This is a genomic window from Bradyrhizobium sp. WYCCWR15520, from assembly GCF_056174665.1.
Genome location: NZ_JBWBWM010000002.1, coordinates 283237 through 338264, shown reverse-complemented (window position 1 = coordinate 338264; position 55028 = coordinate 283237). Strand labels below are relative to the sequence as shown.

Sequence of the window (55028 nt, the reverse complement as noted above, 5' to 3'; positions counted from 1 at the left end):
GGTGTTGCAATTCGCGAAGCAGAATCTCTTGTTTCTGAGCCTCGGTAGCCGCAGCCATCAAGCGTGCTTCTTTATCCGGCTGCGCATGGTGGCGCAGCACGGAGCCTATGAGGCCCGCAGCGGACGATAGGAAATCACTCGTATCCTCACTGAAGTCTCTAGGCGAAGTACTATCCACCTCCAACACGCCCCATGCCGCACCTCCGATCAGCACAGGCACATTGGCCACTGAGATGATGCCATGCTCCTTCAAAAAATCTGACGGGACGTACTCATCTTGCTCTCTGAAATCCTTGATGCTGACCGGCTCTGCCGTTTGAAATGCCCGCCCAGGCGGTGAACGCAGGTCTGCGGACAACGTAGCTGTGCGAACGACACCTTCCTTCCATCCGACACCTGCGACGAGGAGCAGATCCGACGTCTCGGGACGATATCGAAGAATTTTTACATGGTGTATTTCGACTGCCCGAGCGATCTGGACGACGGCTTGGTCCAGGAAGCGATTTAACTCCGCACTCGCACTCGCAAGTCGTCCGATATCGGCCAAAATACGAACGTGACGCCGGAGCTTATCCAGCACGTCGGCTTCTCTCGTTTCGTTGGAACGGTTCTCCATCAGCTTCTAAGTCCCACCCACCGGTTCCACCTCTTGTCGTTTCACGAGTGGCCTCAGCCTCCTCGCCGGTCTGCTTCAGGTCGGTCGATCGTGTTACTCGCTGCCTGAGTTTGCCCGGTCGCGCTCTTCTCTCACGTAAAGGTCCTTCGTTGCTTGTTCGGTAATCTGCTTCTCGGAGCGCGTCCGGCTCCTGTTTCGCGTGATGCCGTAGGCGATCACCAGCCCGAGCACGATGGCGCCGGCGAACAATAGGGCGACCGACACATGCGAGCCGGTTTCAACCGGAAGCCCCTGCGCGGCGAGCTTGTCCGGGAGGAAGGCCAAGATTAATAGAGCCAGAATCGTCGCCCAATGCCAGTTGCTTCCCCTAAACCATCCAATATGAACCATCATGCCCGGGCTCCTGTGCGGCAAGCGGTAACGCCAACAAGCGGATAGCTTAGGAACATCCGCCATAACGATATGTTGCTAGTCGAACTGCGGCAGAGGGACACACGCCAGTGGCGGCTACGGCTCATATGAACGATAACCGGAGCAGGTTGCCCGATTTGTTGACTTGCATTGACTGCAATCAAACGATGACGCTTGAGAAGATTGATCCTGATGACAAGGGGAATGATCTTATTCAGTATCGCTGCAAGATATGTCAGCGCACCGAACTGGTGCGGCTAGCCCGCGCCCGGTGGCCTAGCGCGACCTAGCGGCCCAGCCGCATGAGAAGACTTCAACTTGTCTCTCGCGCGCGGAGGTTATTTTACGAGCGACCACGCCAGCGCTTAGATATGATCTCCCTTCGTAGAGCCAGTTATTGATTTTGAGATTCGTTCTCCATCAATAGATCGGTCTTGCAGTTGTCCGCGGAAATATTGGAAAGCTTTCCCGGAATGATCTCCGCGCTTAACGGCCGGACGCCTCGCAATCCGTCCTCCTAACGACACCGGCGGAAAAGAATGGCGGGCTTAGGAACGGTCTCACCCAGATCGCGTTCTTGGCAAGGAGCTGCGGCAAGTCGTCAACCAATCAGTGGAGAACAAAGATGGCAAATCCCCGCCAGGAGGACAAGTCTACGCAAGGCATGGAAGACGCAGCCCGCCGCGCTGGCGAGAGTGCTGCTGAGCAGACCACCCGTATCGGACAAGCTGCAGCTGATCAGACGGCGCGTGTGGGGCAAGCTGCGGCTGAAGCCGGGGAGGAAGTGGCTCGAGCGAGTGCGAACCTGCTCAAGCAAAACGTCGAGACGTTGCAGAACGCATGGCGCTTCGGCCTGGAAGCCGCGACCTCGGCCATGGGACGGTCTACCGAGCAATTTGGTCGCACGCTCGGCGTGTCAGGAGAAGGGGTGCAACAGGCAACGAAGGCAACGGAACGGTCGGCGCGCAACGCGCAAACACTGCTTTACACTGGTACAGCTGCTGCCAGAGTAGTGGGTGGAATGTCTCAAGAGTACTTCCAGATGATTCGGCATCAAGTCGAGAAGAACATGGACCACATGAATGAGTTGTGGTCCTGCCGAACTCCTCAGGACTTTGCAGCCGTACAAAGTGACATGGTGCGAGAGACCGTGGAAACCGCCCTGGAGAGCAGCCGTCGGATAGCCGACATGTCGCTCAAAATGGCCGACGACGCCGGAAAGCAGATCAAACAAAGTATGGAAGAGATCCGGCGCACCGCTTAATCCGGGCGTGCAGTTTCGACTTCGAAAAAGAGCGGCTGCTGTCAGCCGCTCTTGCCGTCCTAGGGGTGAGGTTTGATCTAGCCAACGCATAGATTAATCCTGAGATTAAGCGTGCGCTCACGCACGGGATCTCCCGCGATGGCCGGGAGCTCAATACGCTGCTTTAGGGTCAATCGCGTCACTTTGGCCGTCGGCCAACTACTTCCGGTCTCCCCCTGTAAACGGACCTTGTCAGCCCAGTCAGCATGTCTCAAAAGTGCCAAACTCAGAAGTCGTGTGTGCGCATGTTTTCGGAGGAACGGCGGCGTAACTCTTTCGTTGCCCCTATCTCAGACAGCAAAGGAACACGACCATGGATCGCGAACATGTGAAGGGCGCTGCCGACAAGGCAAAAGGCGCCATCAAAGAAGGTGCCGGTAAGCTCAGTAATGACAAGGACCTGGAAACCGAAGGCAAGATTGATAAGGCCAAGGGATCCGCGCACAACGCCGCGGGAGATGTGAAGGATGCAGTGCGGGACGCCGCTGACGCCCTCAAAAAATAGGCAAGAGTGATGACCAAGAACTAGCCGCCTCCGGGCGGCCTTTTCTTGCCTAAGCGATGGCTGAGCAGCCGTATCGGCCTATGCAAGCGGCAAGGAGATTTCGCAAATTAGCCCTCGGTCGCGCCAATCAAAACGCACCTCACCCTTGAGTTGGCCAATCATATTTTCCAAAATGCGTGTGCCGAACCCGCGATGCGTGGGCGGCGTGGCGGCCGGCCCACCCGATTCGATCCAGCGCAAGCTGAGCCTTCCGTCTGCTGTAAGGGACCATGAGAGGTCAACGTGACCACCCGCTGCCGATAGCGATCCGTATTTTGCCGCGTTGGTCGCGAGCTCGTGCAGGGAAATTGCAGTAGTCTGAGCTGTACTCGGCTCCAGCATTACGGCTGGCCCCTCAATTCGCACACGCGCCTCAATCTCCCCGCTGTAAGCCATAAGCTCCTGCGTGGCCAGGCGGTGAAGCTCGGCTCCCGCCCAGCGGGATTCCACGAACAGCGTATGGACTTTTGCGAGGGCATTGATGCGCCCTTCGATCAGTTGCTTCAGACCATCAGACGTATCGGAATTGGACAGACGCACCGTCGCCAGCACGGTGGACAAGATGTTCTTTGTTCGATGCTCTGCCTCGCGCGCGAGATTGACGATCTGCGCCTCGCTGCGTTTGCGCTCAGTTATATCCTGGAAGCAGTTGACGGCACCGACAACGTTTCCACCGTTATCCTTGATTGCCTCGATGTCAACGAGCGCGACGCCGCGCAAGCCGTCAGGTCGCTGGATGTGAACTTCCTGTTCGCGCACGGAAATACCGGTACGCAGCACATCTGCCATGGGGCATTGGTGGTGCGGCAACAGACTCCCGTCGGGCCGGAACATTCGATACGATCCGCAAAACCGTTCATTAGGATCGCTGAGTTTAGGCGACCGGCCCCATAGTTCGGCAGCGCGGTGATTGTATCGCAGAACGAGACCGTCCCGGTCACAGACATAAACGGCAAATGGTAGTTGTTCGAATAGCCGCTCGGGCAATTCGAAGGCTTGTTCCTCGTCAGGCCAACCGAGGGCGACGCGGACTGCGTTGGCTATCGCATCCATCTCGGTGGAGGTTCTCTCGGGTTTGCGCTGGAAAGAGCGTAGCGCGTAGGAAAGTACATTGTTCATTGTGCTGCAACCTGCGCCGAATTCGGGAATTGGGTTATGTAATCCGCTCGATCCGCGTCTACTATTTCGATTTGACGGTTTGTGGTGTGAGTGCGCGCTTCATGGTGGCGTATACTCTTAATTGTGCTGCGCTGCGAAGCGCATCCTGTTTCGCCTGTTGGATGTGGCCGCATCGTGTGCAGCGCAGCGTCCAATGCTCGTACCCCGTTCGTGAAGGCGTGATCCGCTGCACCATGGTGACGCCGCAGCAACGGGCGCATCTGGAACTGGATAGGACCCGGGGTGGTGAGGGAGCTACTTCAGCGGACATCTTTAATCTTCCATGAGATTGCCAAAATCTAGTCCGGGGATTTAAGCTCGCCGCGAAGCCACCCGCTCGCGTCGCCGCTCATGGGGTCGCTGACCACCAGAGTTCGCTGGAAACGATCACATCTGGGGCACGCGAAAGTGCGGAGGTCGTAACCCGCAGGGCCGGGTGCAATGCGGGCCAGGACCGTGCGGGTCTGGCAGTGCTGACAGCGCGGGCGCTCTATAGCGCTAAGCGGCGGGCCGGTTGGTAACGCATGAGGTCCAAGCATGCGGGCACCCTTTTGGATCAGGCGGGTGCACCACTAACCTGCCGGACACCGGCACTGACGGGGGGATTTTTCCACGTGGGAAACTGGTCCGCTGGTCAATATTGACCACAACACCGCACTTTTAATATTTTTGCGTCACTGGTCCAAAGGAGGGATTGTGAAGTCAGCAAAGCGACAGTTCGATCCCCAGGCTTTCCTCGCCAAAGTCGGGACCGGAAAAACGATACAGAGGTACCGTAAGGGTCGGATCATCTACACCCAAGGCGAAGTGGCCGATAAGATTTTTTATATCCAATCGGGCAAGGTCAAGGTGACCGTTGTTTCCGAACAAGGGAAAGAAGCAGTCGTCGGCATTCTCGAATCTGCGCAGTTTTTTGGCGAGGGATGCTTGAATGGTCAGGCGGTCCGCGTTGGAACCGCGAGAGCAATGGAGGAATGCCTTATCACCTCGATAACGCGGAAGGCGATGGTAGCGGCGCTCCGTAGGGAGCCCAAGTTTGCAGAACTTTTCGTGACTTACCTGGTGACCCGGAGCAATCGCATTGAAGAAGATCTTCTTCTGCTGGCCAATTTCGGAAAAAATGGTAAGCCAACGCCAGTGGATGCTTCGATCAATCAAGCAACCTTGGCGGAGTTGATCGGGACGACCCGATCCCGGGTGACCTTCTTCCTAAACAAATTTCGCAAGCTGGGATTGATTAGCTACAACGGAAAGATCGAGGTGCACCGTTCCTTGTTGAACGCGGTCTTATTTGAAAAACCTCAGCTAGAACGAGACGAAAAGCCAACCTGATCGGGCGTCACTTGTATCGCCGGCGGCTTGCTCGAATATCGTCTAATGGTCAGTGGTTATCGGAGCGGCTCAGCCAGCAATTCGTCGTCGAGAACCGGCCGGGTGCCGGCGGCAACATTGGCACAGAGGCAGTCGTCCGTGCACCGGCCGACGGCTATACGCTCCTGCTGGCCTTAACACCGGGCGCAATCAACGCAACGCTCTACGACAGGCTTAACTTCAACTTCATCCGGGACATTGCGCCGGTCGCCGGGATCGTGCATGGCCCCTAGTCATGGTGATGCATCCTGCTCATCCCACCAGAACCGTTCCGGACTTCATCGCCTACGCCAACGATACGCGAACGCCGATCGCTCGATGACCGGTTAAGGGTCAAAGGGCGAAATTCCTGGATGACCACCGCATGTCTGTTTTAGCCTCAAAACGGGAAATCTCTCGTTTTATGAGTACACGCCATAGCTGCCAATGGTACGTGATAATCGAGAATTGATCCCCTGGGTTCGATGTCGCTTTACCATGGGTCGACGCTACGAAGAAAGCCGCTTAGCAGGCGCCGCATAGCAGTCGCGTTCTTTGGCGCATAGGCGTCGTTATCATTATTGAAGTAGATCCAGGCTCTCTTCGCCCCACTTGCTTTAATCCTGTTCGTCCACTCCAGCTGCTCGTCCTTTGAATAGTCATGCCGATACCAGCGCTTGGGGCCGTGCAGCCGCACGTATACTTCGTCAGCCGTCCTGATAAGCTCATCAGGAAGCCGTGGCCCGCTGCAAGAGCAGAAGATAATGCCTGCCTCACGGAAGGCGCTGTAAACCTCCTCATTCCACCAGCTGGCGTGCCGGAACTCAACGGCGTTGCGGCGCGCAGGATCGAGCTGACTGACGATCGCATTCAGCCGCGCCTTGGTGTAACGGTAACTCGGCGGAAGCTGGAATAGAAAACAGCCCATCCGTTCGCCCAGAATATCGGCGATCATTCCAAAATCCCTGATAAGGGTTTTTGTACCCTTGAACCGCTTCACGTGCGTGATGAGTTCACAGACTTTGACCGTATAGACAAACTTTCGTTTCCCAGGCTGACGGCGCCAGGCTTTAACATTCGCGACAGTGGGCCACGAGTAAAAGGACGCGTTGATTTCGACGGTATCAAACCGCTGGGCGTAACGATTGAACCACTTTCCTTCCGGCAGATCCGCGGGATAGAACAATCCCCGCCATTTCCAGTAGTGCCAGCCACAGCAACCGACATAGGCCGCCTTCAAACGAGGCGTTGACCGTGCGCCTTCGGAAACCAACTCCTTTCGGGCAAGGTGCATCTTCGCGGCGCGGCCTATATTGTCCTCGCGCTGCTTTTCGCGGCGTAGCCGCCTCCGTTCGCGCCGCTCCTCTCGCGTTAGTTCTTTCCATCGATCCGCTGTGTTCGCGCGCGGCATGATTTCCTTCCCAAGTACTAACGCCTGAATGGTTACCAGGGGTTCCAAGCGTTGCGAGCTGTCTTATATGTTTACGCAACGAAAGGGCTTCCAATGAAATTCGATGTTCTCATTGTCGGCGGCGGGCCTGCCGGATTAAGCGCCGCGCTTATTCTAGGGAGGTGCCACCGCAAAGCATTGCTCTGCGATGAAGGGCATCAGCGCAACCTGAGTTCCCACGCGATTCACGGCCTGCTCGGACGGGAAGGCCGGTCCCCCTCGGCATTCGTGGATGAGGCGCGGCAAGAACTCAGCCTTTACAAGTCCATTTCGGTGCGCGGGACACGAGTAACCGACATCATTCCGAGGGGCGATGAATTCGAGTTTGTGTGTTCGGACGGAACAACCGGCAGCACTTCAAAGGTCTTGCTTGCGACAGGTCTCGTTGACGAGCTTCCTGAATTAACGGGGATCAAGCCTCTGTACGGCGTTTCCGTCCACCATTGTCTATATTGCGACGGCTTCGAATACGCGGGGAAGCCCGTAGCTGCATTTGGCAAGGGGGATAAAGGGGCTGAGCTTGCCATCATGATGAAACACTGGATGGCGGATGTTGTGGCCTGCTGCGATGGGACTGAGGTCAGTGCGCAAGCGAATCGAAAACTCAAAGAGCACGATATTCCGCTGCGCTTGGAGCCCATTGAATCCCTCGAAGGTACGAACGGAGAGCTCACAAAGATCGTATTCAGGAGCGGGCCGGATCTGCCCCGGGCAGGTTTGTTTTTCTCGACGGGCTGCCATCAGGCGTCTGACCTTTCCAAACGCCTTGGTTGCAAGCGCGATGAAAAGGGGGGCGTCGTGACGGACCCCGACACGGAGGAAACCAGCGTCCCGGGCGTATATGTTGCGGGTGACGTGTCGCGCGACGTTCTTCTTGTCGCCGTAGCCATTGCGGAAGGCGCGCAGGCGGCCGTCGCCATCAACAAGGGTTTCTTGCGCCGCGACGGATATTGCGAGTGATGAGCTTTGGGAAGATAGCTAGCTTTTCGCTTCCTTCTCGGCCCTTGGAAACCAGCGCCAAACGCCGAGGGCATTGATGAGAAGGAGAATAACATTCTGGACAACGCGCGACGCTTTGCTTTCAACCCAGCCGTCGGCCGTCCAGGCGATGGAGGCAAGATCACGAAGCGAGCGACGGTGATGCGCGCGCCAGAACCTCGGCAAATCATGGAACAACGGCCGTCCGCCATGGCAGGCGGCCTTTTTATTCGGGAAGAGCATGGATGAACGGCGCTGCGAAGCTGTTGATGCAGATCGCTGCCCGTCAGGGGCGAATAGACGTACTTGTCGAATGCGCGGGCAGGGGGAATGAACCGCGCGAGCTCCGGGATCCGGCCCGGCACTGCAGAAAACTATACGCTTTGCCTTTTCAAAACGCTGAGCCGTCCGTCGCCTTCTAGCGTAGCCAGCTTGATGTCCTCGTAGTTGTCGACACTCTGTTCGCGCAGCTGCGATTTCAGTTCATCTTCGGTAATCATTTCCTTGCGCAGGTTCTGCGGAATCAACCTGCCGTCACGAACGAGCGTAAGGCTTGGAGGCTTCAGATACGGCTGTGTCGCTGGAAAGCGCCAGGCGATCCAGTCCAGAAGATACTCCCACGCAACGATCGTCAGAACGAGCGCGAGACCCTCGGTTACCGAGCTGTACTCTTTTCCAAGCCCATTCTGAGCGGCATCGGCGATCAAAACGATGACGAGGAGGTCAGCAGGCCCGAAATGTCCCGCCTGGCGTCGCGCCATGAAGCGGAGGATGACGAAAAGCCCAAGATACATGAGGCTGCCGCGAACAACGATCTCTGCAAGTCCTATTGCCGGCACAAACACGGAATTCCAGTCGACCGATAGAGTCATGGCTTACTCCTAACGTATCTGCTCCAGATGAAGGCCCAGCAACATTGATGATGTTTTGCGCGGCCGTAGGTCAACTGTCGGCGATAGCTGCCAGCAGACGGTCGAGGAACACCGCTTGCCCCTTCAAAATTTTCGCGCGAGCCTCCTCAATTTCAAACCATGCGCCGCGATCGAGTTCGGGAAACATCTGACGCCGCCCGGATTGCGGCGGCCATTCCATCTCGAACATATTGCTCTTGAGATTGGCGGCGTCCCAGTCTTGTTCAACAGCCCATACGTGAACGATCTTTCCTCCTGGCTGCTTCGACTGGCCCAGCGACACAGACTTGCCGCGCGGACGGTGACCGGTTTCTTCCGCAAACTCGCGCTTTGCTGCGGCGAGGGGAGTTTCACCCGCGGCGATCAAGCCTTTTGGAACCGACCACGATCCCAGGTCCTTCTTGCCCCAGAAGGGTCCTCCGGGATGACCGAGCAGGACTTCGATGCCACCGCCCCGTAAGCGGTAGAGAAGAAGCCCCGCGCTCTGTTTGCTGGATATGGTTGTTGCCACTATCACGCTAGGCTGCGCGGGCGGCAGTCTGCCGTCTATTGTGAAGATGACGAGGAAGCTTCGCGAGAGGAATGGCATTGATTACGCGGTCCGGCGATACGCCTCCTTTACGGGCCATCTCAACACCCCCAATGCATGTGGTCGAGCTCCTGATGGAATGGGCATCGTGATTGATGCTTGGTTGCTATCGCCGAAACCTTTCAAGAACAATGTTGTGCAACGTTTCGGCGGCAGCGCCGGTTCCGAACGACCCCATCAGCGTCGTCGCAGTTGCTTCTGCATAGCGATGCTCTATTCCTTGGGAAGGCCGGAGCGCAGGTACTCTCAGTCACCGATAACAGCCGATACAGTGCGGTGATGGACCGAAGAATACTCGGGACGATGTCCGCGATGGTCAAAATTGACCACATGCGAATTACTGAACACAGCAACCATTACCGCTCCTCACGGTTAGCACACGCAGCATTTCGCTGTGAGGAGACAGCGAGATGGTTTTTTACCCGTGGTATCCGGCCCTTATGTTGGCCGTGGAGTGCAGTAACGTGATCGGTATTCGCCTTCAGAGTATCGCCGCTGGCACAGTGAACGCCGCAGAAGAAACCGGCTTGATGGTCAGCGAAAAGGTCGATGCTGCTTTTGAAGCGGGTTCGATGCTTTTAGGTGGCAAAAAGACGGCCGACGTGATCGATTTCTACCGCAAACATGTCGCGGCGAACGTGGCCCGTCTGTCCTAGTGTTGGTGCAGCGATCCCCGGCCGTTGAGATCCTGGATTTACGGGCGATGTAGCGCAGTATGTCCGGTCTCTTGCACGATGCGAACGGCCTCATTGACCTTGGCGCGGTCGCGCCGCGCTTCCAGCGGCAGCGACGTGACCGCGTGATGAATGTCGGCCGGAACAGCCAGCCCGCTGTCGAGGGGTTTGTTTGCCCATTGCCAGAAGCGATCGAAATCGTCCATCACAGGTCCTCCCGCAGGCCCTTGAAGAAGGGATGGCGAACCTTTCCCTCGGCTGACTTGGCGCGGTACTCAATCTCGGCGTTCAGCTCCGGCTCCACCCAGATGCCCTTGTGCGCGATCCGCTTCGTGTAGGTCTGGGTTCTGCCGATCAAGGGTGTCAGGCGCTTGCGCAGCTCGGCGGATGAGTTCTTGTCGAAGCCGTGGTCGACCTTGCCAGCGTAGATCAGGTCATCGCCCTTGCGGCGGCCGACATAGATGCTATCCCAATCGTTGCCATCGAGGGCAAAGCCCGCGATGGTCAGTGTCTCGCGCTGAGCCCGGGTTTTGTTCACCCAGTCGCGGCCGCGTCCTGATGGGTAGCGGCTATATCGCGGACCTTGGAGACGACGCCTTCCAGCCCGACCTTGCAGGCGTGAGCGAACATCTCTTTGCCGTCGACCTTGAAGCTTTCGCTGAATGGATGGCCGTCTTCTCGATCAACTTTTTGAGATGCGCTTTGCGCTCGAAGAGCGGTAGCTGCGCCAGCGATGACCGTGGCGCGTCTCCAAGCGGCTTCATTATCGGGATTCTCGGCCCAAGTCGCCGGCGCTTGGGCGCACGGTGAAATAGTACCTTGGCATGTCATGAAAATGCCGAACAGAATGCAAGGTTCCTAACGAGCTACGCCGGCTTCGATATCGTTTCGCACGGCGCTGAAGCCGCTATTGCTTGAGGCAGCGTTGTCTGCTCTCCACCGCTTTCTCGATGGCGAATTCGGCATCCAACACGGCGTCGGCCCGTGTAAGCGCGATGCCAGTCCGCGTTTTGGTGGCATCGAGAAGGACGACCCATTTCCAGCAACATGGATTTGTCGTCTGAATGATTTCAAACTGGATGGCTTTGTATTCCATGGCCGTTCCTCGAAGCGCCGGCACAGGAAGTTTCCGGATTACCCCGCAACGAATGTCGATTGCACGTCCAGCCCCTCAGCATCAACATTCGCAACCACCGCCGCCGTGACGACGGCAAATGTCACGATTGCAAAAGCAAGTCCGATGAGTTTCAGGCTGTCAGTATCGGCCATTAGTTAACCTCAAGACCGTTAATTAAACACATATCGAACCGACGCTGCGATACCCGCTGCAATGGACTTGCAATCGCCGCCAACGTCCGGTCGAGCACTTCGAGGAGCAAGCCTGATCAACCGCAACCCTCAGCGGAAATCCCTCACCCATTGTGAGCTCCAAGAATGCCGCTCCTAAAGTCAATTCGGTCGCAACGAAAAAGTTGCCGCTTTTTCCCGTGCACTTGATCCGCCTGTAGGGAACTTAGATGTTCTGCCGATTCGACATTCTTATGCGCTTTGTCAGGAGCCGCCGCTGGCTCAGGGTCGCTCTAAGCGGAGGCACCACCACATAGCAGGTGCCGGTAACCGTGCTCATTCATCTGCACGCGATAAATGGCTGTCGAACGCCGTTCGAGCGCGATCAGATTCATGTTCTGGATCAAGATGAAGCACGACTCGCGCAACTTCCCGCCAATCAGCACCTTTCGTATCCGCATCTAGCATGCGAAGATACGAAGCTTCGCTTGCTCGCCGCATGTGCTCGGCATCCGCAGCTATCTCTCGGGAGAAGGTGTTCCTGGATGTCGCTTCATCATGTGGCTCCGCAGACGCACTCGCTTGCCTTCACGTTGAACCATTAGTCGATAGCCATCGTGCCTGATCTCTGAAGCCATTCCGGCCGATCGGGGACCTTGGTCCCGCGCGTCGGAATGCAGGGATCGAACGCAGATTGAGACATGCGGGATAAATAGGCAACCGCAGGCAAAATGCGAGACTGATCAGAGCAGCCGAACGGTCAACTGCCGCTGCCGCCGAAATCAGAGTTCGCAGCGGGAAGCTTGCACGTCTGCAAATCGCAGCGACGGCAGCTAATTCCGGGACTTTACCATCCACCGTGGAAGTGACGTCGATGACCCCATCCGCCACGCCAACCCGGACCCTCGTACGCATATACACGCGGTGCCGCATACACCGGATATTCTTCAACCACCACTCGCGGCGGCGCTACGATGACGGGGCGGCGGACCACCAGAGTCTCGGAAACGATTGGAGCCGATTCCTCGACAACAACCGGCGGAGAAGTCCGGTACTCGTACGATCGTGCATAGCTTTCGCTGTAGCTGGTTACGGGCAGATCGGACGCCACGGCCGGAGAAGCAAGAGCAAGCGCACTTGCTGCACCAAAGATTAAGTTGCGCATTTCAGTTGTCCCTTGTTGGTCTTGCTTGTCGCCCGTAACGAGCAGAACGCGCAAAAACGTCGTTAGGTTCATGAACGGTCTGATTCATACCAGCCGGAGGGTCAGCTGACGCCGATCGCGGACATCGTGCCGTTCGACGAAATCAGAAATCGTATGGGGAAGCTCGCGCATCTGCAGATCGCAGCGGCGGCGCAATTCGCGCGCGACGTCTTCGGAAACATCTTCCGCCCAATGCTCGGCGGTATTGAAGGCGACAATGCGAATTGGATTGCTGTATTGGCCGGTAAGCAGATCCCCGAGGACCGTCTCGAGGTCGGCAGTTTCGCAATCGGCTTCACGCCAGGCGCGGCCTAGTCGACCGAGATCATCCGCCACCAAGTAAACCGTCTCAACGTTGTCGTTCGGGACGATCGACGGCGTCCAACTAGAGCTACGCATAATGAACTCCACTCAATACGGATTCAAATTGACCTGAGCTGAATCGTTCCGGCGGGAGAACAGGAACCCGGCACATCATGACGCGTTGCCCACTCGCAACGGGAGGTATTGCAGGATGGCAAAGGCAAAGAAGAAATCCAGACGCGGTCGCAAGCAGGACGGAGCGCGGGTCGCCGGTGGGCAGGATTACGAGGTGCGCTACACGGCGAAGAAGGCAAAGAAGTCCGCGAGCGCTGTAAAGAAGGCGGTCAAGAAGGTCGGCAGCAGCCGCAAGCGGGTCGAGCGTCGGCTCGGCCGTTAGGAACGCGAATGCAGGTGGTGGGTTGACAAATGTTCGCACCGTGTCCCCCCAGGGTGCGTAACCAAGAAGGGCCCCAGCCCGCCGCGGGGGCCCTTCACTCGTTTTAAGGCCGCGATGCAATGTGCGAGGTGCGACAACAATCGGTGGGGTTGCGAAAATCATTCCGAGAGACCGTTTTTAGGAAAAGCGGCTCCACGAGACAAAACCCCGACGACGGGCCGCTCACCTCAGCACCGCGTCCAATAGCTGCTGTGGCTCATAGGGCTTCATAAGAAAGTGGGTTTCGTGCAGGACCAAGGGCGCGCTGTGTCCTGAGACCATCACGACGTTGAGGTTCGGGAATTTGCGCTTGGCTTACTGCGCAAGTTCGGCGCCGGACATCCCTCCACCAAGCTGCATGTCGGTCACCAGCGCGCGGAATTCAGTGCCTGTTGTAGCTAGTACAAGTTCCGCGACCTCTCCATTGTCACACTCGACCACCTCAAGCCCCTCGCTTTTCAGAAGGTCGGCCAGGCACGTCCGCTGGAACGGATCATCCTCCACAATGAGGGCGACGAAGGTCGACATTATTGCCTCCGGAAAAGAAATCAAATCCCGGAATTCGCAATGGTTGCAACCGGCCGGCTGGCGTTCGGATGGATCGGTTGTGCTGGGCGGACGTAGCTAAGCGAACAACTCCGCGCCCGCTGGCGTGAGGGTGACGAATGTTCCAGACTCGTGCAGCGCCACTCGTTCGATCACCTCGTCGGCGGGCGCGAGCAGCGACAGCGGCACCGGGAGGCCGAGCGTCCGTGCGGTATGATGGTTGAGACAAGCTCGAACTTGACGCCTACATGACGACCGGGGCTGATGATATGCGACGCAGTTGAAATTGATTTCCTTGCGGGCCGCATCGCCCTCTCGATCTGTCGCCTTCACCCGCGAGATTGAAGCTTGCCCTTTCTGCATCGGTGGGAACTCGATCGCGGTCTGGACGATCCTCGCTGTCTCCTTCTGCAGGCGGTCTGGAAGCGACTGTCCGTAAGAAAGGCCCCACCAGAGAGCGGCCCTTTGCGTCCTTGCTACCAGCCGCGAATGATGAACCTTGGTCTGCTGTAGCCGGAGCGATCGTAGTAGCCGGGGCCAGCGTAGTAGTTGTAGCCCCGGCCGGGGAAGTAGCTGGGGTCGTAGTAATAGCGCAGGACATGGCGCGGTCCCCGGGTCCGCCAGCAGCGCCCATAATACTCGTTGCAGATCAGGCCGACCAGATCGACGTTGGAGACTTCGACGGAGTTGATCGTCGTCGCGTTGACGGGCGCGGCGAAAGCGGCGGACGCGAGCAGCGCGGCACCGAATACGCCCAGTGCGATGGCCTTCATGGAGTTCTCCCTTCGGTTGGCCTTGGAGCAGCCTGCGTCCGGGGAAAGCATCAATTGGCGTTGGAACGCCACCGCTGACGACCGGGTTCTGGTGCTCCGAAACGCTCTCAGTCTCATATCCGGGCGATGAGATTGGTTGCCCGCGCAGGCCCGCCAAACGCGACCAGAAATCGCACCAGCCGCGCAAGTCGAGCGTGCCGATAGTAGTGACGTGGTCGAATAGGCGGCGCGTCAGGTCGGTGGTTTCGGTCACGGCTTATCCTTGCCGAACGGCAGTTTGATTTCCTGGCCGGCGGTTCGCACCTGTCTTGCGGTGGCCGCGGTCATGATGCCGACTCCCGGACGATGAACTCGACCCGCACGACACCTGGCAAGCAAGCGAGGATGTCCTGCTGGAGATCGCCATCTCTGCCGTTCCAAGCGATCTTCGCGCTAGCCGTGGGGACGCCGGGGCGCGGCGGGCGGCGGAAGCGGGCAAACCAGTGCCAAGCCCCCAGGGTATGGTCGGCGTTAAACGTTTGTCTATAAGTGGTGAGGGTGCCGACCTGCGTCGCCAGGGCATGATCGGGATCACAAAGCCAACGGGCTTGAAATTACGGTTCTTGTCCTTGCCGAATGCGAGCCAGTGACCAGGATGGATCTTGCGCAACCTCGCGCTCCGAGCAGCGGACGATCTATTCTACCGTCCAGTAGGGTTGCGCCGGGTTGAAGCAATCGTTGGTTAGGACCGTAGTTCGCACAACATTCGACAGGAAAATCCCTTAAAGGCAGTAACTTGTGCGGGAAGCGGGAGGAGGGCGGCAATCGGGGACGACGAGCCCGCTATAGGCGGTTATGCGCTGGTAGGCCCAATCGCCCGCAATCTCGTCAGGTAGGGCGGCGTGGAGGTGAAAGCTGCGGCGCGCCAGCGCAGAGCGGAGTGCCAACGGACCAGTCGAGCGCCAGAAATCCGCCGGCCTTGCCGGACGCCGCCGCAGCCACTTCGGTCCGCTCCACCACGATGACGTCGATGCCGCGGCGAGCGAGGAAGTAGGCGGTGCAGGCTCCGATCACGCCGGCTCCGCAAATCACCACCCGCATGATGTCTCCATGGATTCATATAGAAGCGCCGAGCCAGCCCAGGCCCGGTTCATTGGCTGCTGCTTGCCCCGGCCCCGGTTGTTACTGGCCGAAATCTTGGTGGCACGTAGCGTAAACGGGTGCCTTCGCTTTGGTGCTTCTCAAAATAGCGGCACAGTCCACAAATGTCGTCCCCGGAGGACTGCTCCGATTGCATGGTCGATTGCGAGGCGTGCGTACTGAATCGGCGTCGCGCCCGATTTGGTTAGTTCAGCTTGGCACTGGGCTTGAAAAGCACCTATAGGCGGGAAATGCACCTCGCCTTTGGCTCATCTCGGCAAGTTATTGAAGTTGCTAACATCTTCTCCGCCCTCCGAGCGCACCACAGCCCACGTCCAGCGCTGAAATCGCGTTGGGTTGCAGCTTCCACGATAGTGGGTTTCGCTCTGCACGAAGCCTGACTCGAGACACTGCAGTCTGATCGTCCCTCGGCGATCAGACTGTCATTCCGACAAAGAGAAAACCCACTGCGAATTCAATGCAGGTTGGACGACACATTTGTCGGAATGGACATTGATTTTCCGACAAGATCATACGCCTCTTAATCAGCGGGTCCCAGGTTCGAGCCCTGGTGCGCCCACCAAGCCTTTCAAGCACTTGCAATAGTGCCCGCCAGACGGCCCGCTTCCAGGCAACCCCGACATTGCATCAGCGGCTGGGCTCCGGCGCGTGACCGGTCGCCCCATCGGCGGAATGGTTTGTCAGTGGCTTCAGTCCCGTGACGGTGCGCAACAGAACGTAGAACACGGGTGTCAGGAACAAGCCAAACACTGTAACGCCGATCATGCCAGCGAAAACGGCGACACCCATAGCTCGGCGCATTTCCGAACCGGCACCGGTCGAGAGCACCAGGGGCAAGACGCCCATGATGAACGCCATCGAGGTCATGAGAATCGGACGCAGCCGCAGGCGGCTCGCCTCGATCGCTGCCCGGATCGGCGAACGGCCTGCGAACTCCAGTTCGCGCGCGAATTCGACGATAAGGATTGCGTTCTTGGCGGACAATCCCACCAGCACGATCAACCCGATCTGGGTGAAGACGTTATTGTCGCCCTTCGAGATCCAGACGCCGAACATCGCAGCAAGCAGCCCCATTGGTACGATCATGATGATCGAGAGGGGCAAGGTCAGGCTCTCGTAGAGCGCTGCCAGCACCAGGAACACCAGCAGAATCGCCAGCGGGAAGACCCAAATGCCGGAATTGCCTGCGATGAACTCCTGATAAGTCAGGTCGGTCCATTCGAAAGCAAAGCCCGGCGGCAGCACTTCGGCGGCGATGCGCTCGGCGGCGGCCTGCGCTTGTCCTGAGGAATAGCCGGGTGCCGCCGCGGCGTTGATGTCGGATGACAGGAAACCGTTGTAACGGATTGCGCGCTCGGGCCCGGCGCTTTGGCGAATCTTCAGCAGTGCTGAGAGCGGGATCATGTCGCCGGATGCGGAGCGCACTTTCAATTGCCTGATATCGTCAGCCCGCGCACGGAACGGCGCGTCGGCCTGCACACGGACCGAATAGGTGCGCCCGAACTTGTTGAAGTCGTTGACGTAGTACGAGCCCAGATAGATCTGCAGCGTGTTGAAGACCTCGGTCACGGGCACGCCAAGCTGCAAGGCCTTGGTGCGGTCAATGTCGGCGAACAACTGTGGCACGTTGACCTGGAAGCTCGAGAACACGCCGGCGATTTCCGGTGCCTTCTGCATCGCGGCGATGAACGCCTTGGTCGCCTCGTTCAGCGCGTCATAGCCGAGGCCGGCGCGGTCCTCGATCTGGAGCTTGAAGCCGCCGATGGTGCCGAGCCCGTTGACCGGCGGCGGCGGGAACATGGCGATGAAGGCTTCCTGGATCCCGGCATATTTCTTGTTCAGTTCGGCGGCAATCGCGAGGCCACTCAGCGAGGGATCCTTGCGCTCGTCGAACGGCTTCAGCGTCGAGAACACAATGCCGGCGTTGGAGGAATTGGTGAAGCCGGAGATCGACAGGCCTGGGAACGCCACCGAGCTTTCGACACCCGGCTGCGTCAGCGCGATGTCGCTCATCTTGCGGATGACGTCTTCGGTGCGGTCGAGCGTGGCCCCGTCGGGCAGGCGTGCGAAGCCGACGAGGTACTGCTTGTCCTGACCCGGGACGAAGCCGCTCGGCACCTGCTGGAAGAGCAGGGCGGTCAGGCCGACCAAGAGCACATAGACGCCCATCACCGCCGCCTTGCCGGAGATCACCTTGGAGACGCTGCTGCCATAATTATCCGAAGCGCGCCCGAAGGCGCGGTTGAAGCCGCGGAAGAACCAGCCGAGCCCTTTTTCCATAACGAGGGTCAGCCTGTCCTTCGGCTCATTGTGGCCCTTGAGCAGCAACGCCGACAGCGCCGGCGACAGCGTCAGGGAGTTGACCGCGGAGATCACGGTCGAGATCGCGATTGTCAGCGCGAACTGCTTGTAGAATTGCCCGGTGAGGCCGGAGATGAAGGCGAGCGGAACGAATACGGCAATCAAGACCAGTGCGATCGCGATGATGGGGCCGCAGACTTCCCGCATTGCCTGGTAGGTAGCGTCTCGCGGCGACAGCCCGGCCTCGATGTTGCGCTCGACATTCTCGACCACGACGATGGCGTCATCGACGACGATGCCGATTGCGAGCACCAGCCCGAACAGGCTGAGCGCATTGATGGAGAAGCCGAACACGTGCATCACGGCGAATGTGCCGACGATCGACACCGGCACAGCCAGTAGCGGAATGATGGAAGCCCGCCAGGTCTGGAGGAACAGGATGACCACCAGTACCACCAGCACGATCGCTTCGAGCAGCGTGTGGATCACCGCCTCGATCGACGAGCGTACGAACTGTGTGGGGTCGTAGACGATCTGGTAGGATACGCCCTCGGGCATGTTCTTCTTGATCTCGGCCATGGTAGCGCGGACGCGGTCGGAGATCTGGAGCGCGTTGGAGCCCGGTGCCTGGAAGATCGGGATCGCCACCGCCTGCTTGTTATCGAGCAGCGAGCGCAGGCCGTATTCGGACGCACCTAATTCGATGCGTGCGACGTCGCGGAGCCGCACCACCTCGCCACGCGAACCGGTCTTGACCACGATGTCGCCGAACTGCTCCTCACTTGCAAGCCGACCTTCGGCATTGACCGACATCTGAAGGTCGATGCCCTTGACGCTCGGCGAGGAGCCGACCACGCCGGCGGCGGCCTCGACGTTCTGGGCCTGGATCGCCCTCACGATGTCGCTCGCGGTCAGGCCGTGCTCGGCGGCCTTTTGTGGATCGGCCCAGACGCGCATCGAGTAGTCGCCGGCGCCGTAGAGCTGGACATCACCGACGCCGTCGATCCGCGCCAGACGGTCCTTGACGTTCAGCACCGCGTAATTGCGGAGATACGTCATGTCGTAACGATTGTTTGGCGAGAGAAGGTGTACGACCATGGTGAGGTCGGGCGAGCTCTTCTTGGTGATAATGCCGAGCTGGCGAACTACCGCCGGCAGGCGCGGCTCTGCCTGCTGCACGCGGTTTTGCACAAGCTGCGTCGCCTTGTCGGGATCGGTGCCGAGGCGGAACGTCACTGTCAGCGTCATCGCCCCGTCGGTGGTCGCCTGGCTGCTCATGTAGAGCATGTTCTCGACGCCATTGATCTGCTCTTCGATCGGCGTTGCCACTGTTTCCGCGATCACCTTCGGATTGGCGCCAGGGTAGGTCGCGCGCACCACCACGGAGGGCGGTACGACGTCCGGATACTCCGAGATCGGCATCGCAAAGAGCGAGATCAGGCCGGCCAGGAAGATCACGATGGAAAGCACGCCGGCAAAGATCGGCCGGTCGATGAAGAACTTTGAGAGAGTCATTGCTATGCCCCAAGCGCTGCGGGTGGTTAGCGCTGCACGATTTGCTGGCTGCTGTCGTTCGATGCTTGCTGTGGCCCGCGCGAGCCCATCTGCGCAATTTCTGTCTTCAGGAGCGCACCCGGGCGTACCCGCTGTAGGCCGTTGACGACGATGCGGTCGCCGGATTTCAGGCCTCCCGTCACGACGCGGAGTCCATCGACGGAGCCACCAAGCGTTATTCCGCGATAGACCGCGCGGTTGTCGTCGCTGACCACCATGACGAACTTCTTGTCCTGGTCGGTGCCGATCGCTCGCTCGTCGATCATCACCAGTGTCTGTTGCTGAGGCTGGCCCATCCGGACGCGCGCGAACTGACCCGGGATAAGGCGGCCATCGCCGTTCTGGAATACTGCGCGGACGCGTATCGTGCCGCTCTGACCATTGACCTGGTTGTCGATCAACTGGATATGGCCTTTGGCCGAGGTGCCGCCGGAGGTGGTCATCTCGACGGGTATTTGATCAAGATTGCCGCGCTTGCCCGAACTATCTGCAATGGAATTCAGCGCCCGCAGCACGATCTCTTCGTCGGCATCGAAACTCGCATAGATCGGATTGACAGAAACCAGAGAGGTCAGGACCGGCGAGGCAGTCCCTGCGGTCACGAGATTTCCGACGGTCACCTCGATCTTGCCGACGCGGCCATCGACGGGCGCGCGGACCTCGGTGTAGTCGAGATTGAGCTTTGCAGTCTGCAGCGTGGCTTCGGCGGCCTTCACATTGGCGATCGCTTCGCGATTGGCGTTGTCGCGCTGATCGAAATCGCGCCGCGTGACGACGGCGTTGCCGACGAGCTGCGCGCCGCGCTCGACTTCGCTGGCAGTGAAGATCGCACGCGCCTTTGCTGCCTCGAGCTGCGCGCTGGCCTTATCCACTTCGGCGGCGTAGGGCGCCGGATCAATCTTGAACAGGACATCGCCGGCTTTCACGAGCGCGCCCTCGGCAAAATTGGCCGACAGGATCGCGCCAGCGACGCGTGGGCGGAGTTCGACGCGATTGACGGCTTCGAGACGTCCTGAGAAGTCATCCCACAGCGCGGTCCGACGCGGCTCGATTACCGAGATCGTGACGGAGACGGCTTGTTCGGGTGCGGTCCCAGTGGTCGCCTGGGCTGCATAAAAGTAGCGGCCGCTCGCGATCGAACCGGCCGCCACGATGATGCCGATGATGGCAAGGCCGCCGACAACGCGTCGGAAACGGCCGGAACGGAAGGTGTTAGCGGGTGGGGGCATTTGCGCGCTCCATAACTGTAGTGTTCGCTACAGATGTGGAGCTGGACGGCAATCTGCAAGATACTTATGTACCATCCACTACGAAAATCTTGGATCATCATCCGCGAGACTGGAAATCAAATAAAAGAATCACGATAAATCAGAAGGTTAGACAATTGAACGCCGCGCGAAAAGCGGCGTCGGCTTCAAGGGAGTAACGCAAATGGCCATGGGACGCCCGAGAGAATTCGACGCCGATGCCGCATTGGATCAGGCGATGGAAGTCTTCTGGAGGCATGGCTATGAGGGCGCCACCATTGCGCAACTTACCGAGGCGATGGGCATCAATCCGCCGAGTCTCTATGCGGCATTTGGAAATAAGGAAGGTCTTCTGAAGGCTGCTCTCGATCGGTACACGGCAAAACGTGCGGCCTGGATGGACGAGGTTTTGAGCGCGCCAACCGCCCGCGACGTCGCGGAGCGGATGCTCATGGGTACTGCAGACAGCCAAACCGATCCCGACAATCCGCCCGGTTGCCTGCTCGTGCAAGGCGGCCTTGCCTGCGGTACCGGTTCGGAGAACGTTCCCTTCGAGCTAGCAGCGCGCCGTGCATTAACCGAAGATCAACTGCGCGAGCGCTTCGTCAGGGCGAAGGAAGAGGGCGATCTGAAGCCGGCCGCCGACGCTGCCGCGCTGGCGCGCTATCTGTCGGCGGTATCCGCCGGCATGGGCGTGATGGCGTCATCCGGCGCCAATCGCGAAGCGTTGCGGCAAGTGGCGAACGTATCTGTCAAAGTTTTCGAAGAACAGTCGGCAAAGTGAGAGGTCAGCTTTCTTGCCGCGCACTGGATCGCGGCCGGTCGTAGCGCCAAGGTCATCCGACTGCTCGCCCCAATCTTTGGAGAATTCACCGAGGGCTTTGCAACGCAGGATCTCGTTGCAGCCTCGATAGGCCTGCATCGTCGCGGGCGGGCTCGTACCGCTGCGCCATCAAAGGACTTGACGCCCGAGTCTGGTCATCCTACTGGTCTGACCAAGGTCAGATCAATGGACGCAGGGATGGAACTCACGCGGCCTGTCGAGCCAGACAAGGGATTCGAGAAGGTTTTTGCCTTCTTGCGGGAGCGACTTCTCGCAGGGTCGCTCAAGCCCGGCGATCGCCTGATTTCCGAGCGCGAACTCGCAAGCCAGCTTGGCGTCAGCCGGCCGATCGTTCGCGAAGCGCTGCGCGCGCTGACCGTGCTCGGCATCGTCGAAATACGCGATCGCATCGGCACCGTCGTGACGCGGCCGGATGTTTCGGTCCTCAATGACTTCTTCACCTTCGCGCTCGCCCAGCAGGCGGACATGCTCGATGACGTGATGCAGGCGCGCGTCGCAATCGAATGCCAGGCGATCAGGCTCGCCTGTGAGCGCGCAGGAATTGCCGATTTCGAACGTCTACAGCGCGCGCTCGCGCAGATCGAAGCGACGATCGACGAGGCCGATGCGGGCGGCATGGCCGACTTCGAATTTCACCGCACGATCGTGCTCGCCTCACATTCGGAAACGCTGACCGTCCTTCACAATTCTTTGGCGGGTCTCCTGACGCATTCGCATCGTAGCCGCCGTGAGCTCGTGCAGTCGTTCCCTTCGATGAAGACGTATCTGGTCGACGACCACAGGCGCATCTTCGAGGCCGTTATCGCACGTGATCCGGAACGAGCGGATGCGACGCTGCGAAAGCACTTCGAGATTGGCGATGAATACCGCAGGCGTGCGCTGGTCGGCGAGACCGACGGCCGAAAGGCGTCGCGCTGACGGCAACGCAATCGAACAACAAGAAGACGAGAGCGAACAGATGGGACGGGACGGCAAGGGAAGCGTCGGCTTCATCGGCATCGGCACGATGGGCCGGGAAATGGTTCGCAACCTCCTGAAGGCAGGTCACTCGGTCCGTGCCTTCGACCTCAACGAGGCCGCCGTTGCAGACGTCGTCAAGGATGGCGCCGCCCGTGCGCGACATGCGGCAGACGCCGCGCGCGACGCCGACATCGTCATCACGATGCTGCCCGACACGGCCCATGTCGAGGCGGTAGTCTACGGCGAGGACGGTCTGCTGAAAGCTCCGCCTCCCGGCAAGCTGATCGTGGACATGAGCACGATCTCGCCGGTCGCGGTCCGCCGCATTCATGCCGATCTGAAGCAGGCCGGCGTCAGCTTCATCGATGCTCCTGTGTCCGGCGGCCCCCTCGGCAAGAATGCAGCGCTGTCGATCATGGCCGGCGGCGAAGCTGAAGCCTTCGGCAAGGCTGAACCTTTCTTCAGGGCCATGGGCACGACCATCACCCATGTCGGCGCTTCCGGTGCCGGACAAACGGTCAAGCTCTGCAATCAACTGATTTGCGGCATCAACATCCAGGCGATTTGCGAAGCGCTCGCCTTGGGGCGCGCTTCCGGCGTCGATCTTGATCTGCTTCGCCGCGTTCTGTTGGGCGGCTCGGCCTCGTCCTGGATGCTGGACAAGCTTGGTCCGGCAATGATCGGAGGCGACGTCGGCGCCGGCTTCCGGATCGACTTGATGCTCAAGGACCTCAGGCTGGTGCAGGAGCATGCGCAGGCGCTGAACGTGCCACTGCCCGGAACCGCACTCGTCACGAGCCAGTATGTCGACGCGCGGGCGCACGGCGAAGGCGCGAACGGCAATCAGGCTCTGTTCCGCGTCTACGACCGCATGACCAATCAGAACACTGGATGATCCTGTTGCGATGAGCATCGAGCTCGACTTTCCCGCGGTGCTGGAACGGTGGCCGAACTTCCTCGGCGGCGCCATTCTGACGCTCGAACTCGCGTTCCTCGCAACAGTTTCCGGCGCGCTGCTCGGCACGCTTGCCGCCGTGGGCCGCGGCACCCATAGCCGGCTGATTGCCCGCATCTGCAAAGTCTACGTCGAAGCCATCCGCAATACGCCGCTGCTGGTCCAGCTATTCCTGGTCTATTTCGGACTTGCCAGCATCGGCCTGAAACTGTCAGCCTTCACCGTTGCGGTGGTTGCTCTGACGATCAATGTCGGGGCCTACACGGCCGAGATCATGAGGGCCGGTTTCGAAGCAATCCCGCGCGGGCAGATCGAGGCAGCCGAAGGCCTCGCGCTCACGCGCTTCCAGATCTACTGGCACATCATCCTGCTGCCCGCCGTCGAAAAGGTCTATCCGGCTCTGACCAGCCAGTTCGTCCTGCTGATGCTCGCCTCATCGGTCTGCTCGCAGATATCTGCCGAAGAGTTGACGGCGGTTGCCAACTACATCCAGTCGGACACCTATCGGGCATTCGAGACCTACATCATCGTCGCCGTGCTCTACATTCTGCTGTCGCTGGTCTTGCGCGCGGGATTCTGGGGGCTCGGTCTGGTCCTGTTTCCGCGTCGACGCCAACTCGGCACGCCGTTGTGAGGTAGGGCATGGGCGGACATCTCAACATTAACCACCTGCTTTTCCTCGGCCATGGCGCGCTATGGACGATCGGGCTTTCCCTGATCGCGCTTATTGGTGGCGGTATAGTCGGTTTCGTGGTCGCACTCGCGCGCATCTCCCCGCTCAGGTTCGTGCGACTTCTCAGCGCCGCCTATGTACAACTGATCCAGGGCACTCCGCTCCTTGTCATCCTGTTCCTCGGCTATTTTGGACTGGCAGCCATTGGCCTCAAAATGTCGCCGCTTGCTGCCGCCGGTGCTTCGCTCACTCTTTATGTCGCCGCCTATCTCGGCGAAATCTGGCGTGGCTCGATCCAGTCGGTGCCAAAACCACAATGGGAAGCGGCGGAAGGCCTGGCGCTGAGCCGCAGCCAGCGCATGATCAAGGTGATCCTGCCGCAGGCGATCCGCATCGCGACGCCGCCCACCGTCGGCTTCATGGTGCAGATCATCAAGAATACCTCACTCGCCTCGGTAGTCGGTTTCGTCGAACTGATGCGCTCGGGACAGATCGTCAATAACTCGCTATTCGAGCCGTTCGTCGTCTACGCCATCATCGCCGCCATCTATTTCGCCATGTGCTACCCGCTGTCTCTGTTCAGCCAGAAGCTGGAGCGGCGGATGGGACGTGGCAGTGCCAACTTCAGTCTGGCCTGACATGCAGCAAACCGCATCCTCCACCCCCATCGTGTCGCTCCGCGACGTGCAGAAGAGCTTTGGCTCGCTGAAGGTGCTTGATGGCGTGAGCTTTACCGTCGAGCGCGGCGAGGTCCTTGCCATCATTGGCAGGTCGGGGTCCGGCAAGAGCACCGCGTTACGCTGCATCGATCGGTTCGAGAAGGTCGACGGAGGCGAGATCACCGTCTGCGGACGCAGGGTTGATCTTCCAGACGTCGATCTGCGAGCTTTGCGACAGGATGTCGGCATCGTATTCCAGAGCTACAACCTGTTTCCCCACCTCACGATCGAGCAGAACATCACGCTGGCGCCGTGCTCGGTGAAACGAATGGGCCTGACCGAGGCGAAGGCGCTGGCACACAAGGTGCTGGCGCAGGTCGGTCTCGAAGAGAAGATTCACGCCTATCCCGAACAGCTTTCCGGTGGCCAGCAGCAACGCGCCGCCATCGCGCGTTCGCTCGCCATGCAGCCGAAGGTCATGCTGTTCGACGAGGTAACCTCTGCGCTCGATCCCGAACTGACAGGCGAAGTGCTGAAGGTGATCGAACAGCTCGCAGCCGACGGCATGACCATGGTGATGGTCACGCATGAAATGGGGTTTGCAAGGAGCATCGCCGATCGGATCGTTTTCATGCATCGCGGCAAGGTTCACGAAACCGGACCGGCCTCGATCCTGACGGCGCCGACGACGCCGGAACTCGTCCAGTTCGTAGGGACGGGCAATCTAAAATCATAACAGGAGAGGAAACCCCAATGATCGGAAACCGGATGATTCTGAGCAGCGCCGTCGCTGCATGCTGTCTCGTCGTGCTGGCTGACCGGCCGGCGCAGGCCGACCTGCTCGATGACATCACGAAGGCCAAGAAGATTCGGATCTCGACGGACCTTGCCATTCCTCCGTCCGGCATGATGGACAGCAGCATGAAGCCGACCGGCTCCGATGTCGAGGTTGCCCAGTTGCTGGCAAAGGATTGGGGATTGGAGCTGGAATTCATCCAGACTACCGGCGCGACGCGGATTCCGAACGTGCAGACCGGCAAGGCGGATATCATCATTTCGACCCTGTCAGTCACGCCAGAGCGGGCCAAGGTGATCGATTTCTCCAAGCGCTACGCGACGCTACAATCGGATATCGGCTGCCTGAAATCACTGAACGTGAAGGACTGGCCGGACCTGAAGGACAAGACCGTGGGCGTCTCGCGCGGCACCACGCAGGATACGATGCTGTCGAACATGAAGGACAAGGAACTGAAGATCGCGCGCTATGACGACGATGCCACCGGGGTGACGGCGGCCGTCTCCGGCCAGGTCGATTGCGTCGGTTCGTCGGCCACGATCATCAACCAGATCGGCGTCAAGAATCCGGCGCGCGTCTTCGAGTCCAAGATCCCGCTCGCCAGCTTCGATCTCGCCATCGGCCTGAAGAAGGGTGAGACGCGCTTGCTGGAGAAGCTCAACGCGTGGGTCACCGAAAACGTCAAAAACGGCAAGCTCAACGCCATCTACAAGAAATTCCATGGTGTCGAACTGCCACCCGACATGCGCGGCTGAAGCACATAAATCCGTGGCGGCCGCCATGGCCGCCACCATCACAAGAGGAAAAGCTAGAATGCGTCTCGTCATAGGATCCGACCATGCCGGCTGGTCGCTCAAGAAGGCCGTCATCGATCACGTGCGCAGCCTCGGACATGAGGTCGTCGATGTCGGATCCTACGACGCAAATCCGGTGGATTTTCCGGATATCGCACGGGCGGTCGCGGGGAAGATCATCTCCGGAGAGGTCGCCCGCGGCATCATGGTGTGCGGCACCGGTGTTGGTGCCTCGATTGCGGCCAACAAGATGAAGGGTATCCGCGCCGCGGTCTGTCACGATGTCCATTCGGCCCACCAGAGCGTCGAGCATGACGATGTGAATGTCATGTGCATTGGCGCGCAGATCGTTGGACCGTGGCTCGCCAATGATCTGATCTCCTCGTTTCTTGCCGCCGAATTTTCGACGGAGGAGGATTTCCGACGACGCGTCCAGAAGCTTCACGAAATGGATGCGGAAGGCTGAGGCCTTTGCTTAGGGGTGGGCGATCCCTGTGTTCGGTTCACTCAATGTGGATCTGGTCGCCAGGGTGCCGGCGCCGAGGGATCCAACGACAGTTCCCCGAACATAGCACGTGCGCTCATATGCGTGGATTTGGCGCCGGCTTTTGTAGCGATGGGCTGACAATCCGCGTCTTATCAACGGCTTCGCCGCGCAAGTGTTGGAAGTCATACACCCGATCAGCAGGCGGGCGCCGTTGGGGGGACGATCAAGATCGTCTCGCGTATTGAAAGGTCGGCATCCTTGTCGGACAAGGAGACGGCGTCCTACTGGCGTAGCGCAGCGGCTTGAACCGGAGAAATGTCATGTCAGCGACTGTCCGACCGGCCACCATGAAGGGGCCCGCAATTTTTCTGGCGCAGTTCATCGGCGATGCACAGCCGTTTGACAGCTTCGATGCCATCTGCGGCTGGGCGGCAGGACTCGGTTACAAGGGCGTTCAGGTCCCGACCTCCGATCCACGCCTGATCGATATCGACAAGGCCGCAGCCTCTCAGACCTATTGCGATGAGATTGCCGGCGTGGCTGCGAACCATGGTCTGGTGATCACGGAATTGTCCACCCACTTGCAAGGGCAGCTCGTCGCGGTTCATCCGGCCTACAACGAATCCTTCGACGCTTTTGCGCCGCCGGCAGTCAGGGGCAGGCCGAACGAACGTCAGGTCTGGGCGGTAGATCAAATGATGAAGGCCGCGCAGGCGTCTCGCCGCCTCGGCCTCACCGGCAGCGTGAGCTTCACCGGCGCCCTGGCCTGGCCGTTCCTCTATCCCTGGCCGCAGCGGCCGCCTGGCCTGATCGAGACGGCGTTCGACGAACTCGCGCGTCGCTGGCGTCCGATCCTCGATGCATATGAGGAAGTGGGCGTCGACCTCTGCTACGAAATCCATCCAGGCGAGGACGTATGCGACGGCATTACCTTCGAAATGTTCTACGAGCGCACCGGCAATCACCCGCGTTGCGCGATCAACTACGATCCGTCCCACTTCGTCCTGCAGCAGTTGGACTATCTGGCCTTCATCGACATTTACGCCGAGCGCATCCGCGCCTTCCATGTCAAGGACGCGGAGTTCAATCCGACCGGGCGGCAGGGCGTCTATTCGGGCTTCCAGTCCTGGATCAATCGCGCCGGCCGCTTTCGCTCGCTCGGCGACGGACAGGTCGACTTCAAGGCGATCTTCTCGCGGCTGGCTGCCATCGGATTCGACCGCTGGGCGGTGCTGGAGTGGGAATGCTGCCTGAAGAACGCGGAGGACGGCGCGCGCGAAGGTGCCGCCTTTATCCGCGACCACATCATCCGCGTCACCGAGCGAGCCTTCGACGACTTCGCCGGCGGCACCAGCGACGAGACGCAGATCCGCCGGACATTGGGCCTCATCTGAGCGCCTGAATAAATCGACAGGAGCGCGACATGGCTGAGCCACGCATTCGACTTGGAATGGTAGGCGGCGGGGAAGGCGCCTTCATCGGCGCCGTCCACCGTATCGCTGCGCGCCTGGACGATCATTACGAACTCGTCGCTGGCGCGCTTTCGGCCTCGCCCGATAAAGCGATCCGATCGGCGGCGGCCATTGGCCTTGAGTCCGATCGATCCTATCCGGACTTTCGGACCATGGCCCAGGCCGAGGCCGCGCGAACCGACGGCATCGAGGCGGTTGCGATCGTCACTCCAAACCATATGCACGCCGCTGTCGCCGACGTCTTCCTGGATGCGGGTGTTCATATCATCTGCGACAAACCGTTGACGACAACCCTTGAGGAGGCGCGCCGGTTGCGCGACAAGGCACGCACGAGCGGACTAATATTTGCCGTCACCTATAATTATTCCGGTTATCCGCTTGTCCGCCATGCCCGCTCGATGGTTCAGGGCGGCGAACTCGGCGCGATCCGGATCGTGCAGGTCGAATATCCGCAGGATTGGTTGGCCGAGCCGCTTGAGGCTGCGGGCCAGAAACAGGCCGACTGGCGTACCGACCCAGCGCGCTCGGGTGCCGGCGGCTGCGTCGGCGACATCGGTACCCATGCATATCAGCTGGCGCACTTTGTCACCGGGATGATGCCTGAGCAGATTCTGGCCGAGACGACCATCTTCGTGCCGGGCCGCCGTGTCGATGACAACGTGCAAATCCTGCTGCGTTACGGGAACGGGGCGCGGGGCGCATTATGGGCAAGCCAGGTTGCACCCGGAAACGATAACGGGCTGCGATTACGGATCTTCGGCGAGAAGGGCGGTCTGGATTGGCGGCAGGAAGAGCCGAACCTTCTCACCTGGTCGCCGCTCGGCGAAGCACCACGGTCGATCCGCCGCGGCGCAACGTCCATGAACGCCGCCGGTCAGCGCGTCAATCGTATTCCACCCGGCCATCCCGAGGGATACCTGGAAGCGTTCGCGACGATCTATACCGAAGTGGCCACAGCTATTATGGCCAGTCGTACCGCATCCCTTGCCGATCCGGGGCTGACCTTTCCAACGATTGAAGATGGCTTTGCCGGTGTTGCGATGGTGGACGCCGTCCTGCGCTCGAGCGCGGCCGGAGGGGTCTGGATGCCGGTTGAATTGTGAAAATGCCGACCACACCATCGTCCCGGTCAGGTGGGGCACGGAGGCTAATGCGAGGTCTGTGTCATTCTTGATGGGGACTGCTCGTGGCGACCGCCGACGACACGACAGAACGAACTCATTGTGTCGGTCGGTGCCTGAGCGGTTCAAAGCTCGTGCTGGACCTGATCCGCGCCCGAATATCTCCTAATTGGGTAGCGGCCTGTCGGTCGGCTGGAGAAGTTGTGAGGTTCGAACGCTTGGCGAGTCGCGATCGCGCCGCGTCGATCCGGGCGCAGGATGACCGCTGAAGATCGTCGTGAGTTAAGCAATGTGCCGTATTCAACTCGTAAGACGGACGATTGCAGATTTTGGCTGACCGTGACGCCTTGGTCACACCGGGTGAAGGGTGCAATCCCAGGAAGAAATTATAATGTTCAAATCCTGGTTGTATCTAGTCCTGGGAGCGCGTGTTGCCGATCTTGTGCGCGCATCGCGGCTGGTGCCGATCGCGATAACTCTGCAGTTTCAAAGGGTACGTGGACCCGGCGATCGACGCAGCGCGGCTTGTGGCATTTGTGGGCGCATCGTTGTGACAAAACTTGGTCCGTGTCAGGGCGGCAGATGTCGCTTGCGCCGCAAGTGGAGCCCTCGCTCAGGACTGGCAACGCATCATTCGTTTGCAGTCTCAACGCCCGCTTGCATTGTTGCAATTCATAATCTCGCCAGATTGGAAGACCACTTGTGCGGCGACAAAACCGGTTGTTTGGCGACAAAAAGGGCCAACTTGAAGGCCGCAGTCTCTGGCTGTTCACTGTCGTTCGGTAGCTCGACCGTTTGTCGGGAGACGAGGTCATGTGGTCGCGCAGCCTGTTGGTTCAGAATCTGTTGGTGCCAAAAAAAGCCAAGCCACAAGACGACGATGCCGACAGTGCCAACGCGGTAGCCGACCGAGCGGTCTCTTCCGAGGTGCAGACTGTGCCGCCGCTGAGCGGCAATTTTGAGCATGCACTCGTCAATGCCATCCTCTCCGGTGAGGCCAGCGCGGCGAGCAGATTTCTCGAACACGTCTCGACGACCCTGTGGTCGATCGTCGTGAAGCTGGTAGGCGATGGAGCCGACGCGGAGGCTGCATTCCTTCACATCGTCGCATCACTGAAGGCTGACGATTATGCGCGGCTGCGAGGGTTCAACGGGCGTTCGCGGATTACGACGTATTTGTCGCTTGTAGCTCGCGATGTTCTCGCCGACCAACTGGCGGGACAATTCAGCAAAACGCCGCGCGAGGCGTGGGAGAGATTCTCGCGCTACTTCGAGGCCGACGTTCGCAGCCGGATCGCCAAACAATTGCCGAGCAAACTTGGTAGAGCCGGTCGCGAGGACGCGTATCAAGAAGTATGCCTCAAGCTGATCGAGAATGATTTTCGTCGCATCCGTTCTTACGGGGGCCGCGGCAGCTTCACAGGCTATATTCTGACAGTGGTCGATCGTATCCTGATCGATCTTGTGCGGCGTGAAACGCCTCGACGGCGTATGCCGGCGGCGATTTCCCGTTCGCCGCCGCTTGACCAGGCGATTTATACGGCCGTGGTATGGGAGGGTTGTCCGCTGGACGCCGATCGGCTTGCCGCTGCACTACGCGGCAGGCTGGTGCAAGATCCGACAGTTGCTGACATCGCCGAGTCGGTCGCGCGCCTTGCCGGTATCGTGAGGCTGGAGCGCACATCGCCTGCGACCGAGGCCGTCTCGCTTGATGCACTGCTTGGCGAAGGCGGAAGCATTTCGATCGCGGATTCATCGCCAACTCCCGAGGATCGGTTGCTGCTCTTTGAGGAGGAAGAGCGCCGCGCAGCTCTCGTCGCGGCCATCAATGCGGCAGCGGAAAAGCTTCCTTCCGATGAACGGTTGTACCTTCAGATTGTATTTTCGGCCAATGAGCCGTTACCGGCACGTGGCATTGCGAGGCTGATGGGTTGTCCGGTCGAGGACGTCTATCGCTTGAAGCAGCGCAGCCAGAAATGGCTAAAAGAAATCACGGTGCAATTGGAAAAGAATTCCGATATGTCCGTCTAAACATGGGTATTGGAATTCTGCCCGATGATCGAACGCCCCAGTCACGAGCCGGCGTCTGCGCACGCCGAGGACGACGGCCGCTCCGACCGGCTACAAGCGCTTGAGCTGTTTCGCGCGCAATTGTCGCGGGCCATTTCCGAGGGGTTGGGGCAGGGCTCCGTTGCAGCAGGTCAATGGAGCGAGATCGACAACGCGCAGCTCGCCGCGTTTCTCGATGGTTCCCTGCCGCGGGCAGAGTGGGATGCTGTCGCCACGAGGCTTGCCAACGACCCGGCAGCCCGCGCGGAGTTAGCCGCCGCGGCGGAACTGCTGGACGAAATCCAGGCGCGACCTGCGACAGTTCCCGCGGGTTTGATGGTGCAGGCCGCCGGCGTTCTTGCTGCGTCGGAACAGAGCCGGCCGGAGGTTTCGGCCGTGGCGGTCGCTCCAGTTGCTCAGTACCGGCGTTCGGTTGTGTGGTCCGGCTTCGCTCTGGCCGCCCTGGCTGTGATCGCGATCCCGACTGTTGTGAAGATGGTTGGCGACGGCGCAACGACCGCGGTCAAGCCGGACGACGCCGGTGATACGATGAGCCGCGGAATCGTGGCGACGCCGTCCAGTCCGACCAGGAAGAAAGATGTTCAGTCGTGCATTGACGCGAACGAACAGGCCAAGAAGCCGACACCCAATAACATGGGAAGTGACCGCGGTACTGTAACCGAGCATCCTCCGGGCGAGGCGCCCACCAAAGACAATGATCCATGCGGGCCCAAGCCGGCGGGTGCCGGCAAGCATGAGCGCCCCGCTTCGGCAGGATCGAACTGACCTAAACTCGACGCTTTAAGTCGTCCGGGCCGCATCTCGGTTGCGGGCGGTACGCTGCGTTCTAATCACAACGACGGGTCCGAAAGAGACATCACAACAGGGCAACGGATCAAAAGTGAAAGTTGTGTCCGTCTACTTCAATGTTGTTGTCCAAACGCACGTTGTAAAGGAGAAGAAGGTAATGCACCACACAACGACCAAAGGTGCGATCGGATCACGCTTGAGCATGCGCAGAGCGTTGCCGATCTTGCATGCGGCAGGTGCTGTTCTGCTCGTCATTGCCGTAACGGGGCCTGCACGCGGGCAGAGCACCGGTATCGCCGCCTGCGATGACTTTCTGACAAAATACGATACTTGCGTGACGTCGAAGCTTCCGGAGGCGCAGCGCGCGACCTACAAGGCGCAGCTCGACCAGACGCGCAAGACGTGGATTGACATGGCCAAGAACCCGTCAACAAAGCCAGCCATGGAACAAAGTTGCAAGCAGACGATGGACGCGATCAAGACCTCGCTGCAAGGCTTCGGCTGCTCGTTCTAATGTAGCTGCACGGGAAGGCGTGGGGCGTCCATTCGTCCCATCCTTCTGTGGAGCGCACGTCGAAGCAAAAGGGCCTGGAGGCCATCCCGCCAGAGCACGATCCGGAAGAACCTGCCCCGCATTTGTTGCGGGGTGGGGACACCGGTCTTCCCTCGCGAGAACCGCGGTTGCGCGGAGATTCACGCTCAGGCAACAAGCCAGAGCGCGATGACGATTCATCCTGAACCCGTCGCGCTCATATAAGACGGCTGCTTCCGAGGACGGTCTCGAAAGCAGGGCGTGCCAGGGAAGATATTCTGGCCGCGTCATGGTCGCGACTGGTGCGACTATCTCGCCTATCGCGATTTAATTTCCCGGCAGCGGGCCGCGCGCAGTCCTGTCAAGGCGTCGCGCTGCAGTAGTATCGGGCAAGCATTGCCAAGGTAATAGCTGTCGCCGGTCTCGCGCGCGACTTGCGCCACGACTGCGGTGCCGAGTGTGTTCCAGCAGGCTTCCGTGAGCGCCCCCGCTGCCTTGGCCTCATCCCAGTCGGGAGGCCGGCCGAGCGCGGCAATGACGGCGTCCGTCAGATCTGGATCCGTACAGACCGCCACGTTCGCTTCGGGCGGTGCTTCGATCGCGATGGCGAAAAACGGCGCAGCGGCGGATCGGTTGAGCTTGCGTCCGACGAGACGGGCAGCGTCACGCGCGAGGTCGACGCGCACCGTACCGGCGTTCTTGGGCGTTGTGCGCACGAAGCTCTCCAGTCGCCGACGGCAATCGACGAGTATCGTCCCGTAAGCCTGCTCAAGGCAGTCGCCGAACGCGGACAGGCCGATCGACGTGCGCAGGGCCAGGAATTTCGCGTTGTCGTTCAGGATCGGAAAGGTCGTGGCATAGTGCTCGAGCGCCGCAAGCCGATCGTGAAATGGATGCGGCGACGTTGCAAGCGGAGATAATTCGCCGATCGCAGCTTGTTCGGCCAACGAAGCCCAGTGTGCGTCGCGCGCCGTCGGCCTCACCGTTGTCAGGTGGCCGCGGAGCTCGCTCCAGCTTTTCGCGGCCGCCAGCGCGTCGAGTTCGGCGGTCAGAGGATCGGCCGGGGGAGCCGGCACGGCCTCGGTGACACGCTTGTCGACGTCGGAGAGCAGGGCTGCGGTTTGTGGTGGCGGGGGGTCGGCAGGCGTGGGGCGTCCGCTTGAGTTGAGCACGATCTCGCCAACGACCTGGTCGTAGTAGGCCGGCGTTTGGTCGCGACCGACGCTCGCCGCCAGCTGCCGCACCTCGATTTGCAGGCGCTTGGCAATCTGCACCAGCGTCAGGTCCGGCTCCCCGAGCCGGCGTATGAGGTTTCGTGTGAATACGGAGTTTGAGGCGCGCTCGGTGCTGGACAGCCGGTCGAGCGCGGTTTGCTTGGCGCCAGCGGAGAACATGATGAACACGCCTTCCGCAGGCGTCATCGCTGCGAGACCGCCGCTGCCCTTGAGCCCGCGTCCGCCCGGCCGCTCGAACGGATTGTTACGGCAAGCGTCGAGCACGAGCACCACGGTGCGGGCGCCGCGCCCCTGCAGCCGGTCGATGATCCGGCCGGCTGGAATTGCGGAATCGCGGATTAGCTCTTCCTGTCCCTCGCGAACTTCCGGGATGTCCGTCGGCAGTAGGTAGTTCTGGCCCTGGATCTCGAAGCCGTGTCCAGCGAAGAAGAACAGCGCAGTGTCACCAGGCTCGATCGCCTTGTCGAAGGCGAGCATGGCCTCGCTCATGGCACGGCGCGACTGGTTTTCTACGGAAATCACCGAGAAGCCGAGCTTGCGCAGTGCGGTGCCGACCGCGCGCGCGTCGTTGACGGCGGTCTGCAGCCGCGGAATGTTCTCATAAGCGTTATTGCCGACCAGCAGGGCAACGCGCTTCTCCGCGCGTGCGGTTGCGGCGAAACTTATCGCGACGCTCAGCGCGAGAATTGCCAGGCACAAGTGTTTTTTCGACATGAATGCTTTCGTCGATGCTATGGCGAGCTGATGGAGCCGCTGTCTCCGCTGCCTGCCACGGTTCGGCGTTTGAGCGCCATTATCGCCAACTCTGATCCGATTTGGGTTCTTTCGCCACGGGGGGTCGTTATGTTCACGTTTGAAATAACTTTCAGAGACCTGCCAGAGCACGATGAGTTCAAGCCCTCATCGCGCTCTTGCCTATTCTTTGAGCATGAGCTTCGCGCAAACGCGGTCCGCGTTTGCTGCGAGGGAAAACCGGTGTCTACCTGCAACAAAGTGCGGGGGCAGGCTTCTTCCGGATCACGCTCTAGACGATACGGTAGAGAAACGTTGCAACGATCGTCCATAGGCCGAGGACGATCGCGGCATAGCCGAGCACGGTCTGATAGGGCACAATAATGGCGCGAATCTGCTCGCCGCGCTGCACCGCTTCAGCGCTGCGGTTGAGGATGTACTTCGTCAGCAAGGCATAGCCGAGTAGCAGGCCGAGCGAGGCAATTAGCACGCCGGTCGCGAGGTAGGTCAGCCACCACACCGGCACGTAGCCGAACCAATTCAGGTTGATGATCGCGCTGATAATGATCCAGACACCCCATAGGCAAGTGATGAATCCGAACCATCCCTGGTAAGGTATCATCATTTCGATATACGCCTTCGCGTCCGGACGCCTCGCGACGATGCTCGAAGCGGCCGCAAGGGCGCCGAGCGCGAGCAAAACCAGCCCAGTAATCAGACCCGACATTGGATTCCTCTCTTTCTTGATAAGATAGCGCACCATATTGCGGTGATATTTCAAGACGGCCTGCGGCCGTCGCCACCACATCAAGATAGAGAGACGGACCGGCGACGATTTTTCTCCGCGCCGGCTGCTGTAAATTTGTGGCTCGGGTATCGATCCAGCTACAGGAGGTCGCCGATCGCAGACTTGAGGCGCGCCGAGGACGGCCGGCCTGTAACCGCCTCCATTGCTTTGACCTCTACGATCAGGGCGTCGTCCGCCAGCCTGACGTCGACCCGGTCGGCGTCGCGGATGACGACGCGCCGCAGTTTCGCCGCGATGACCTCGCGTGCGATCGGTGAGGTGAGCATCTCCGCCAGAGTAATTCCGGTGACCGCGATGGCGTCCGCCATGGCGGACCATGCGGCGGAGTCAGCGGAAAGGCGCGGCGCGTCGAGCGAGATCGCGAGCGCCGGGGCGCCCGCGCCCCTGAGCTTGCGCCCTATGGACTCAGCCTCGTTCTCGGCCTGCTCCTTCGTCGCCTTCTTGACGACGAGCGGTTCGGCTTCCTGGTCACGATACGCGTCAGCCGCACCGCCCGACAATTTGTCGCTGAATACGAGTATGCGGCCCGTTTCATAGATCCGAAGAACCGAGACGCCGTCATCGCGCTTGAGCGTTATCGAATTGTATGGAGCCTGCTCGGCGGTCAAGGCCAGGATTTCGTCGGAGCCGTCGAAGCGCAGCTTGATCGGCGTCCCCATCCGGTCGATCACAAAGCCCATCAATCCGCTGCCGGTGCTGTAATGGCCGATGCGAAGCCGCGGGCCGTTCTCCGCTGCGAGGGCACCATGGCCGACGATCAAGGTGAGGGCGGCGCCGAATATCATTCGGAAACGTCCGGACATGGTGGACCTCACAGCATCACGACAATACGCGGGATGCGGTATTGCCGACGAGCGCAGGGAGAAGTGAGAAGTAAATGCGGAGTTTTTGCGGCCGACACTCATATTGAATGCGGCGCATTATTCAAAATGGTTCAATCAAGATTCACCGCTGCAGGTGCCGTGATGACGCAGGAAAATCACCGCCGCTGTCCGTCTATCCCTGGGTCCGTCAATGGCCGGACGCCGTGCCCGCACGGGATGTGTGCATGAACATCCAATTCGGAGTTGTCCGCTATGAATATCCACGTCGGTCTCGCCCTCGCCGCGCTCTCGATCCTCTCCTCGATCGCGTTTGCGCAATCGCTCAAGGACAGGGAGTATTTCGCAGACCAAGAGAAGTATCTCGCGGGAGAGGTCGCCACCACCAACGAGCGGTGCGGCAACAGTCTCACAGCAAAGTTTGACTGGTTGAAGCCGCCGGCGCCGGAGGAGCGGAAGATCTACAGCGCCTACGGCTACTGCGGCGCAGCTCTCGAGGCCATGCGGCGCGTCTGTGACTCCCAGGCCGGCAAGGAAGCCGTCAAACAGAAGATCAAAAGCCTGACGTGTAGTTTTGGACCGCAGCGTACCGTTGTGCTCAAGGATGGCTCGATCGACTACGAGGTCAATTTCAGTTCGAGCAACGACGCCGACTATGTGTTCGAATATTTACAAAACAATTTGTGAGCGCCTGGAGTAGTCAGGCCGTGCGCCCGCCATTTCAATGCCTTGGCCAATCCAGCGAAGTGGAATCGGTCATCGCGACGAGGCTATATTCTTCAACTGCACTAGGAATGTTATCAGCCAAGCAAAAGCATACATGCCCGCGAGACCAAGAGCCGTTCTGCGATCCATCAAGGACAGATTTGTCCACCACCATACGCGGTAAAGCCATAATCCCGTCGTGGCCGCGCCAAGCAAGCAGACCAATACCTTCAGAAAGGACGAGTTTGCGACGCCCAAGGCGCCGAACAAAAGCGTTGCTGGAACGAGAAACATCGTGCAGGCGGATATCAGAGTCTCGTTCATGGCTCCTCAAGACGTCTCCGAATCGGAAATACGGTGCGCAGTTTGCAGCAACGCGCACCTTTTTTGGAAGGCCGATGTATCGGCGCGCATAGCTTGATTTGGACCCCTCCAACTGGGCCCCGATGCGGGACGTGCTACGAGATCGAAATAATCTCAAGCGTTTGGCCGGATGCGCCGACTTCATCCCCAACAGCCTTGCCCATCAGAAGCCTCGCCACCGGTGATACGAAGGAAATAGAACCGGCCTTGGGGTCCGCTTCGTCCTCTCCCACAATACGATATTTCTGCACACGCCCGTCGTCTCGCCTGAAGGTCACCGTGCTGCCAAAGGCGACAGTGTCAGTCGACGTCGGATTGGGGATGACCTGAGCCGTACGAACTCTCGCCGCAAAGTAGCGCGCATCACGCAACGGAATTGCTGCTTGCCGCCGTCGTTCATTCACGTCTTCGATCTTCTGCGCGGTCTCGTATGCCTCGCGAGCCTGGTGGAGCTGAAATTCCAGAGCCTTCAAGCCTGCTTCCGTGACAAGGTTCGGATGAGGCGAGACCGGGCGGTCGGGGAGCAAAGTCTCCGACGCCGTTTCGGCACTGTCTTCCTTGGTGAAGGCAACGCTCAAGCTAAGAACTCCTCTGAACGGAGATATGCAAAAAGCGGTCGGCGACAAGTGCGCGGACACTTCAAGGGAACCTTCCGCGAATCATATACGGCGGAGCGACACGGGCGCCATCAAAGTTGCCGTCGCATTAGGGAGCCGAACTGCTGCAGCCTTGCTCCGCCGGCAGTTCCTCGGCATTGGGATCGCCCGGGGCCGTCGCCCAGGCCAGTTCGACGAGCGTCACGATCCGCCGACCGGCGCCGTCGAGCTGGCAAACGATGAGGCCCTGCTCCTCGATGTAGGTCAAGAGACGCCGCGCACGGCGCAACGAATGTGAGCCGTAGGCGCGGGCAATCGCTGCATCGCCCGGGCAGGGCCAACCTTCCTTCGCGGCGCGGGCAATCATCATGAAGACGCCCTGCATATCCTCCGGCAGAAGTGAGGCGCGGACGGAGACATCCTGCCACCCGTCATCCTCAGTCATATCGGAGCCGAGCCCGGCGCGGGCGCGCGTCAACATGCGACGGAAGTCACCGAGGTCCGGCACGGCCGAACCGAGGCCCTCTATCCGGCAGCGGACCACGAACTCCTGATAGAGCACGCCGATGGCACGGAATCCCGCGTCGGGTTCCGCCATGATGGCGCGCAGAATACGGTCGACCCGCTCACGCCGCTCCGCCAGTTCCTCAGCGCTGAGTGGCTGCTCCACCGCTTCGGGACGGATCTCCAGCGCCGCGGTTTTTGCCGCCATGAGCTGGCCGAGGAGGTCTGGCGGCGATCGGCGCTGGGGCCGATTATTTTCGGGCGGCGGCGCTGCCAGGATGATGGCGCGTGCGTCCGGCGTCGCTTCCGGCAGAGGCATCAGGCGCGGGGTCGCGTTGCGCGGCGTGGTGTCCGTCGGACCAATGCGCAGGCCCAGCGGACGGCGGGAGAGGGCCGGTCCCAGCGCCATGAATTGCCCGCGCTCCAGATCCCGGAAGGCCTCGGCCTGTCGCCGCTCCATGCCCAGAAGGTCGGCGGCGCGCGCCATGTCGATATCGAGGAATGTTCGGCCCATGAGGAAATTGGATGCCTCGGCCGCGACGTTCTTGGCGAGCTTCGCCAGTCGCTGGGTAGCGATGACCCCCGCAAGCCCGCGTTTGCGGCCACGGCACATCAGGTTCGTCATAGCACCGAGCGAGAGCTTGCGTGCCTCGTCCGAAACCTCGCCGGCGACTGCCGGTGCGAACAGCTGCGCCTCATCAACCACCACCAGCATCGGGTACCAGTGGTCGCGGGCGACCTCGAAAAGCCCGCTGAGGAAGGCGGCGGCGCGCCGCATCTGGTTCTCGGCGTCGAGCCCCTCAAGATTGAGCACCGTGGAGACGCGATGGATGCGCGCTCGCTCGCCGGCGACCTCCAGGCCCCGCTCGGTATGGTCCTCGGCATCAATCAGGAGGTGGCCGAAACGGTCGGCCAGCGTCACGAAGTCGCCTTCGGGGTCCAGGATGGTCTGTTGCACCCAGGGCGCACTCTGTTCCAGCAGCCGGCGCAGCAGATGGGATTTGCCGGAGCCCGAATTGCCCTGCACCAGCAGGCGGGTCGCCAGCAGTTCCTCCAGGTCGAGGTTAGCCGGGGCGCCTGCCGTTGTGTGTCCCATCTCGATCGCAACGGTCATGTCCCGACTCAAAGTCTCCTTAGCGGAGGCGGGCTTAACAACCTGATCGCAGCCCGTCGAGCGCCCATGGCCGACTACTCCGTGTTCTCCACGGCTGGTCGAATGCGATCCAGATGGACTTGCCGACCTTTAACGCACCGGAGGCTGTCGCTAGAGGTCGTTTTCAGTGTTTCTTCCAAATGCGTCTTGAAACTGGGCTACGGCCACTTCTGCAGTGCAGTTCCATCGACCTCTTCCAACGGAAGATCGAGATGCGCCAGCGCCGTGGGAGCGATGTCGATGATGCGGCTCGTTCTCGTAATGGACGCACCGGCCTCGAAGCCACGTCCTACCGCGATCAGCGTTGGCTGCGTTTCGTAAGCGCCCAGGCCGCCATGCATGCCGCAGTCTCGACGGATCGCGTCCTCCTGCTCGGAGAACCGCACCGCCATGGCGGTCAGGCCGGGAACGCCGTTGCGGTTTGAGCCAGCGCTCTTCGCCATATCGACGGCAAGCAGATCGTCACCGGGGATCTGGCCCTGAATATTCGACTGCCTGCCTCCAGGCTGCCGACGGTTGTTTGCCAGCCAGCAACGCCTTCAGTGCTTCCCCCTGACCGTTGCCTCGCTGCGCAGCGACATTCGGCTGATCGCCGGCGGGATCTGAGGTGCGCATGTCTGCCCTCGTTTGAGCATCGTCGGGTCGAGCGGGATTCGGCGCGGGATGTCTCATGTCGGCTCCTCGGTTCTGGGTGACGCGCAGCGTGCATTTTCGCGTAGCGGTGGAATCCGATCTTGATGGTGACCAGCACCGGCGCGGCGAATACAAACAGCAGGGCGACGGCATTGAATGCCGTGTCGAAGGCGATCACGGTAGATTGAGCTGTGACGGCCCGGCCCAGCAGGCTCGCGGCAGCGCGGCCGGCGGCCACGGCGTCCATTCCCCTTGCCGCGAGCATAGCTGTCATCGTCGTCAGCCGTTCGCCGACCGCAGGAGCGCCTGATGTGACGCTGGCGCCGAGTACTGCAACATTGCCGGCGACGTCTTGGTCGATCAGCCTCTGGAGCCCGGCGACTCCCATGAGACCACCGAGCTGGCGACCGGCATTGAACAGACCTATACCCGACGCGCGGTTGCGGTCGTTGAGATTGCTGAAAGCGATCAGATTGATCGAAAGAAACAGAAAACCAAGGCCAAAGCCACGCAACAAGACGGCCGCCATCATGTCATCAGCGCCGCTTTCGCTGGTTGAGCCGGACAGCATCCACATCGCCACCATGATCATCAGGATTCCAAGGGGCACGGTGGCGACCGGAGGAAGACGGCGGACCTGCATGAGGAAGGCGGCGATGAGGAGCGAACCGACGAAAAGTGCGCCGCTTGGCAACAGGAGCAGGCCGGCATCGGTGGGCCTGAACGCGAGAACGGACACGGCGAACGAGGGGATCAGGAACGCGCTTCCGAACAAGGCTGCGCCGGCGACGAAACTGACGATAAAGGCGAAGCAAAAATCTTCCGACCGGAACAAGGTGAAATCGAGCAGGCCCCGGCCTTTGGCCATTACTTGTTGGCCGAGAAATGCCAGCAGAGCGGCTGCGCCGATCGCTGTCAGCCACAGGATGCGCGATTCATCGAACCAGTTCCATCGGCTGCCCTGGCTCAAGACATAGGTGAAGCACAAAAGGGTGACGGAGATGAGTGAGAAACCGATCCAGTCAAACGGACGGCGTACGGTCGCAACCGGCCTCGGTCCGTCCGCGATCAACAGCAGTCCGGTGGCCGCCACCGCGAGCGGAACGACGCTGAAGAAAATCCATGTCCAGGATTGGCTGTCGACCAGCCATCCCTGGAGAGCAGGGGCGATCGTCCCGGGAGCGACCACCGACCCCATCGCAAACAGGGCTTGAAGGATTGGTTGGTGAGATCGCGGATAGGCGAGAAAGATGATTGTCTGGCCTCCGACGAGCAGGGCGGCGCCGGAGAAGCCTTGTATCACGCGGAGTGCGATCAGGAGGTCCAAGCGATACGTGACGGCGGCAATGCCGCACGCCGTGCCCATGATCAGGGTTGCGCAGATGATCAGGCGGTGCGGATTGACACGGCTCATCAGCCAGGGCGCGACCATAAACCCGATGAGCTTCAACGCCGTGTATCCAATATCCAGCCAAGCGAACTCATCAGGGGTCGCGTGGGTGTCGCCGATGATATCGCTGCGTCCAAGCGACAGTACAGTGCTCGCGATCGCCTCCGTCAACGTTGCAAGCACAATGCCCGCGACCAGAAGGGGCCCAGCCGCAGCTCTGTCGTAGACGGGCGTGACGGCAATGGTCGTGCTCATGAGCCCCGTCCTCGATCGATCTCGACACGCGCGGAGAGGCCGGGCACGAGACGGCCTTGCAATGGATGGCCGGCAAACCGGATCTTCACCGGGACACGCTGAACGACGCGAATGAAGTTTCCTGTCGCATTGTCGACGGGAAGCAGGCTGAAGGCAGACCCGCTGCCGGGCGCAAAGCTGTCCACCACGCCTTCAAACGTCGTATTCGGATAGCCGTCGACCGTGATGCGGGCGCGCTGACCGGGCCGGATATGTTCGATCTGGGTTTCCTTGAAATTCGCGACCACCCATACGTCGCTGACCGGAACGATATCGAGCAGGGAGGCGCCCGGCGCGACAAGCCGGCCGAGACGCACCTGGCGGTTGCCGATCACGCCGTTGACCGGCGCATGTACCACGGTGTGGTCAAGATCGATCTGGGCGAGATCGCGTGCCGCCTTCGCCTGTGCCAGGGCTGCGACGGCAGCCTCGCGCTGGGTGGCAAGCACCGCGATACGTTGCTGCTGAGCCTCCACCGTTGCCGATGCTGCCGACACGCCCGCTTCGGCCCTCGCCAGCGCCGCGTCGCTTTCGTCGACTGCGGCTTGGCTGACGGCGTTGGTGCGGATCAACTCGCGGCGGCGATCGGAGGCTTTCGTTGCCAGATTCCTCTCGGCCACGGTCGAACGTCTCTGCGCTTCGGCCTGCCGAACCAGGGCATGCTGAAGCTGGATATCGGCATCGACATTGGTGAGACGGGCCTGGGCGGATTCGACATTGGCCTCTGCCTGTGCAAGCCGCGCGCGATAGTCGCGGTCATCGATCCGGAACAGGACGTCGCCCGCCCGGACGGTCTGATTGTCCTCAACCTCGACGGCCGTGACGTAGCCCGCAACTTTTGGCGCGAGCGAGGTCACGTCGCCGCGGATATAGGCGTTGTCGGTCGTCTCGCCGCCCGATCGGACCCAGACCCATCCGGTAGCCACGACCGCGACTGCGCCGAGGCACAGCAGCAGGCCAGCCTTCTTTGTCTTGTCCAGCGACATGATGCTCTCCCCCTGGCTAGCGTGCGGTCCAGCCGCCGTCGACGGAGATTGCGGTGCCAGTAATCTGGTCTGCCGCGCCGGAGCACAGGAATGCGACGGTGCCGCCAAGCTGCTCCGGCGAGGCAAAATCAAGAGACGGTTGCTTCTCGGACAACAGCTCCTGGCTGATACCGCGCTCTGCTGCGATGTCGCTGATCTGCCTTTCCACCAGCGGCGTTCGCACCCAGCCGGGGCAGACCGCATTGCAGGTGACGCCGCTCCCGGCCGTCTCCAGCCCGACCACCTTGGTCAGGCCGACCATCCCGTGCTTGGCTGCGACGTAGGCCGCCTTGTGCGTCGAAGCAACGAGGCCGTGCGCGGAGGCGATGTTGACGATCCGTCCCCAGCGCTGCTTCTTCATCTGCGGCACTGCTGCAGCAATGCCGTGGAACGCAGCCGACAGGTTGATTGCCAGAATTGCATCCCACTTGGCAGCCGGGAATTCATCCACCGGCGCGGTGAACTGGATGCCGGCATTGTTGACGAGGATATCGAGGCGGCCGAATTTCTCGATTGTCCTGGCAATCAACTCGCGCACCGCGTCGCCCTTTGACATGTCGGCGCCGTCGTAGACGACGCGCACGCCATGGTCGCGTTCAATCCCGCTGCGGATCCGTTCGATCTCGCCCGCGTCGCCAAAACCGTTCAACACCAGATCGGCGCCGGCCTTCGCCAGCTCCTTTGCGATCCCGAGGCCGATGCCGCTGGTCGATCCGGTGACGATCGCTACCTTACCCTTCAACATGGGAATTCCTTTCGATGCCTGAGAAATGAAGTCCGTCGCGCGCTCAATCGCGGCGATGGACATCGTGGGTGACGATTCCGAGCTCTTGGGGCGGCGGATCCAGGCGCCGCGGATCGGCCAGCGTGCGGCGGATGTCCTCGAGCCCGCTCTGCCAATGTGCCCGCATCGCGCTCAATCCAAACTCGTAGTCCCTCGAATGGCCCTCATGGAGCTTGGTCTGATAGATCAGGTGAACGATGTTGTAGGAGCGGTGGCGGGCCATATCCGCAATGGCGCGGATTTCCGGCTTCGCCTTGGCGCTCGCCGGCAGCTCCTCCATCGTCCGCTGCAAAGCCTGGCGCATCTTTTGCATTTTCAGCACCTGGTCGGTAACGGCGCGTGTGCGGCTTGAATACTGGATGTCCTTCTGCCGGCTCGAGACGTCCATCATGTCGTAGGGCACGCGGCCCCTGGCCGACCAGAGATCGATCTGGAATGTCAGCGTGTCAGCGGGCTCGCCGGACAGTACGCGGGAGAGGGGCGTGTTCGAAACCACGCCGCCATCCCAATAGTGTTCGCCTTCAATTTCGACGGCGGGGAATCCCGGTGGCAGCGCGCCGGAAGCCACAAAATGTTTCGGCCCCAGCCGGCGCTCGGCGGTGTCGAAATAGGTCAAGTTACCGGTGCGGACATTGACCGCACCGACGCTGACGCGCACTTCGCCCGAGTTCAACCGGTCGAAGTCGACGAGCCGTTCCAGGGTCTGGAGCAGTGGCGCCGTGTCGTAGAAGCTGGTCGCGGCGTCGCCCGAGAATGGCGACCAGATCGGCGACGGGAAGCGCGGCTTGAAGAAGCCGGGCTGGCCCTGGACCAGGGCCCTCGTCGCCGCCATCGCGTTGCGCACGGAGTTGATATCGAACGCAAAGGGCAGGGCATTGGCCAGCCCTTCGCCGGCGGGCCACTCGATCGAAAAGGCGCAGATGGTCTCCCAGAATTCGCGGAGCCGCGCGACGCGCTCGTTTTCAGGCGAACCCGCGATGATGGCGGCGTTGAGCGCGCCGATCGAGATGCCGGCCAGCCAGTTTGGCCGGATGCCGGCCTCGTGCAGGCCCTCATAGACGCCCGCCTGGTAGGCGCCAAGCGCGCCGCCGCCTTGCAGCACCAGCGCGACGACATCATAAGGCAGCGTCTTGTTGTGCGGCTGCGGCTGTGGCACCGGACCAGTCTGCTCGCGTATTACATTCAGCATTGCCAATACTCCTTGCATTGCGACTGATCCGATCAGCCGGCATTCGCTTCGATCAGGATTTCGGATCCCGAGCCGCGCCGCAGCACCGCCACGTTCGGGGCCAGATAGTCGTGGACCACCGTGCCAAGCCCGAGCGTCAGGTCGGCAACAACGTGCTTCGCCGACAGCACTTGAAGGACCGGCAGTTCGGCGACGGGGGCCAGGGCGTGGGAGAAGAGATCCAAAGCGGCCGGTCCGGTCCAGGCGCCCTTCACGGTGATGTCTTCGAGATGGAAGCGCACCAGCTCGCAAATGCGCGGCGTGCCGTCGACATGCGGAATGATCTTGAGCAGGAAGTTGGGGGCGGCGAGCTTCCTGGCTTCGGCGACGCTGTCGAGCGCGCGGTGCTTGTAGCCCATGGTGCCGGTCGCAATCCGGACCGAACCGTAATTCAAGGTGCCCACCAGCGTGTCGGTCTCGACTGCCAGCTTCGGCTGCGCCAGCTTCTTGGGAAAGCCCCACAGCTCGCGCCCCCCGGCGATGGGCGGATGATCGTTGAGAAACATCTGATGGACGAAGCTGCCGCGCTCGCCCTGATAGGACACCGGAATGACCTGGCCGCTTTCGGTGTAGTCGCCGAAACCGGTGGAGTCAGGCATGCGGATGAATTCGTAGTTCACCACCGGCTCGGTGATCGCCAGCGGCTCCGGCACGATGCGGCGTAACGCTTCGAGATCGGTCCGGTACTGAATGATGAAGTATTCGCGGTTGACGAATCGATAGGGGCCGGCGGGAAAGGCCGGGTTTGTCAGCGGCATGGCGAACGCGCTCGCGCGCACAGTCTCGTGTTTCATCGAGGTCGAGCTCCAAAAGGGGTTTTGGGGTGAGCGCAAACCTAGTTGCGCACCGTGATGGCCTTCTTGTATGTCGCGGGGTCATCGAGGATCTTGACCATGTACTCGGCGACGTCCGCGCGGGCGGCTGTTGAGGTGATGTGCCAGCGCAGATCGGTCCCGGTCTTCAGGTTTCCGCGAGCACGCTTGAATGTCAGCGTTGCCGGTCGAACGATCGTCCAATCGCAGTCACTCTCCCGAACAGCTGCCTCCTGCTTCTCCTTGTCTGCCATCACCTCCTTGAGTGCGAGTTTGACTAGGAAGCCTGCGCCGAAACTCCCGGTGTGGTAGCTCTCACCGACACTCACCGAACTCTCAACGATGAGGCGGCCCCGGCCTGGAGGCATAGCGGCCAGAATGTTCTTGGTTCCCACCGAGCAAACCGGGACGCCAGGCTGGCGTCGACCCCGATCTCCTTTCGCCTGAGGTACCGCCCCCAACGTGCAGATGATCGCATCCGCCCCTTGGACCGCAGATGCCACCGAGGCTGGATCCATTGCATCGCCCTTGACGATTCTAAGATTCGGATGCGTCAAGGGCATGCGCTTTGGGTCACGGACGAAGGCAGTGACGACGTGACCCGCGGACAAGGCGGACTCAACGACGAGCCGTCCTGTCGACCCCGTTGCACCAAAGACAACGACCTTCATCACACCCTCCCGTCGCGCGGCTTCGAAGCGCGATCGCCGTGCGGAGCGGTTTGGTTTGCGAAGCCAGAAGCATATTTGCGCGGATACTCAGGTCGTACTCGGGTCATCACGCAGAAGGCGTAGCCGTTGAGCGGCGAGGCCCGCAGGGTCTCGTGTTTCATCGAGGTCGAACTCCTAAAGGATTTTTGGGTGAGCGGGCCGCGCTTCGGCGCTGCAAACGCGGCCCGTATCGGATGAAGCGCTTACTGCGCGCCCTGGTTCGGCCAGCGGTCAGTAGTCCCAGAAGACCGGCACCCAACGAAAGGCGTCGCCGTCGACGGCCACATGACCGACGGACGGGAACGGCAGGTGAGTGGCCACCAGCAGCCCACCGGTCTCAGCCAGTTCCCGCAAAAGACTGATACGAACGCGGGCCGACTCCTCGGGGTCGTGTTCGAAGCCGTTGTACCATTCGGGGTGTTCGAACCCGACCGCGAACACGAGGTCTCCGGCGAACGTCAGCCGGTCGCCGCCGGACGCCACGCGGACCACGCTGTGTCCGGGGGTGTGGCCGCCGGTGCGAGTAACGACCACCCCCGGCGCCACCTCGTACTCCTCCTCGAACGGCCGCAGCTGGCTGCGGTACTCTTTCACGAACCGCTTGGCTGTCGATCGAAGCGCGTCCGGGAATCCGGGTGGCATGGAGACGTGGGAGAAATCGGGCGCCTCCCAGAACTTGACCTCGGCGGCCGCCACGTGGATCCGCAGGTCCGGACGCAGCTGGTCCTTGACCCCGTCGACGAGCAGCCCGCCAATGTGGTCCATGTGCATGTGGGTCAGCACCACGTCGGTCACGGACGCAAGATCGATGCCGGCGGCCTCCAGTCGCTTGATCAACTGCCCGGCCCGCGGCAAGTGCAAGTCCGGGTCGAGCCCAAGCCCAGCATCGACGAGTATGGTTTGGCTGCCGCTTCGCACCACGACCACGTTCAGCGCCCAGTCGTAAGCGTCCGGCGGCAGGAACATGTCTTTCAGCCAGGCCGCGCGGACGGACGGGTCGATGTTGTGTGCCAGCATTGCGGTTGGAAGCGGTAGCACGCCATCGCTGACCACCAGCACGTCAATGTCGCCGACTCGCACCGCGTAGCGCGACGGAACCAACTCGTTGGGGCCCGGTGCACCGGGGTGTGAGGTGTTGTCTAGGCTCGTGTTTGTTAGGCTCATGTTTGTCTCCTTGCTTCATGGTAAAGGCTGCTGACTGGTGTCGTTGAGCAGGCCGCGCAGCCAGCGGAGCGCGGCCCGTATCGCGTGAGGCGTCTACACCTTGGTCACATTTTCCGGATCGGCCGACGCCAGCGCGGCGGCACGCTCGGCCTTCGGTGGATAGATCCACACGGTGTTGATCTCTTGCTTGGTCTTCTTGGCGACGTCGCCGACCATCTCCACTTTGCGGTCCCAGCCGCGCGTGAACAGCGCGCCGGCTTCGCCGAGGTCGAGACAGGTGACGTAGCCCTTCTGGTGGTACGGCTTGGTCGGCACGCCCAGCAGTTCGGCGGCGGCGTTGTTGCCGGCAAAGGCGCCCATGCGCGTCGCATGCTGGCACGACATCAGCGCGTAGTTGCCGATATCGTCGCAGGCGGCGCGCGCGGCATCGCCGGTGGCGAAGACGCCGGCGACCCCCGGCACGCGCAGCTCGCGGTCGACGAGCAGGCGGCCGAAATTGTCGCGCTCGGCGGGGATCTGCTGGGTCAATGGCGCGGCGCGCATGCCGGCCGCCCAGATCACGGTCTCGGTTTCGATGTGTTCACCGTTGGAAAGCGTCACGCCGGATTTGTCCAGCGAGGCGACGCCGGCGCCGAGCCGGGTCTCTACACCGACCTTGCGCAGGGCGTCCTCGATGACGGGGCGGGGGCCTTCGCCCATATCGGGGGCGATCGCACTGTTGCGGTCAACGATGATGACGCGCGGCGTGGCGTCCTTGCCGAAGATTTTGCGGAGTCGCGCAGGCATCTCCGTTGCTGCCTCGATGCCGGTGAAACCGCCGCCGGCAACGACGACGGTGTCGCGCCCGTTCATTGCCGGACGATCGGCAAGGCCTTGCAAATGCTTGTCGAGCGCGACTGCGTCCTCGAGCTGGTCGACGCTGAAGCCGTGCTCGGCAAGGCCGGGAATGTTTGGGCGGAACAGCCGGCTGCCGGTGGCGACGACCAGCCGGTCGTAGGACAGCGTCTTCCGCGTGCCCTTGGCAGTCGCGATCTGCACCACGCGGGCCTTGGCGTCGATCGTCTCGGCGCTGCCTTGCACGTAGTCGACATCGACGGCCTTGAGGACATCGAGGAGAGACGCCGTCAGGGTTTCCGGCTTCTGTTCATAGAGCCGCGGGCGGATCACCAGCGTCGGCTCCGGCGCGACCAGCGCGATCTCGAGCTCCTCGGGCGAAACGCCCTGGATGTCGCGCAGGCGGGCGGCGGAAAGTGCGGCGTACATGCCGGCGAAGCCGGCGCCTATGATAATGAGTCGCATGTGATTTACTCCTTGTGGTTTGGTTGACGACACGCGCGTCACCGCCGCCGCTCTCCGTGGCGGCAAGGCCTGTTGCGATCGACGACGACGCGAAGATGTGAAATGAAGTTCGCCGGGCTCCTATGGAGCGGGGCAGGTCAGCATTAAGGACGTCGGCACGGAGCCTTCACATGCCGCGCGGCAGATTCTGGGACCCAATGGCCAGCCACGCTGAAAGCTGATCGGCAGAGCGGGATTCGGAGGCGAGCCGTTGTAGAAGCGATCGTTGAGCATGATGGAACGCAAGGGGTTCGTAGCTTGAGTGGCTTGTGCCGGCGCTTCTTCGCCCATGGTTGAGGTGAAGCGAACGGTCAATGAAAGCCCGTATACAAGTGCGGTCGCAACGGCCCTCCGTCGTGGTGCGATTGAAAAACTCTTCCAGGCCATCGTTGGTCTCCTCCGTTGCTGACGTGGGCACCGTGATGTTTTACCGAACCAGACTTGTGACTGCCCCAGAGCGATTGCCGTACCTGTAGAGCGATTGCTGTTAACGCACACGCCTCCGCCAATCGCTCGGGGTCTCGCCGGTCAACTTCCTGAACGCCGCGGCGAAGGCGGTTTGGGATGAATAGCCAAGCGCCGCGGCGACTGACACGACGGACGCATCGGTGTCGCGCAGCATGTTCATGGCCTGCTCGAGCCGGTGCTGGCGCAGCCAGGCATGCGGCGAAAGCCCGGTGCTTTCCTTGAAGGCGCGGCAGAAGTGGAAGCGCGACAGGCCGGCATCCGAAGCGAGCGCCGCGAGCGAGACGTCGGCGTCACTGTCCGAGCGCAGGCGTTCGATGGAGCGGAGCAGGACCTTCGGCGACAGCCCACCCATGGTCGGCTGGAGCGGGGTTGGCGAGCCGGTGTGCGCAGCCAGGACGCGCGTGGCCAGGAGGTCTATCAGTTGATGCCTGAACAGCGTATCCAGGGGCCCATTGCCCTCCATGGCATCGGCCGCGCTCAAGAGCAATCGGGATGTAATGGGGTCGGGATGCGCCGTTCGCTCCAGGAGATCGGTTGGTGTGGCCGTGTCGGCTTCGCGGGCAACGCGCTCGAGCATTGTGTGCGGAAGATAGAGCTGAACGACATCAACAGGTTTCGGAATATCCCATCGGGAGCTCGATCCTTCCGGAATGATGATCACAACCCCGGGACGAAACGTTCCAATTGCAACCGATCTTCCTGACCGCCGCTCCATGCGCTGCATCTGACCGTTGTAAGCCATGATGACGTGATGGGTCATGGGTTCGACGACGTCGTGCAACGGTTCATGTTTCCAGTGGGCGATCCCGGCACCGGAGGAGTCTAAAGCCATATGAAATGGTGTGGTCCCAAGCACGCGTGCCATCTCCACATCAGCAGGACGCCCATCGGCAATCGGCACGTTGCTCTGGCGCGCCTCAGATGCTGGCGGATATTCCGGTGAAGGATCGCGCAAAATCGGTTTATTCATGGGCTGTACTCGCGTTGGGGACGTCAAGCGCTCACTCCGCGATACGCACTGGGCCAGAGAGGCGCTGGGCCCGTTGCTTCCGGTGTGCTCGCTATCGTGATGGCAAATGCCGCGCGACGGTATCGTGCAGCGAGCCTAGTGGCGCTGGTTTGCGGGATAGATCGACCTGTACTTTGGGATAGGGTGGACGCGGTGTCCGTATCGCGCTGATAAGCGCCATGAAGAGGAGCTCATTGAACAGGCCGAATGATGTCGACGACAGAAACGTGGAGCCAAATGCCGTCGACACAGTGATTCACTTCGAGAAGATTGCACGAGGTTTGGAGGCTCAATACGTGTGGTCGATCCTAGCAGTTCGAATTGATAGGAATTGTGAATTGAAACGACGCACCTTTTGGTAGGTTTGCGGCCGCCCACAATCGTCCTCCGTGATCCTCGACAATCGCACGGCAAATGGATAGTCCCATCCCCAGGCCGCTCGACTTCGTTGTATAAAATGTCTCGAAGGCTCGCTCGATATCGCCTTCTGATAGGCCCGGGCCGGAGTCTCGCACCGCAACGAGAACACAGTCAGCTTCAACCTGGGTGCTGATTTGTAATTCCCGACGGACGTCGCTCATCTGGCTCATCGCCTCGACTGCATTTACGATCAAGTTCAGCATCACCTGTTGAATCTGGACCCGACTGCCTTGAATAACAGGTAGACCCTCCGCCAGTTGAGTCCGCACTTGAACGCCGTTTTTCAACGCTTCGCCGCGCGTCAGTCCGATGACTTCCGAAATGGCGTCATTAATCTCCAAGCTGTCCTTTCGCGTTGGCTCCTTCCTAACCAACGCGTGCGTCCGGTCGACAACTTCAGTAACGCGCATGCCGTTCAGTACAGCGCGGTCTATTGCCTTTTTCGCCCTCTCAATATCTGGCTGCTGGCGAGTGAGGAAGCGCTGAGCGGTTTGGGTGTTCAGGAGCGCGGCCGTGATCGGCTGCTTGACCTCATGGGTAATAGACGCCGTAAGCTGGCCCAAAGTTGCCAGTCGATTAGCGTGGGCCAATTCCATCTGCATGTTGCGGAATCGCCGCTCGCTCTCACGCGCTTCTGCTTCTGCCCGCTTACGTTCGGTTAAATCGAGCACGAATGCGACACCCTGGCCCTCTGTCCCTTCAAGGCTCGCGACGCCGATCAACACTGGAATACGGCTGCCATCCTTCCGGATATACTCCTTTTCGAAGGGCTGCACGGCTCCCTTGGTCTTCAGCTCGGAGATCGTCAGCGCATCGCGATCGCGCCATTCAGGGGGCGTCATGTCCGCCCAGCTCACTCGACCGGACAGGAGATCGTGCTGATCATATCCAACTATGCGGAGAAACTCACTATTGGCATCAAGAATCTGACCCTCTACATTCCAGATGATGATGCCGATGATGTTGGCATCGACGAGGCGGCGAATTTTCGCCTCACGTTGTTCAATCTCGCGCTGCATGGTTGCAATGGATCTCAAGTCTGCCTGCAACACGTCGCGCCACTGCAACAGCAGTCTGAGATAGAGCTCGCTGTATCCGTTGCTTTTCGTATCGAGAGCACAAATCGTTCCAAATATCTCGCCATCGGGCCAGCTGATCGGCACGCCGAGGTAAGAGATCATGCCGAGTTTGATGTCAGGGTTTGACTTCCACGCCTCGTCTTGCAGAGCGTCTGGGACAATCAATGGTCGGCGGGTGTTCATTACAGTCTCACAATAGAGTCCGGTATTGAGACACGCGACTTCGTCCGGCTCGTAAGGATTTCCTTTGGATTCGCTGGAAACGAAGACTTTGATGTTTGGCGGCTCTACCCGCATGATCAAGGCGGAGGGAACATTTAGAATATCGGCCAGAAGATCTACGATCTCCTGCCATTTTCGCATGATTTCCGTGGGTACTTGCATACTGGGGAGCATGTCAGCCTCGACACTCATGTCCGTTGCGCGCAAGTCATCCGAACGTGATCCCACGCTTTCAGATGCGAAATCGGACAACTCCATCCCGGGCGGGGACGTGAAGGATTGCTCGCCGCCGCCCGTCACGGACTTGTGGACGGGACTAGCCATCAGAAGGCTTCTCCTGTCCGTCACTGTCAGGACTGGAGCCCACGAGCTTCAGGGCGGACTGCAGATGACGAAAGAGTGCGTCACTGCTTATCGGCTTGGTCAGGTATGCATAGGCCCCATCTCTCATGGCGCGAGATCGGGTCGTCGCATTCGGATCGGCAGTGATGACGATAGCCGGCATCAAGGATCCGATGCTTCGCAGATGCTGCAGCAGGTCGAGGCCGCTCCGGCCCGGCATGCTCACATCGGTAATCAGGCAATCGAAGCTGCCCGGGGCGTATTCCGCCATGAATGCCTCCGCTCGATCGAAAGTGCGACACGATAGATCCAGCGCCAATAAGAGATCGGAAAGGGCCTCTCGCACAGCTTCGTCGTCATCTATGATTGCGACGAGAGGTGCTTTGGACAAGCGGATGGTTTTCGCTGGCATGGCCCCACGACCATCTGCCCATTGCTGGCCAGCTTGTACCTATTCCTTGGTCTAGGATGATCTCTCCCCTCGAATCTCCGCAGGCAGGAGTTCCCAGATGCGAATGAGCTGACCAACCGACGTCGCCTGCATTTTCTTCGTGACGTTGCCGCGGTGCAGCTTGACGGTGACCTCGCTGATGCCGAGATCGAACGCGATCTGTTTGTTGAGGCGGCCCCTTGCTACTTCGCGCAGGATCTCGCGTTCGCGCGGTGTCAATTTCGCGTATCGGTCGACATGTTGCTTGATGTGCCGGGCCACTGTTCGCAGCGAAATGTCTTTCTCGATCGCCGCCGTAACCACATCAAGCAGCGTCTGATCTCTTACCGGCTTCGTCAGGAAGTCGACGGCTCCTGCCTTCATCGCCTGGACCGTCATGGCGATATCGCCATACCCGGTGAGGAAAATGATCGGTCGCATGTTGCCGTTCGAGGCGAGATGCCGCTGGAGATCGAGGCCGCTCGCTCCGGGCATACGAACGTCGAGAATCAGGCAGCCCGGGCGGTCCGGAAGGTCGGCGTGCAGCAATTCCTGCGTCGATCCAAAGCAGCACGCGTCGATTCCCACCGACAAAAGAAGATCTTGCAGCGCGGTGCGGACCTCGTCGTCATCGTCCACGATCAGGACGAGGGGTCGCTCCATATTGTCGGCAACTTTGCTCATGGGAATGCGGTGTGAGGGCGCTAGGGCAGATGAGCCGGCGAGTGCAGTGGTACCAAGCATGGCGTAGCCTCCTTCTGATCGCTTCTGCTCCGTAGTCTGCCGCGGTCCGTTTATTTGGGTTCGTGCGTTCCGGGCGTGTTCTAAACTCCGTACAAGTACGGCGTCTTTCCTAAAGCGGCCGTGCTTTGTCGGAACCTGCTCCAAGCTCGCGATTGTGATACCTAGACGCCCGGAACTCGGGACCGGAAATTTAAGTTGGGCAATCACGTTGAAATCGCTCAGAAAATCGTTCTGACGCGATCGGTCCGGTTGTTGTCACAACCGCTTCGCGTTTTGCGAGCAAACCTAGACGGTCGATCGCCGATAACAGATAATGGAACACGACCTCGGGGGGAACGAGATCCCCAGTCCAATTTCACCCATGAGACCGTTCCAGATGACACAGGCGGGCGCCTTCGGACAGAGGCTCGGGAAATTCCTGCACCTGAAGGATGCGCCGCCCTCGCTGGTCACGCGTTCACTGCGCGGCGTCGAGCTCGCGGCTACCGAAACGCGCGATGATAACCCCGTGCCAGGCATATCCGGCTCGTTCACCGCCGAGGATGCCTTTATCGTCAGCCTGAAACTTCACGATTACCCAGAGTGCGAGCTGTGGGAGAATGGCAAGTGCGTCATGAAGGCGGACGTCCCGGCAGGCGCAACATATTTGTACGACCTCAAGCGCGATCCGCGCTATGTGATCGACAAGCCGTTCCACTCTATGTTCTTCTATCTTCCGCGCTCGGCGCTCGACGGCCTCACCGAACAGTCCCGCACGCCGCGCGTTGGTGAACTCACCTGTGAACTTGGGGTGGGCCATGACGATGCGATCGTCCGTCATATCGGTGCGTCGCTTCAGGCCGGGCTGCGTCGGCCCGAGGAAACCAACCAGCTTTTCATCGATCACATGATGCTCGCGCTGACCGCACATGTCGCCCAAGCCTATGGCGGACATCGGCCCGTCGCCGGATCGACCCGCGGCGGTCTTGCACCGTGGCAAGCGAGGCAGGCCTGCGAAAGGCTCGAGGCCGACCTCGGCGGAAAGCTTTCATTACAACAAATCGCGGCCGAGTTTGGCCTCTCGGTCAGCCATTTTTCACGCGCATTTCGAAC

58 protein-coding genes and 1 pseudogene (2 of these 59 only partly in view) are annotated in these 55028 nt (G+C 60.5%); 22 read left to right on the top strand and 37 right to left on the bottom strand.

Annotated elements, in window-relative coordinates; translation table 11 throughout:
• A protein-coding gene (locus tag AC0QUY_RS03600; RefSeq protein WP_475385784.1) for a sensor histidine kinase crosses the window boundary here: on the bottom strand, positions 1–616 show its 5' portion. It extends 554 nt beyond the left edge of the window; 616 of the gene's 1170 nt are visible here — the first part of the coding sequence; it begins with the start codon at positions 614–616; its stop codon lies off the left edge, out of view.
• Positions 617–709: 93 nt separating this feature from the next.
• Positions 710–1009: a hypothetical protein gene (locus tag AC0QUY_RS03595; RefSeq protein ID WP_475385783.1), complete on the bottom strand. Its 300-nt coding sequence runs from the start codon at positions 1007–1009 to the stop codon at positions 710–712.
• 643 nt (positions 1010–1652) lie between these two features.
• Here AC0QUY_RS03595 and phaP point away from each other — a divergent pair.
• Both phaP and AC0QUY_RS03585 read left to right on the top strand, forming a co-directional pair.
• On the top strand, positions 1653–2291 hold the full coding sequence (gene phaP / locus AC0QUY_RS03590; RefSeq protein ID WP_161849225.1) for a phasin family protein: 639 nt from the start codon (positions 1653–1655) through the stop codon (positions 2289–2291).
• Positions 2292–2643: 352 nt separating this feature from the next.
• The gene (locus AC0QUY_RS03585; protein WP_161849224.1) at positions 2644–2835 is read left to right on the top strand and encodes a CsbD family protein; all 192 of its coding nucleotides are present in this window, start codon (positions 2644–2646) and stop codon (positions 2833–2835) included.
• A 78-nt stretch (positions 2836–2913) separates the two neighbouring features.
• Here the strand turns inward: AC0QUY_RS03585 and AC0QUY_RS03580 are convergent, their stop codons facing one another.
• Positions 2914–3993: a sensor histidine kinase gene (locus tag AC0QUY_RS03580; protein ID WP_475385782.1), complete on the bottom strand. Its 1080-nt coding sequence runs from the start codon at positions 3991–3993 to the stop codon at positions 2914–2916.
• A 732-nt stretch (positions 3994–4725) separates the two neighbouring features.
• On the opposite strand from AC0QUY_RS03580, the gene AC0QUY_RS03575 reads away from it, so the two are divergent.
• A complete protein-coding gene (locus AC0QUY_RS03575; protein ID WP_475385807.1) occupies positions 4726–5364 on the top strand; it encodes a Crp/Fnr family transcriptional regulator in 639 nt (212 codons plus the stop codon).
• Positions 5365–5375: 11 nt separating this feature from the next.
• Complete coding sequence (locus tag AC0QUY_RS03570) at positions 5376–5636, top strand: tripartite tricarboxylate transporter substrate-binding protein (protein ID WP_475385781.1); 261 nt, start codon at positions 5376–5378, stop codon at positions 5634–5636.
• 239 nt (positions 5637–5875) lie between these two features.
• Here the strand turns inward: AC0QUY_RS03570 and AC0QUY_RS03565 are convergent, their stop codons facing one another.
• Positions 5876–6793 (bottom strand): DUF72 domain-containing protein, encoded by a 918-nt coding sequence (locus AC0QUY_RS03565; RefSeq protein WP_475385780.1) that lies wholly within the window; start codon positions 6791–6793, stop codon positions 5876–5878.
• A 93-nt stretch (positions 6794–6886) separates the two neighbouring features.
• On the opposite strand from AC0QUY_RS03565, the gene AC0QUY_RS03560 reads away from it, so the two are divergent.
• Entirely contained in the window at positions 6887–7792 is a 906-nt protein-coding gene (locus tag AC0QUY_RS03560; RefSeq protein ID WP_475385779.1) for an NAD(P)/FAD-dependent oxidoreductase, read from the top strand.
• Between the two features lie 18 nt (positions 7793–7810).
• On the opposite strand, the gene AC0QUY_RS03555 is transcribed toward AC0QUY_RS03560, so the two are convergent.
• From AC0QUY_RS03555 to AC0QUY_RS03545, 3 genes are all read right to left on the bottom strand, one after another.
• Positions 7811–8053, bottom strand: a complete 243-nt coding sequence (locus AC0QUY_RS03555) for a hypothetical protein (protein ID WP_475385778.1) — start codon at positions 8051–8053, stop codon at positions 7811–7813.
• 131 nt (positions 8054–8184) lie between these two features.
• Positions 8185–8682: a DUF421 domain-containing protein gene (locus AC0QUY_RS03550; RefSeq protein ID WP_475385777.1), complete on the bottom strand. Its 498-nt coding sequence runs from the start codon at positions 8680–8682 to the stop codon at positions 8185–8187.
• A gap of 70 nt (positions 8683–8752) precedes the next feature.
• Positions 8753–9310: an NUDIX hydrolase gene (locus AC0QUY_RS03545; protein WP_475385776.1), complete on the bottom strand. Its 558-nt coding sequence runs from the start codon at positions 9308–9310 to the stop codon at positions 8753–8755.
• Positions 9311–9720: 410 nt separating this feature from the next.
• On the opposite strand from AC0QUY_RS03545, the gene AC0QUY_RS03540 reads away from it, so the two are divergent.
• Positions 9721–9966, top strand: coding sequence for a hypothetical protein (locus AC0QUY_RS03540; RefSeq protein ID WP_475385775.1), 246 nt, complete (start codon positions 9721–9723; stop codon positions 9964–9966).
• Between the two features lie 38 nt (positions 9967–10004).
• On the opposite strand, the gene AC0QUY_RS03535 is transcribed toward AC0QUY_RS03540, so the two are convergent.
• The 5 genes and pseudogenes from AC0QUY_RS03535 to AC0QUY_RS03515 all read right to left on the bottom strand — a co-directional run bounded on the left by AC0QUY_RS03535 (position 10005) and on the right by AC0QUY_RS03515 (position 12886).
• Positions 10005–10190, bottom strand: a complete 186-nt coding sequence (locus AC0QUY_RS03535) for a hypothetical protein (protein WP_475385774.1) — start codon at positions 10188–10190, stop codon at positions 10005–10007.
• Positions 10190–10715: pseudogene (locus tag AC0QUY_RS03530) on the bottom strand (ATP dependent DNA ligase); the annotation flags it as partial. The gene AC0QUY_RS03535 and the pseudogene AC0QUY_RS03530, both read right to left, overlap by 1 nt.
• 176 nt (positions 10716–10891) lie before the next feature.
• A complete protein-coding gene (locus AC0QUY_RS03525) occupies positions 10892–11080 on the bottom strand; it encodes a hypothetical protein (protein ID WP_475385773.1) in 189 nt (62 codons plus the stop codon).
• Positions 11081–11118: 38 nt separating this feature from the next.
• Positions 11119–11253 (bottom strand): hypothetical protein, encoded by a 135-nt coding sequence (locus AC0QUY_RS03520; RefSeq protein WP_256380298.1) that lies wholly within the window; start codon positions 11251–11253, stop codon positions 11119–11121.
• A 1267-nt stretch (positions 11254–12520) separates the two neighbouring features.
• Positions 12521–12886 carry a hypothetical protein gene (locus AC0QUY_RS03515; protein ID WP_246738359.1) on the bottom strand — a complete coding sequence of 122 codons (366 nt, stop codon included), beginning with the start codon at positions 12884–12886 and terminating at the stop codon, positions 12521–12523.
• Between the two features lie 103 nt (positions 12887–12989).
• Here AC0QUY_RS03515 and AC0QUY_RS03510 point away from each other — a divergent pair, with 103 nt between their 5' ends.
• Positions 12990–13175, top strand: a complete 186-nt coding sequence (locus tag AC0QUY_RS03510; RefSeq protein ID WP_161849216.1) for a DUF3606 domain-containing protein — start codon at positions 12990–12992, stop codon at positions 13173–13175.
• Positions 13176–13529: 354 nt separating this feature from the next.
• On the opposite strand, the gene AC0QUY_RS03505 is transcribed toward AC0QUY_RS03510, so the two are convergent.
• The 6 genes from AC0QUY_RS03505 to AC0QUY_RS03480 form a co-directional block, all read right to left on the bottom strand.
• The gene (locus tag AC0QUY_RS03505; RefSeq protein ID WP_246738358.1) at positions 13530–13742 is read right to left on the bottom strand and encodes a response regulator; all 213 of its coding nucleotides are present in this window, start codon (positions 13740–13742) and stop codon (positions 13530–13532) included.
• 96 nt (positions 13743–13838) lie between these two features.
• Entirely contained in the window at positions 13839–14123 is a 285-nt protein-coding gene (locus tag AC0QUY_RS03500; RefSeq protein WP_161849215.1) for a hypothetical protein, read from the bottom strand.
• Positions 14124–14236: 113 nt separating this feature from the next.
• A complete protein-coding gene (locus AC0QUY_RS03495) occupies positions 14237–14533 on the bottom strand; it encodes a hypothetical protein (protein WP_475385772.1) in 297 nt (98 codons plus the stop codon).
• A gap of 867 nt (positions 14534–15400) precedes the next feature.
• Positions 15401–15613, bottom strand: a complete 213-nt coding sequence (locus tag AC0QUY_RS03490; protein WP_475385771.1) for an FAD-dependent oxidoreductase — start codon at positions 15611–15613, stop codon at positions 15401–15403.
• Between the two features lie 687 nt (positions 15614–16300).
• Positions 16301–19489 carry an efflux RND transporter permease subunit gene (locus AC0QUY_RS03485; protein ID WP_475385770.1) on the bottom strand — a complete coding sequence of 1063 codons (3189 nt, stop codon included), beginning with the start codon at positions 19487–19489 and terminating at the stop codon, positions 16301–16303.
• A 26-nt stretch (positions 19490–19515) separates the two neighbouring features.
• Positions 19516–20757 carry an efflux RND transporter periplasmic adaptor subunit gene (locus tag AC0QUY_RS03480; RefSeq protein ID WP_475385769.1) on the bottom strand — a complete coding sequence of 414 codons (1242 nt, stop codon included), beginning with the start codon at positions 20755–20757 and terminating at the stop codon, positions 19516–19518.
• A 202-nt stretch (positions 20758–20959) separates the two neighbouring features.
• Here AC0QUY_RS03480 and AC0QUY_RS03475 point away from each other — a divergent pair, with 202 nt between their 5' ends.
• From AC0QUY_RS03475 to AC0QUY_RS03415, 13 genes are all read left to right on the top strand, one after another.
• Positions 20960–21559 carry a TetR/AcrR family transcriptional regulator gene (locus AC0QUY_RS03475; RefSeq protein ID WP_161849211.1) on the top strand — a complete coding sequence of 200 codons (600 nt, stop codon included), beginning with the start codon at positions 20960–20962 and terminating at the stop codon, positions 21557–21559.
• 237 nt (positions 21560–21796) lie between these two features.
• A complete protein-coding gene (locus tag AC0QUY_RS03470; protein WP_475385768.1) occupies positions 21797–22537 on the top strand; it encodes a FadR/GntR family transcriptional regulator in 741 nt (246 codons plus the stop codon).
• Between the two features lie 40 nt (positions 22538–22577).
• A complete protein-coding gene (locus tag AC0QUY_RS03465) occupies positions 22578–23474 on the top strand; it encodes an NAD(P)-dependent oxidoreductase (protein ID WP_475385806.1) in 897 nt (298 codons plus the stop codon).
• Positions 23475–23484: 10 nt separating this feature from the next.
• Positions 23485–24168 (top strand): amino acid ABC transporter permease, encoded by a 684-nt coding sequence (locus AC0QUY_RS03460; protein ID WP_475385767.1) that lies wholly within the window; start codon positions 23485–23487, stop codon positions 24166–24168.
• An 8-nt stretch (positions 24169–24176) separates the two neighbouring features.
• On the top strand, positions 24177–24845 hold the full coding sequence (locus AC0QUY_RS03455) for an amino acid ABC transporter permease (protein ID WP_475385766.1): 669 nt from the start codon (positions 24177–24179) through the stop codon (positions 24843–24845).
• 1 nt (position 24846) lies between these two features.
• The gene (locus tag AC0QUY_RS03450) at positions 24847–25602 is read left to right on the top strand and encodes an amino acid ABC transporter ATP-binding protein (RefSeq protein WP_161856141.1); all 756 of its coding nucleotides are present in this window, start codon (positions 24847–24849) and stop codon (positions 25600–25602) included.
• Between the two features lie 32 nt (positions 25603–25634).
• Positions 25635–26417: a transporter substrate-binding domain-containing protein gene (locus AC0QUY_RS03445; RefSeq protein ID WP_371419497.1), complete on the top strand. Its 783-nt coding sequence runs from the start codon at positions 25635–25637 to the stop codon at positions 26415–26417.
• A gap of 58 nt (positions 26418–26475) precedes the next feature.
• Positions 26476–26922, top strand: a complete 447-nt coding sequence (gene rpiB / locus AC0QUY_RS03440; RefSeq protein ID WP_161849207.1) for a ribose 5-phosphate isomerase B — start codon at positions 26476–26478, stop codon at positions 26920–26922.
• A gap of 341 nt (positions 26923–27263) precedes the next feature.
• On the top strand, positions 27264–28337 hold the full coding sequence (locus tag AC0QUY_RS03435; RefSeq protein WP_475385765.1) for a sugar phosphate isomerase/epimerase family protein: 1074 nt from the start codon (positions 27264–27266) through the stop codon (positions 28335–28337).
• 29 nt (positions 28338–28366) lie between these two features.
• Positions 28367–29518: a Gfo/Idh/MocA family protein gene (locus AC0QUY_RS03430; protein ID WP_475385764.1), complete on the top strand. Its 1152-nt coding sequence runs from the start codon at positions 28367–28369 to the stop codon at positions 29516–29518.
• Between the two features lie 831 nt (positions 29519–30349).
• Positions 30350–31567, top strand: a complete 1218-nt coding sequence (locus AC0QUY_RS03425) for a sigma-70 family RNA polymerase sigma factor (protein WP_475385763.1) — start codon at positions 30350–30352, stop codon at positions 31565–31567.
• 24 nt (positions 31568–31591) lie between these two features.
• Entirely contained in the window at positions 31592–32371 is a 780-nt protein-coding gene (locus tag AC0QUY_RS03420) for a hypothetical protein (RefSeq protein WP_475385762.1), read from the top strand.
• Positions 32372–32486: 115 nt separating this feature from the next.
• The gene (locus tag AC0QUY_RS03415; protein ID WP_475385761.1) at positions 32487–32909 is read left to right on the top strand and encodes a hypothetical protein; all 423 of its coding nucleotides are present in this window, start codon (positions 32487–32489) and stop codon (positions 32907–32909) included.
• 335 nt (positions 32910–33244) lie between these two features.
• On the opposite strand, the gene AC0QUY_RS03410 is transcribed toward AC0QUY_RS03415, so the two are convergent.
• The 3 genes from AC0QUY_RS03410 to AC0QUY_RS03400 form a co-directional block, all read right to left on the bottom strand.
• Positions 33245–35047, bottom strand: a complete 1803-nt coding sequence (locus AC0QUY_RS03410) for a caspase family protein (RefSeq protein WP_475385760.1) — start codon at positions 35045–35047, stop codon at positions 33245–33247.
• Positions 35048–35186: 139 nt separating this feature from the next.
• The gene (locus AC0QUY_RS03405) at positions 35187–35621 is read right to left on the bottom strand and encodes a hypothetical protein (protein ID WP_475385759.1); all 435 of its coding nucleotides are present in this window, start codon (positions 35619–35621) and stop codon (positions 35187–35189) included.
• A gap of 158 nt (positions 35622–35779) precedes the next feature.
• Positions 35780–36487, bottom strand: a complete 708-nt coding sequence (locus AC0QUY_RS03400; RefSeq protein ID WP_475385805.1) for a DUF4908 domain-containing protein — start codon at positions 36485–36487, stop codon at positions 35780–35782.
• Positions 36488–36778: 291 nt separating this feature from the next.
• On the opposite strand from AC0QUY_RS03400, the gene AC0QUY_RS03395 reads away from it, so the two are divergent.
• The gene (locus AC0QUY_RS03395; protein ID WP_475385758.1) at positions 36779–37210 is read left to right on the top strand and encodes a hypothetical protein; all 432 of its coding nucleotides are present in this window, start codon (positions 36779–36781) and stop codon (positions 37208–37210) included.
• 476 nt (positions 37211–37686) lie between these two features.
• On the opposite strand, the gene greA is transcribed toward AC0QUY_RS03395, so the two are convergent.
• The 16 genes from greA to AC0QUY_RS03315 all read right to left on the bottom strand — a co-directional run bounded on the left by greA (position 37687) and on the right by AC0QUY_RS03315 (position 53876).
• A complete protein-coding gene (gene greA / locus AC0QUY_RS03390) occupies positions 37687–38169 on the bottom strand; it encodes a transcription elongation factor GreA (RefSeq protein ID WP_475385757.1) in 483 nt (160 codons plus the stop codon).
• Between the two features lie 127 nt (positions 38170–38296).
• Positions 38297–39805, bottom strand: coding sequence for a helicase HerA domain-containing protein (locus AC0QUY_RS03385; RefSeq protein WP_475385756.1), 1509 nt, complete (start codon positions 39803–39805; stop codon positions 38297–38299).
• Between the two features lie 197 nt (positions 39806–40002).
• A complete protein-coding gene (locus AC0QUY_RS03380; RefSeq protein WP_475385755.1) occupies positions 40003–40287 on the bottom strand; it encodes a hypothetical protein in 285 nt (94 codons plus the stop codon).
• Positions 40242–42122, bottom strand: coding sequence for a DHA2 family efflux MFS transporter permease subunit (locus AC0QUY_RS03375; RefSeq protein WP_475385754.1), 1881 nt, complete (start codon positions 42120–42122; stop codon positions 40242–40244). The genes AC0QUY_RS03380 and AC0QUY_RS03375 overlap by 46 nt, the downstream gene beginning before the upstream one ends.
• Positions 42119–43147, bottom strand: a complete 1029-nt coding sequence (locus AC0QUY_RS03370) for an HlyD family secretion protein (protein WP_475385753.1) — start codon at positions 43145–43147, stop codon at positions 42119–42121. The genes AC0QUY_RS03375 and AC0QUY_RS03370 overlap by 4 nt, the downstream gene beginning before the upstream one ends.
• A 16-nt stretch (positions 43148–43163) precedes the next feature.
• Entirely contained in the window at positions 43164–43931 is a 768-nt protein-coding gene (locus AC0QUY_RS03365; RefSeq protein ID WP_475385752.1) for a 3-hydroxybutyrate dehydrogenase, read from the bottom strand.
• A gap of 43 nt (positions 43932–43974) precedes the next feature.
• Positions 43975–45159, bottom strand: coding sequence for a DUF3734 domain-containing protein (locus tag AC0QUY_RS03360; RefSeq protein ID WP_475385751.1), 1185 nt, complete (start codon positions 45157–45159; stop codon positions 43975–43977).
• 32 nt (positions 45160–45191) lie between these two features.
• Positions 45192–45992 (bottom strand): acetoacetate decarboxylase, encoded by an 801-nt coding sequence (locus AC0QUY_RS03355; protein ID WP_475385750.1) that lies wholly within the window; start codon positions 45990–45992, stop codon positions 45192–45194.
• A gap of 41 nt (positions 45993–46033) precedes the next feature.
• Complete coding sequence (locus tag AC0QUY_RS03350; protein WP_475385749.1) at positions 46034–46681, bottom strand: NAD(P)-dependent oxidoreductase; 648 nt, start codon at positions 46679–46681, stop codon at positions 46034–46036.
• Positions 46681–46842: a hypothetical protein gene (locus AC0QUY_RS03345; RefSeq protein ID WP_475385748.1), complete on the bottom strand. Its 162-nt coding sequence runs from the start codon at positions 46840–46842 to the stop codon at positions 46681–46683. The genes AC0QUY_RS03350 and AC0QUY_RS03345 overlap by 1 nt, the downstream gene beginning before the upstream one ends.
• Positions 46843–46951: 109 nt before the next feature.
• Positions 46952–47884: an MBL fold metallo-hydrolase gene (locus AC0QUY_RS03340; RefSeq protein ID WP_161856129.1), complete on the bottom strand. Its 933-nt coding sequence runs from the start codon at positions 47882–47884 to the stop codon at positions 46952–46954.
• Between the two features lie 93 nt (positions 47885–47977).
• Positions 47978–49183 carry an NAD(P)/FAD-dependent oxidoreductase gene (locus tag AC0QUY_RS03335; protein WP_475385747.1) on the bottom strand — a complete coding sequence of 402 codons (1206 nt, stop codon included), beginning with the start codon at positions 49181–49183 and terminating at the stop codon, positions 47978–47980.
• A 526-nt stretch (positions 49184–49709) separates the two neighbouring features.
• The gene (locus tag AC0QUY_RS03330) at positions 49710–50660 is read right to left on the bottom strand and encodes a helix-turn-helix domain-containing protein (protein WP_161856854.1); all 951 of its coding nucleotides are present in this window, start codon (positions 50658–50660) and stop codon (positions 49710–49712) included.
• Between the two features lie 347 nt (positions 50661–51007).
• On the bottom strand, positions 51008–52744 hold the full coding sequence (locus AC0QUY_RS03325; protein ID WP_475385746.1) for an ATP-binding protein: 1737 nt from the start codon (positions 52742–52744) through the stop codon (positions 51008–51010).
• Complete coding sequence (locus tag AC0QUY_RS03320) at positions 52737–53174, bottom strand: response regulator transcription factor (protein WP_475385745.1); 438 nt, start codon at positions 53172–53174, stop codon at positions 52737–52739. Before AC0QUY_RS03320 ends, AC0QUY_RS03325 begins: the two co-directional genes overlap by 8 nt.
• 51 nt (positions 53175–53225) lie before the next feature.
• Positions 53226–53876 carry a response regulator transcription factor gene (locus AC0QUY_RS03315; protein WP_475385804.1) on the bottom strand — a complete coding sequence of 217 codons (651 nt, stop codon included), beginning with the start codon at positions 53874–53876 and terminating at the stop codon, positions 53226–53228.
• 436 nt (positions 53877–54312) lie between these two features.
• Here AC0QUY_RS03315 and AC0QUY_RS03310 point away from each other — a divergent pair, with 436 nt between their 5' ends.
• Positions 54313–55028: the 5' portion of a helix-turn-helix domain-containing protein gene (locus AC0QUY_RS03310; protein ID WP_475385803.1), read on the top strand. The gene runs 217 nt beyond the window's last position; 716 of the gene's 933 nt are visible here — the first part of the coding sequence; it begins with the start codon at positions 54313–54315; its stop codon lies beyond the right edge, outside the window.

What these genes read in the sequence shown, in the direction of transcription:
- AC0QUY_RS03435 (WP_475385765.1), top strand. Translation starts at nt 27,264, where the DNA reads ATGTCAGCGACTGTCCGACCGGCCACCATGAAGGGGCCCGCAATTTTT.
- AC0QUY_RS03540 (WP_475385775.1), top strand. Translation starts at nt 9,721, where the DNA reads ATGGTTTTTTACCCGTGGTATCCGGCCCTTATGTTGGCCGTGGAGTGC.
- AC0QUY_RS03430 (WP_475385764.1), top strand. Translation starts at nt 28,367, where the DNA reads ATGGCTGAGCCACGCATTCGACTTGGAATGGTAGGCGGCGGGGAAGGC.
- AC0QUY_RS03505 (WP_246738358.1), bottom strand. Translation starts at nt 13,742, where the DNA reads ATGTCGACCTTCGTCGCCCTCATTGTGGAGGATGATCCGTTCCAGCGG.
- AC0QUY_RS03335 (WP_475385747.1), bottom strand. Translation starts at nt 49,183, where the DNA reads ATGCGACTCATTATCATAGGCGCCGGCTTCGCCGGCATGTACGCCGCA.
- AC0QUY_RS03480 (WP_475385769.1), bottom strand. Translation starts at nt 20,757, where the DNA reads ATGCCCCCACCCGCTAACACCTTCCGTTCCGGCCGTTTCCGACGCGTT.
- AC0QUY_RS03555 (WP_475385778.1), bottom strand. Translation starts at nt 8,053, where the DNA reads ATGCTCTTCCCGAATAAAAAGGCCGCCTGCCATGGCGGACGGCCGTTG.
- AC0QUY_RS03520 (WP_256380298.1), bottom strand. Translation starts at nt 11,253, where the DNA reads ATGGCCGATACTGACAGCCTGAAACTCATCGGACTTGCTTTTGCAATC.
- AC0QUY_RS03470 (WP_475385768.1), top strand. Translation starts at nt 21,797, where the DNA reads ATGGAACTCACGCGGCCTGTCGAGCCAGACAAGGGATTCGAGAAGGTT.
- AC0QUY_RS03425 (WP_475385763.1), top strand. Translation starts at nt 30,350, where the DNA reads ATGTGGTCGCGCAGCCTGTTGGTTCAGAATCTGTTGGTGCCAAAAAAA.
- AC0QUY_RS03560 (WP_475385779.1), top strand. Translation starts at nt 6,887, where the DNA reads ATGAAATTCGATGTTCTCATTGTCGGCGGCGGGCCTGCCGGATTAAGC.
- AC0QUY_RS03345 (WP_475385748.1), bottom strand. Translation starts at nt 46,842, where the DNA reads ATGAAACACGAGACCCTGCGGGCCTCGCCGCTCAACGGCTACGCCTTC.
- AC0QUY_RS03455 (WP_475385766.1), top strand. Translation starts at nt 24,177, where the DNA reads ATGGGCGGACATCTCAACATTAACCACCTGCTTTTCCTCGGCCATGGC.
- AC0QUY_RS03525 (WP_475385773.1), bottom strand. Translation starts at nt 11,080, where the DNA reads ATGGAATACAAAGCCATCCAGTTTGAAATCATTCAGACGACAAATCCA.
- AC0QUY_RS03445 (WP_371419497.1), top strand. Translation starts at nt 25,635, where the DNA reads ATGATTCTGAGCAGCGCCGTCGCTGCATGCTGTCTCGTCGTGCTGGCT.
- AC0QUY_RS03485 (WP_475385770.1), bottom strand. Translation starts at nt 19,489, where the DNA reads ATGACTCTCTCAAAGTTCTTCATCGACCGGCCGATCTTTGCCGGCGTG.
- AC0QUY_RS03510 (WP_161849216.1), top strand. Translation starts at nt 12,990, where the DNA reads ATGGCAAAGGCAAAGAAGAAATCCAGACGCGGTCGCAAGCAGGACGGA.
- AC0QUY_RS03320 (WP_475385745.1), bottom strand. Translation starts at nt 53,174, where the DNA reads ATGCCAGCGAAAACCATCCGCTTGTCCAAAGCACCTCTCGTCGCAATC.
- AC0QUY_RS03475 (WP_161849211.1), top strand. Translation starts at nt 20,960, where the DNA reads ATGGCCATGGGACGCCCGAGAGAATTCGACGCCGATGCCGCATTGGAT.
- AC0QUY_RS03375 (WP_475385754.1), bottom strand. Translation starts at nt 42,122, where the DNA reads ATGAGCACGACCATTGCCGTCACGCCCGTCTACGACAGAGCTGCGGCT.
- AC0QUY_RS03500 (WP_161849215.1), bottom strand. Translation starts at nt 14,123, where the DNA reads ATGCAGAAAGGGCAAGCTTCAATCTCGCGGGTGAAGGCGACAGATCGA.
- AC0QUY_RS03550 (WP_475385777.1), bottom strand. Translation starts at nt 8,682, where the DNA reads ATGACTCTATCGGTCGACTGGAATTCCGTGTTTGTGCCGGCAATAGGA.
- AC0QUY_RS03580 (WP_475385782.1), bottom strand. Translation starts at nt 3,993, where the DNA reads ATGAACAATGTACTTTCCTACGCGCTACGCTCTTTCCAGCGCAAACCC.
- AC0QUY_RS03380 (WP_475385755.1), bottom strand. Translation starts at nt 40,287, where the DNA reads ATGGCGAAGAGCGCTGGCTCAAACCGCAACGGCGTTCCCGGCCTGACC.
- AC0QUY_RS03395 (WP_475385758.1), top strand. Translation starts at nt 36,779, where the DNA reads ATGAATATCCACGTCGGTCTCGCCCTCGCCGCGCTCTCGATCCTCTCC.
- AC0QUY_RS03400 (WP_475385805.1), bottom strand. Translation starts at nt 36,487, where the DNA reads ATGATATTCGGCGCCGCCCTCACCTTGATCGTCGGCCATGGTGCCCTC.
- AC0QUY_RS03405 (WP_475385759.1), bottom strand. Translation starts at nt 35,621, where the DNA reads ATGTCGGGTCTGATTACTGGGCTGGTTTTGCTCGCGCTCGGCGCCCTT.
- AC0QUY_RS03350 (WP_475385749.1), bottom strand. Translation starts at nt 46,681, where the DNA reads ATGAAGGTCGTTGTCTTTGGTGCAACGGGGTCGACAGGACGGCTCGTC.
- AC0QUY_RS03495 (WP_475385772.1), bottom strand. Translation starts at nt 14,533, where the DNA reads ATGAAGGCCATCGCACTGGGCGTATTCGGTGCCGCGCTGCTCGCGTCC.
- AC0QUY_RS03535 (WP_475385774.1), bottom strand. Translation starts at nt 10,190, where the DNA reads ATGGACGATTTCGATCGCTTCTGGCAATGGGCAAACAAACCCCTCGAC.
- AC0QUY_RS03565 (WP_475385780.1), bottom strand. Translation starts at nt 6,793, where the DNA reads ATGCCGCGCGCGAACACAGCGGATCGATGGAAAGAACTAACGCGAGAG.
- AC0QUY_RS03360 (WP_475385751.1), bottom strand. Translation starts at nt 45,159, where the DNA reads ATGCTGAATGTAATACGCGAGCAGACTGGTCCGGTGCCACAGCCGCAG.
- AC0QUY_RS03355 (WP_475385750.1), bottom strand. Translation starts at nt 45,992, where the DNA reads ATGAAACACGAGACTGTGCGCGCGAGCGCGTTCGCCATGCCGCTGACA.
- phaP (WP_161849225.1), top strand. Translation starts at nt 1,653, where the DNA reads ATGGCAAATCCCCGCCAGGAGGACAAGTCTACGCAAGGCATGGAAGAC.
- AC0QUY_RS03450 (WP_161856141.1), top strand. Translation starts at nt 24,847, where the DNA reads ATGCAGCAAACCGCATCCTCCACCCCCATCGTGTCGCTCCGCGACGTG.
- AC0QUY_RS03465 (WP_475385806.1), top strand. Translation starts at nt 22,578, where the DNA reads ATGGGACGGGACGGCAAGGGAAGCGTCGGCTTCATCGGCATCGGCACG.
- AC0QUY_RS03325 (WP_475385746.1), bottom strand. Translation starts at nt 52,744, where the DNA reads ATGGCTAGTCCCGTCCACAAGTCCGTGACGGGCGGCGGCGAGCAATCC.
- AC0QUY_RS03385 (WP_475385756.1), bottom strand. Translation starts at nt 39,805, where the DNA reads ATGACCGTTGCGATCGAGATGGGACACACAACGGCAGGCGCCCCGGCT.
- AC0QUY_RS03585 (WP_161849224.1), top strand. Translation starts at nt 2,644, where the DNA reads ATGGATCGCGAACATGTGAAGGGCGCTGCCGACAAGGCAAAAGGCGCC.
- AC0QUY_RS03460 (WP_475385767.1), top strand. Translation starts at nt 23,485, where the DNA reads ATGAGCATCGAGCTCGACTTTCCCGCGGTGCTGGAACGGTGGCCGAAC.
- AC0QUY_RS03315 (WP_475385804.1), bottom strand. Translation starts at nt 53,876, where the DNA reads ATGAGCAAAGTTGCCGACAATATGGAGCGACCCCTCGTCCTGATCGTG.
- AC0QUY_RS03595 (WP_475385783.1), bottom strand. Translation starts at nt 1,009, where the DNA reads ATGATGGTTCATATTGGATGGTTTAGGGGAAGCAACTGGCATTGGGCG.
- AC0QUY_RS03545 (WP_475385776.1), bottom strand. Translation starts at nt 9,310, where the DNA reads ATGCCATTCCTCTCGCGAAGCTTCCTCGTCATCTTCACAATAGACGGC.
- AC0QUY_RS03330 (WP_161856854.1), bottom strand. Translation starts at nt 50,660, where the DNA reads ATGAATAAACCGATTTTGCGCGATCCTTCACCGGAATATCCGCCAGCA.
- AC0QUY_RS03490 (WP_475385771.1), bottom strand. Translation starts at nt 15,613, where the DNA reads ATGCGGGTGGTGATTTGCGGAGCCGGCGTGATCGGAGCCTGCACCGCC.
- rpiB (WP_161849207.1), top strand. Translation starts at nt 26,476, where the DNA reads ATGCGTCTCGTCATAGGATCCGACCATGCCGGCTGGTCGCTCAAGAAG.
- AC0QUY_RS03370 (WP_475385753.1), bottom strand. Translation starts at nt 43,147, where the DNA reads ATGTCGCTGGACAAGACAAAGAAGGCTGGCCTGCTGCTGTGCCTCGGC.
- AC0QUY_RS03420 (WP_475385762.1), top strand. Translation starts at nt 31,592, where the DNA reads ATGATCGAACGCCCCAGTCACGAGCCGGCGTCTGCGCACGCCGAGGAC.
- AC0QUY_RS03365 (WP_475385752.1), bottom strand. Translation starts at nt 43,931, where the DNA reads ATGTTGAAGGGTAAGGTAGCGATCGTCACCGGATCGACCAGCGGCATC.
- AC0QUY_RS03340 (WP_161856129.1), bottom strand. Translation starts at nt 47,884, where the DNA reads ATGAGCCTAACAAACACGAGCCTAGACAACACCTCACACCCCGGTGCA.